Genomic DNA, 56102 nt, shown 5'->3' on the forward strand with positions numbered 1-56102 from the left:
TGGTGCCCAGGAGAGGACTCGAACCTCCACACCTTGCGGCACATGGACCTGAACCATGCGCGTCTACCAATTCCGCCACCTGGGCGCTGTCGCTTCACTTGTCGCTTCGCTTTCGCGTTGTTTCTTGTTCAGCAGCAGAGGAATGAGATTATGCATACTTTTTTGAAAGTGTGCAAGTCGTGTGGCATTTTTTTCACTTTTATTTGGAGCCGGGCTGCTTTCGACTTTCGATATAGTGTCGCCCCATGTCTCGTCCTCTTTGCACGCGCTGCCTGCGCCCGCTATCGCACTGCCTGTGCGCGCTGATTCCCTCGCTTGCCTGCCGTACTCGCGTGGTGGTGCTTCAGCATCCCAGCGAGGCGCGCCATGCCTTGAATACGGCGCGGCTGGCGGTGCTGGGGCTGGCCGGCTCGCGCCGCGTGGTGGGCGAGTATTTTTCGCAGGAGGATTGGGCGGCGCCCGGCTACGCGCCGCGCCTGCTGTTTCCCGGCGAGGACGCCGAGGTGCTGTCGCCAGGTTACGGCCAGGATCTGGCCATGCCCATACAGTTGATCGTGCCGGACGGCACCTGGGGGCATGCGCGCAAGCTGCTGCACATCAACCCCGGCCTGGCGGCTTTGCCACGCGTGATGCTGCCCGCCGGGTTGTCCACGCGCTACCGGGTCCGCCACGCCGACGTGCCTGGCGCGCTGTCCACGATCGAAGCCGTGACGCATGCGTTGAACGCCCTCGAGGCGCCGCGCAATTTCGATGCCTTGCTCAAGCCGTTCGAAGCATTGATCGATGGGCAGATCGAGGGGATGGGCGCTGATCTTTACGCGCGGCACCACTTGAACCGCAAGGTGCCGTGGCGTTAAAGGAAAGAAAGGGAAGGGGGGCGGAAAAGCGAACGCCCCGAAAACCTTGCGATTTTCGGGGCGCTTCAGCCGTTGCCACCAGGACGAAATGCACTGTCCTGATTAAAATTCCGTGGTGCCCAGGAGAGGACTCGAACCTCCACACCTTGCGGCACATGGACCTGAACCATGCGCGTCTACCAATTCCGCCACCTGGGCACTGAGAGATACTGTCAGAATGATGTGATACGCTGCGGCTCTGGTTGCATCGGTTTAGTTAAAATACATTAACTAAATATATGCATTCAGGGTGCAGTTGGATTTACAATCCCGACCTTACAATCCGAATTCACATCGAATTTCAGATCGAGTTTTTAGATCTCTTTAGATCTCGTTTAATCCCTTCTGACCATTTTCTGCTTCAGTGTTCAGCCTTGGGCGAACCACAGAAGCTGCGCATTATATACGGAAATTTTAGCTTTGGCAAAACGATCGAATAACGAATCGAATAACAACAGATCAACACCCTTGCCCGAAGCGCCGCCGGACTTCGACCCTGATGTACCGTCTCGTGAAGCCATCCTGAAAGCGCTGCGTGCCGCGGGCTCGCCGTTGTCTCCGGTGGAGCTGGCCGAGCGCATGGGCATCGAGCGCGCGGCAACGATGGTGGGGTTCGAGCGCCGGCTGGGCGCGATGGAGCGCGACGGGCAATTGATGCCCAATCGCAAGGGCGTGCTGCTGCTCGCCACCAAACTGGACTTCATCGCCGGCAAGGTGCTGGGTCATCGCGACGGCTTCGGCTTTCTGTTGCGCGACGACGGCGGGCCCGACCTGTTCCTGTCGCCGCGCGAAATGCTCAAGGTGCTGCACGGCGATCGCGTGCTGGTGAAGCCCGCGGGCGAATACCGAGGCAAGCCGGAAGGCACCATCGTGGAGGTCATCGAACGCCGCACCAATAAACTGGTGGGGCGCTTCCTGCATGAGCACGGGCTGTCCATCGTCGTGCCCGAAGACCAGCGCATCAAGCACGACATCCTGATTCCTCCCAGCGACACCAATGGCGCCCAGCATGGGCAGGTGGTCGCGGTGGAAATCATGGAGCAGCCGACCCGCCACACGCAGCCGCTGGGCCGTGTGGCCGAGGTCCTGGGCGAGATCGACGATCCCGGCATGGAAATCGAGATCGCGGTGCGCAAGTTCGACGTGCCCGTCGAGTTTTCGGAAGCCGCCCGCAAGCAGGCCGCGCGCCTGCCGGACGTGGTCCGCAAGGCTGATCTCAAGGACCGCATCGACCTGCGCGACGTGCCGCTCATCACGATCGACGGCGAGGACGCGCGCGACTTCGACGATGCGGTGTATTGCGAACCCGTCGAACTGGGCACGGGCCAACGCAAGCGTCCCGGCTGGCGCCTGCTGGTGGCCATCGCCGACGTGAGCCACTACGTACGCCCGGGCGATGCGCTGGACGACGACGCGATCGAACGCGGCACCAGCGTGTATTTCCCGCGCCGGGTCATTCCGATGCTGCCGGAGTCCCTGTCCAATGGCCTGTGTTCGCTGAATCCGGACGTCGACCGCCTGGTGCTGGTCTGCGACATGGTCATCCCGGCCAGCGGCGCCAAGGCCGGCACCGTCACCGCCTATCAGTTCTACAACGCGGTCATGCATTCGCATGCGCGCACCACCTATACGAATATCTGGGCCGCCTTGCAGCAGCCCGGCGGCCCGGCCGCGCACGCCATGCGCAGCGTGATGCCGCAGGTCCAGCATCTGTACGAACTCTTCCAACTGCTTTCGCAGGGGCGCAAGAAGCGCGGCGCCATCGACTTCGACACCGTCGAGACCAAGATCGTCTGCAATGAGCTCGGCCGTATCGAACAGATCGTGCCCTCCGTGCGCAATGATGCGCACAAGCTGATCGAAGAGTGCATGCTGGCCGCCAACACCTGCGCGGCCGACTTCATGACGCGCAGCAAGCATCCCGGCCTGTACCGTATCCACGAAGGCCCCACGCCGGAACGCCTGCAGTCGCTGCGCGAATTCCTGCGCACGATGGGCTTGTCGCTGGGCGGCGGCGATACGCCGACCGCCAAGGATTACGGGGACTTCCTCGAATCGGTGCGCGGACGCCCCGACTACCAGCTGCTGCAGACCATGTGCCTGCGCTCCATGCAGCAGGCCGTCTACAGCCCCGACAACATGGGCCACTTCGGCCTGGCGTACCCGGGCTATAGCCATTTCACGTCGCCGATCCGCCGCTATCCCGACCTGCTGACGCACCGGGTGATCAAGGCCCTGCTGGCTGGCCAGCGCTACATTCCCAGCCTGGACGACCAGCCGGTGGTCATCGGCCGCACCCAGCGCGAACATGAGCACGCCATCTGGGAAAAGATGGGCCTGGTCCTGTCGGCCAGCGAGCGCCGCGCCGACGAGGCCTCGCGCGACGTCGAAGCCTGGCTCAAGTGCTGGTTCGTCAAGGAGCGCGTGGGCGAAGACTTCAGCGGCACCGTCACCGGCGTCGCCAGCTTCGGCATCTTCGTCACGCTGGACACGCTGCACGTCGAAGGGCTGGTGCATGTCTCGGAACTGGGCGGCGAGTACTTCCAGTTCAACGACGCCCTGCACGAACTGCGCGGCGAACGCACGGGGATGCGCTACCGCCTGACCGACAAGGTGCAGGTGCAGGTATCGCGCGTGGACCTGGAGGCGCGCCGCATCGAGTTCCGCCTGGTGCAGGGCACGAGCTTCGATGCGCTGCGCAAGGCGGCTGCCCGCGGGCCCGACGAGCCGGCGCGCCGCGTGAAAAAGGCGGCTTCCCCGAAGCCGGCCGCCCTGAAAGGCCAGACCGCCAAGGAGCGGCGCGCCGAGGCCAAGAAGGCCAGCAAGCCGCCCAGGGCGCCCAAGGCATCGAAGCGGGCGGCGCCCGCCAAGAAGGCCGCGCACAAGCGCCATTGATTCCCTTTTATGGCCAGGCCGTCGTTTGGCGGCCGAGCCATACGGCGAGCCATAAGGGGTAACATTGCATTTATTGCCGGCCTGGTCCGGTGGCCCGCCCCGCTCTGGGGCGGGTATTCGTTTATCTAAAGGTATTGCATTTATGGCGTCGACCCAAGTTCTGGCCGGGTTTCACGCGGTTGTCGCGCGGCTGCGCCACGCCCCCGAATCGATCAGGGAAATCTATGTAGAGGCATCGCGCCGCGACAAGCGGATGCAGGCGTTCATCGAGCAGGCCGAAAAAGCGGGCCGCCGCCTGCATCCGGTGCCGATGGAGCGCCTGGACGGCCTGGCCCGCGGCACCCGCCACCAGGGCGTGGTGGCGCTGGCGGACGAGCGTCAACTGGCGGTGGACGTGGATGAGGTGCTCGACGTGATCGAAGGCCCGCCGCTGCTGCTGATCCTGGACGGCGTGACCGACCCGCACAACCTGGGCGCCTGCCTGCGCACCGCCGACGCCGCCGGCGTGCACGCGGTCATCGCGCCGCGCGACCGGGCCGTCGGCCTGAACGCGACGGTGCAGCGCGTGGCCTGCGGCGCGGCCGACACGGTGCCCTACCTGATGGTGACCAACCTGGCGCGCACGATGCGTGGCCTGAAAGACCGCGGCGTCTGGCTGGTGGGCACCGATGACCAGGCCACCGACAGCATGCACCAGATCGATGCGCGCCAGCCGATGGCGTGGGTCATGGGGGCGGAGGGCGAGGGCATGCGCCGCCTGACGCGCGAAACCTGCGACCAACTGGTCAACATCCCGATGCTGGGTTCGGTCGAAAGCCTGAACGTCAGCGTGGCCAGCGCCGTCTGCCTGTATGAAACCGTGCGCCAGCGCCGGCCCTGATCCGTCTGCTACGACTCCCTGCTAGACAGCAGTTCTTTTTCTTATCGCTTCCGCCCATCATGCACGAGAACGGCTTTACCACCACTATCCTCCATTCCGACCGCAAGCAATCCGTCGAGCACGGAGCGGTGCACAAGCCGATGCATCCGTCGTCGGAATTCGCGTACGACGACGCGCGCGAACTCGCTGCCGTGTTCCAGGGCAAGGCGGGCTTCACCTACGCGCGCCAGGGCACGCCCACCACGACCGCGTTGGAAGCCAAGATCAGCCAGATGGAAGCCGGCAAGGGCACGGTCAGCTTCGCGACCGGCATGGCCGCGCTGGCCGCCATCTTCACCACGCTGCTGCGCCGCGGCGACCACCTGGTGTCGAGCCAGTACGTGTTCGGCAATACCAACAGCCTCTTCGGCACGCTGCAGGAACTGGGCGTCGAGATCACTTTCGTGGACGCGACGGACTCCTCGCAGGTGCGCGCCGCCATCCAGCCCAACACCCGCATGGTCTTCACCGAGACCATCGCCAATCCGGGCACGCAGGTCGCCGACCTGGCCGTGATCGGCGAGATCTGCCGCGAGAAGGGCCTGGTCTACGTCGTGGACAACACCCTGACCTCGCCCTGGATGTTCCGCCCCGCCTCCGTGGGCGCTTCGCTGGTGATGAACTCGCTGTCCAAGTACATCGGCGGCCACGGCAACGCGCTGGGCGGCGCGGTCACGGACACCGGCCTGTACGACTGGTCGGGCTATGCCAATATCTATGAGGCCTATCGCAAGGGGCCGGCCACCGGCTGGGGCCTCACCCAGATCAAGAAGAAGGGCCTGCGCGACATGGGCGGAACGCTGGCGGCTGAACCCGCGCACCGCATTGCGGTGGGCGCCGAGACGCTGGCCCTGCGTATGGCCAAGCACTGCGCCAACGCGCTGGCGCTGGCGCGCTTCCTGGAAGAACACCCCGGCGTGGCCAAGGTGCATTATCCCGGCCTGGCCAGCCACCCGCAGCATGCGCGCTCGGCGGCGCTGTTCGGTTCGCGTTTCGGCGGCTTGCTGGGCGTGGAGCTGGCCGACGGCGTGAACTGCTTCGACTTCCTGAACCGTCTGCGCGTGGTGCTCATGGCCACTCACCTGGGCGACACCCGCAGCCTGGCGCTGCCCGCCGCCCACACGATCTATTACGAGATGGGCGCCGAGCGCCGCAAGCAGATGGGCATCGCGGACAGCCTCATCCGCGTGTCGGTGGGCATCGAGGACGAAGCCGATTTGCTGTTTGATTTCGATCAGGCGCTCAACGGCTGTCTGAACGGATAATGCTGCACGCGCGCGGCCGACGCCGCGCGCGTGCGCAACGCAAACGGGGTGGGGCTTATGCTCATACAGATAGCAGAAATTTTCACGAGTGAAGAAGCCGCGGACATCCGGCGCCGCCTGGATGCGGCCGATTGGGTGGACGGCAAAGTAACGGCTGGCCTCCAGTCCGCCGAGGTAAAGCACAATCGCCAACTGCCCGAGCAGCATCCTCTCGCCCAGGAGCTGGGCAACCTGATCCTGCAGCGGCTGGCCGGCAGCAACCTGTTCATGTCGGCGGCGCTGCCCCGCAAGATCTTTCCGCCGCTCTTCAATCGCTATGAAGGCGGCGAGGCTTTCGGCTATCACGTGGACAATGCCGTGCGCGGCATCGCCGGCACCGCCGAGCGCGTGCGCACGGATCTGTCGGCCACGCTGTTCTTCTCCGAACCCGATACCTACGACGGCGGCGAGCTCGTCATCGACGACACCTACGGTCCGCGCGCGGTGAAGCTGCCGGCGGGGCATATGGTGCTGTATCCCGGCACCAGTCTGCACAAGGTCAACCCGGTCACGCGCGGCGCGCGCGTTTCGTCCTTCTTCTGGATGCAAAGCCTGGTGCGCGAAGACAGCCAGCGCGCCTTGCTCCTGGACATGGACGTGGCGATCCAGCGCTTGAACCAGGATGCCGCGGGGCATCCCTCCATCGTGCAGTTGACCGGGATTTATCACAATTTGCTGCGTCGATGGGCCGACGTCTGACGCAACATTGATGCGTCGTAACGCAGTGTCGCGCAAACGCCGAATTGCGCGTTTCTGTTTATTGCGAAAACGGCCAAAAGCTAGTATTGGCGCGGGTTATGGTGAGGTTTTCGCTTGACAGCCGCGCCACGCCAAGGCCTAATACACCTCTGCGTCGCTGACGATTCGAAGGCTTTTTGCCATTGGATCCTAAGCGGCGCAGCAGTTTAAAAGTTGTGCTTTGCAGCGCAAGAAAAAAGTTTATCCACTGTCTGTTCGTCGTTTGTCGGGTCTTGCGTCTTTCGTGGCGTCCAATCATGACGGCCATGGACTGCACCTCCGGCAGACTCCACACCTTGTGAGGGGTACACCTGCATGAACAAAACCGAACTCATCGATCACATCGCCAGCAAGGCCGACATCTCCAAGGCTGCTGCCGGCCGTTCGCTCGACGCCCTGATCGGTGCCGTCAAGACCACCCTGAAGAAGGGCGGTACGGTTACGTTGGTTGGCTTTGGTACGTTTGCCGTGTCGGCCCGCGCCGCTCGCACCGGCCGCAACCCGCGCACGGGCGAAACCATCAAGATCAAGAAGGCCAAGGTGCCGAAGTTCCGTCCGGGCAAGGCCCTGAAGGACGCCGTCAACTAATGGGCGGCAGGCAGGTCGCAGGGCGTGGTTCCTCGCGATTTGCCGACAAGTGCGCGGTCCGGTATACTCCGGCCCGCGTATTGCTTTTGAGTGCCCCGGTTGGCAGTTGCTTGTACGGATTTTCGCGAATTTCGTCTTGAGGCTGCATCAGAAAGGGTGCTTAGCTCAGTTGGTAGAGCGGCGCCCTTACAAGGCGTAGGTCACAGGTTCGACCCCTGTAGCACCCACCAAAAGCATTGCATTACGCAGAAAACCCGCACACGTCGCCGTGGCGGGTTTTTTGTTTTGCGCGTCCCTTATTTCCGGCCATTTTGTCGCATCCGGTTTGACCTTGATCAGCAGTGTTGCGCGGTTTCAGACGAAATAGAACGTGCGAATCATTCGCATTTAAGATATTATTATTGGCTTGTACCGGCCAGCCGGCGCCGCCTTGGCGTGCGCGTCTTTCTCCGCAGGCCGGATAAGTCAATGCACCCTGGCTGATTCATGCCTAGTCTTCAACGCGGTTGGAATTCTTCTTCGCGGTCTTCATTCGGTATACGCGCAGGCGCTGGCCTCGCGGTTCTCGCGCTTCATGCTGCGGTGATCGGCGCCATCTTCATGGCGCCGGAAAACCGTCCCGAGCTCGAAGAGCCGGAGGCGATCATGGTGAGCGTGGTGGACGCGCCCATCCCCCAGATCGCCAAGGCCGAACCCACTCCTGAAGTACCGCAGCCGGTCACGGAACCGCCCCCCGAACCGCAGCCCGAGATCGAGCCCGAGCCCGAACCGGAACCCGAGCTCAAGCCGGAACCCGAACCGGAACCCGAACCCGAGCCGGTGGTTGAAAAGCCGCCCATGCCGGCGCCCAAGCCCAAGCCCAAGCCGAAACCCAAACCGAAGCCCAAACCCCAGCCCAAGCAAGAGGTCAAGCAGGAGGTCAAGCCCGAAACGCCGCCCCAGCAGACGCCGCCCAGCGGCGCGCCGGAAGGCACGCAGGCGCCTCAGGGGCCGCAGCAAGGGCCGCCGCCCGACCAGCCGGTGCTGGTGTCCAGCATCGAATTCCAGGGCGCGCGCCCGATGCCGAATTACCCTATGGCTTCGCGCCGCATGCGCGAAGAGGGCAGGGTGGTGGTGCTGGTGGAGATCAATACCCAGGGGCTGGTCGAGCGCGCAACCATCGATTCGTCTTCGGGCTTCTCGCGCCTGGATGAGTCCGCGCTGGCCGCCGCCCGCAAGGGCCGTTTCAAGCCTTATACCCGTAATGGCGTGGCCTATCCCGCCAAAGCCAAAATTCCGTTCGATTTCGTCATGAGGAACTGAGATGTCCAACGCATTGCATAGCGCCACCCTGGTGGCGCAGGCGACTACCAGCCCGGCCGTGCCGGCGGCCGCCGCGCCCGCCGCCGCAGCGGCCGCGCCTGCGGCTCCGCAAGCCGCCTCGGCGGTCGGCGAAGCCACCCAGCAGGCCGCAGGCGTGCTCCAGCAGTCGGCCGACGCGCTGCACAGCGCCGCCGCCGCACTGCCGCCCGCTGCGCCGGCCCCCATCGCCACGCCCGATATGGGCTTCCTGCACTTCGTCGCGCAAAGCGACTTCGTGGGCAAGACCCTGTTCGTCATCCTGATCCTGATGTCGCTGGTGACCTGGTACCTGATCCTGGTCAAGGCCGCCAGCAACGTCGCCATGCGCAAGCGCGCGGCGGACTTCCTGAACAAGTTCTGGAACGCCAGCTCGCTCGAGCAGGTTGAAAACGAAATCGTGACCCACGGCGCGCGCGATCCGTTCTCGCACCTGGCCAGCCATGCCATGCACGCGCAGGCGCATCACAACAAATTCGGCGCGACCAAGCTGGAAGAGTCCGGCAGCAATTCCGATTTCGTCACCCGCACCATGCGCAAGGTCATCGACGAAGAAACCGCCAAGCTGGAAAACGGCCTGACCGTGCTGGCCTCGGTGGGTTCGACGGCGCCTTTCGTGGGCCTGTTCGGCACGGTCTGGGGCGTGTACCACGCGCTGGTCGGCATCGGCCTGTCCGACGGCGTGACCATCAACCGCATCGCCGGCCCCGTCGGCGAGGCGCTGATCATGACCGGCCTGGGCCTGGCCGTTGCCATCCCTGCGGTGCTGGCGTACAACACTTTCGTGCGCAACAACCGCGTGTTCCTGTCGCGCCTGGACGCCTTCGCGCATGACCTGTTCGCCTTCCTGACCACCGGCCAGCAGGTTGAACTGTCCGATGGCAAGGTGCGTGCCCTGCGCCGCCAGAACGGCGGCGCCCAACGCGGGAGCGAATAATGGCCTTTGGCAGCTTCGAGGGAAAGGGGTCTGGAAGCCACGCGGTTTCCGAGATCAACATGGTGCCCCTGATCGACGTCATGCTGGTGCTGCTGGTGATCTTCATCATCACCGCGCCGCTGCTGGCGCACTCGATCAAGATCAACATGCCCCAGGTGGCCGCGGAGCAGATCGAGGAAGAACCCAAGACGGTCGACCTGGCCATCGACGCCAGCGGCGCACTGTTCTGGGATGAAAAGCCGGTCAATATCGACGACCTGCCCAACCGGTTCAAATCGATCGCCGGCACCAAGCCGCAGCCCGAGATCCGCATCCGCGCCGATCAGAACACCCGCTACGAAACGCTGGCCAAGGTCATGGCTTCGGCGCGCCGTTCGGGCATGACGCGCATCGGGTTCGTCACTACCCCGCCTTCGGGCGGCGCGCCCGCGGGCGAAGCGGCGCCCGCCGCGGCTGGGGCCGCCCCGGCTCCGGCCGCGCGCTGAACGAATTCCGGCCGGGGGCGCACTTCGCGCCCCCTTTCGGCCGGGATCGCGCTAGAATCGCGGCATGCGAGTTCTGGTAATCGAAGACGACACCACCCTGGGCCATGCGCTCCAGGAATTCCTGGCCGACCAGGGTTATGCGGTCGACTGGCTGACCGAAGGCGACCGTGTCCTGGGCGCCCTGGCAGGCCAGCCGTACGATCTGCTGCTGCTTGATCTCAACCTTCCGGGCATGAGCGGGCTGGACGTCCTGAGGCAATTGCGCCAGGACGGCAATCAGGTTCCCGTGCTCATCCTCACTGCCCGCGACGGCATCGACGACCGCGTCGCCGGCCTGGACGCCGGCGCGGACGATTACGTTACCAAGCCTTTCGAACTGCCCGAGCTGGCGGCGCGCGTGCGCGCCTTCGGCCGCCGCCGCGCCGGACAGGCGCAGCCCCTGATCGAAGTGGGCCCGCTGGTGTTCGACACCGTCGGACGCGAAGTCCGCGCCAATGGCCAGCGCCTGTCGTTGTCCGTGCGCGAACTGTCTGTGCTGGAAATGCTGATGGCCCGCGTGGGCCGTGTCGTGGCCAAGCGCCAGATCGTGAATTCGCTTTCCGCCTGGGATGCCGACTTCAGCGAAAACGCCGTCGAAGTCTATGTGTACCGCCTGCGCAAGCGCCTCGAAGGCACGGGCGCCAGCATCCAGACAGTGCGCGGCTTTGGCTACATGCTGGATGTCGAAACGGCCTGACGGCTTCACGGCCCGCCGGCGGCCGCCACATGCCGGCCGAGCGCATCCCATCGCCTGAGCAAGGGCATCGCGTCATGACGCAGGAACGCACTCCCAACGCCCCCCCGGCTTCGCGCCCCTTACTTCCCTCCCGTTCGCTTGCGCGGCATCTGGTCATCCGGCTGATGCCGCCGATCCTGCTGCTCGTCCTGCTGGACCTGGCCGCAACCTGGGTCATCACGCACAAGATCGACATGTCGCTCTGGATGCTTGAGGACTTCTTCTGGCTGATGGTGGTGGGGCAGATCGCCCTGATCGCCTTGTTCACCTGGGTAGTGGTGCAGGGCGTGCGCTCGGGCCTGCGGTCCGTCAACCACCTGTCCGAGGAGATCCGGCAGCGTTCCATCGACGACATGCAGCCGCTGGAAGTGGCGGGCGTGCCGGTAGAGATCGAGCCGCTGGTGACGCATACCAATGACCTGCTGCTGCGCCTGGACGCTTCGCTGGCGGCGCAGCGGCGCTTCATCGGCCACGCGGCCCACCAGCTGCGCACCCCCTTGTCCGGCCTGCGGCTGGAGTCGGAGCTGATGCTGGCCCGGCCCCTGCCCGACGATGTGCGGGCGAGGGCGGAACGCATCAAGGCGGTGAGCGACCGCATGATCCGGCTGGGCCAGCAGTTGCTGGTGCTGGCGCGGGCCGATCCCAACGCGCGTCCGCAAGACAGCTTCGTGCGCATCGACCTGTGCGAATGGGTCCGGGCGCATGGCGCCGAATGGTTTCCGCGCGTGCGCGAAGCGCGCTACGAACTCGACCTGGTGGCGCCCGACGCGCCTATCTGGATCGACGCCGATCCCTTGCTGCTGGCGGAACTGCTGGGCAACCTGATCGACAACGCCTTGCGCTACGGCAACGCCACGGGCCGCATCACGCTGATCGTGGGCGCCAATCCGCCTTCCCTGACCGTCGAGGACGACGGGCCGGGGATACCTCCGGAAGAGCGCGACCGCGTGTTCGAGGCGTTCTATCGTTCGCCCAGCGCCACGGTAGGGGGCTCGGGCCTGGGCCTGGCCATCGTGCGCGAGATCGCGCACGCGCATGGCGCCTGGTGGAAGCTCACCAGCCGCCCCGATTTTTCCGGCACACGGCTATCCGTCGTGTTTCCCGGCCCTCGAAAAGGGGCCCAACTCACCCGTCAAGAACCCACATCATGAGCCAGGATACAGCCGGCGCTCCCACCCCGAACGTCGCCCACGCAAGCGGCGCGCATGCGCCATCGTCGCGGGCGGCGCTCATCCTGGGGGCGCTGGGCGTGGTGTACGGAGACATCGGCACCAGCCCCCTGTACACGCTGCGGGCCTGTCTCACGGGCCTGAGCGTGCACACTGACCTGGAGCCGCCGCATCTGCTGGGCGTGCTGTCCATCCTGTTCTGGATGCTGATGGTGGTGGTGTCGTTCAAGTACGTGACGCTGGTGCTGCGCGCCGACAACCGCGGCGAAGGCGGCACGCTGGCGCTGCTGGAGCTGGCGGTGCGCGCCCGCGAAGGCAAGTTGCGTTGGGTGCTGATCGTGCTGGGGATCTTCGGCGCCGCGCTGTTCTACGGCGACAGCATGATTACGCCGGCGATCTCTGTGCTGTCGGCGCTGGAAGGGATCGGCATCGTGTCGCACCAGCTCGACAACTGGGTCGTGCCGATCGCGCTGGTGGTGCTGGTGGCGCTGTTCGTGATCCAGTCGCACGGCACGGGCGCCATGGGCAAGCTCTTCGGTCCGGTGATGCTGCTTTGGTTCGGCACGCTGGCCGCGCTGGGCGGCTGGCAGATCTGGCAGACGCCGGAGGTGCTGGCCGCGCTGAATCCCATGTGGGGGCTGCGCTTCATCATCGAGTTCCCCTGGATCAGCTTCGTGCTGCTGGGCGCGGTGGTGCTGGCATTGACGGGCGCCGAGGCCCTGTACGCGGACATGGGCCATTTCGGCCGTCCGGCGATCCGCAGGGCCTGGTTCAGCATGGTGCTGCCGGCGCTGACGCTGTGCTATTTCGGCCAGGGCGCGCTGCTGTTGCGCGATCCCGAAGCCATCCGCAATCCGTTCTTCATGATGGCCCCCGACTGGGGGCTGGCGCCGCTAGTTGCCCTGGCCACGATCGCCACGATCGTGGCGTCGCAGGCGGTGATTTCGGGCGCGTATTCGGTGACCCGCCAGGCGGTGCAGTTGGGCTTCTGGCCGCGCATGCAGATCCTGCACACCTCGGCGATCGAGAAAGGGCAGATCTACCTGCCGCAGGTCAACGCGCTGCTGCTGTGCGCGGTGCTGGTCCTGGTGCTGCTGTTCCGCAATTCCGACAACCTGGCCGCCGCCTACGGTTTCGCGGTCACGGGCACCATGCTGACGACCTCGGTGCTGGCTTTCGCGGTGCTGCCGCGAGGCAGCACGGGCGTGAAGCGGATGATGTGGTTCGTGGTGCTGGGCATGCTGCTGCTGTTCGATGTGCTGCTGTTCTCGGCCAATGTGTTCAAGATCCACGAGGGCGGCTGGCTGCCGCTGGTGGTGGCGATCGTGGTGTTCACGCTGATGATGACGTGGCGCCGCGGCCGCCGGCTGCTGTCCGAGATGCAGCAGAGGGACCGCCAGCCGCTCAAGGAATTCATGGCGCAGCTTGAGGAGTATCCGCCGTCGCGCGTGCCCGGCACCGCCATCTTCATGACCATGAATTCCGGGAACGTGCCGCCGGCCCTGCTGCACAACCTGAAGCACAACAAGGTGCTGCACGATCACGTGCTATTCCTGACCATTCTGGTGGCGGACGTGCCGTACGTGTCGCCGGAAGAGCGCTTCACGGTGCAGAAGATCAGCGCCTCCAGCTGGCAGGCCACGATCAACTACGGCTTCAAGGAAGATCCGGACGTGCCGGAAGCGCTGCGTCTGGTGGCCGAAGCCTATCCGGAAATCGATCTGGAGCCGATGCGGACGTCGTATTTCCTGTCGCGCCAGACCGTGGTGGCGGCGAAGAAGCCGGCGTTGTGGCGCTGGCGCCGCGCGGTGTTTTCCTTCATGGCGCGCAATTCGACCCGCAGCACGAAGTTCTTCAAGATTCCGGCGAACCGGGTCGTCGAGATGGGGATGCAGGTCGAGCTGTAGGCGGAGGCCTGCCGCGCCCGGCGCGCGGCGCCGGCGCCCTGGAAAAGAAAAAACCCTTCGGCATGCCGAAGGGTTTTTTAACGTCAGGCCGCCGAAGGATTACTTCTTGTGGGCGTCCTTCAGTTGGGGCAGCGAGGTGCCCGACGAGGCCAGCAGGCCCGTCTTCACGTAGGTGAACAGCTTTTCGCGCGTGTCGACGATGTCGAGGTTGCGCATGGTCAGCTGGCCGATACGGTCTGCAGGGGTGAAGGGGGCGTTTTCCACCTTCTCCATGGACAGGCGCTCGGGTGCGTAGGTCAGGTTGGGCGATTCCGTGTTCAGCAGCGAGTAGTCGTTGCCGCGTCGCAGTTCGACGGTGACCTCGCCGGTGATGGCGCGGGCCACCCAACGCTGGGCGGTTTCGCGCAGCATGATGGCTTGCGGGTCGAACCAGCGGCCCTGGTACAGCAGGCGGCCCAGCTTGCGGCCGCTTTCACGGTACTGCTCGATCGTGTCTTCGTTGTGGATGCCGGTGACCAGGCGTTCGTAGGCGATGAAGAGCAGGGCCAGGCCCGGGGCTTCATAGATGCCGCGGCTCTTGGCTTCGATGATGCGGTTTTCGATCTGGTCGCTCATGCCCAGGCCGTGGCGGCCGCCGATGCGGTTGGCCTCGAGCATCAGCTCGACCGGGTCGCTGTATTCAACGCCGTTCAGGGCGACCGGCTGGCCTTCCTCGAAGCGGACGGTGACTTCTTCGGCCTTGACGGCCACGTCGTCGCGCCAGAACGCCACGCCCATGATGGGCTTGACGATGCGGATGCCGGAGTTCAGGTGCTCCAGGTCCTTGGCTTCGTGGGTGGCGCCCAGCAGGTTGGAGTCGGTGGAGTAGGCTTTCTCGGCCGACATCTTGTAGTCGAAACCGGCCTGGCGCATGTATTCCGACATTTCCGAACGGCCGCCGAGCTCGTCGATGAAACGCTGATCGAGCCAGGGCTTGTAGATCTTCAGGTCCGGGTTGGTGAGCAGGCCATAGCGGTAGAAGCGCTCGATGTCGTTGCCCTTGAAGGTGCTGCCGTCGCCCCAGATGTTGACGTCGTCTTCCTTCATGGCTGCCACCAGCATCGTGCCGGTGACAGCGCGGCCGATGGGGGTGGTGTTGAAGTAGGTAATGCCGGCGGTCGAGATGTGGAACGCGCCCGATTGCAGGGCGGCGATGCCTTCGGCGACCAGTTGTGCGCGGCAGTCGATCAGACGGGCCTTTTCGGCGCCGTAGGCCATGGCCTTGCGCGGGATCTCATCGTAGTCGGACTCGTCGGGCTGGCCCAGGTTCGCCGTGTAGGCGTAGGGGACGACGCCGTTGTTGCGCATCCACAGGAGCGCCGCGCTGGTGTCGAGGCCGCCGGAAAAGGCGATGCCGACCTTCTGGCCGGTGGGAAGGTTCGGGAGGATAGTGGTCATTGTTTGAGGTGAGACGCCAACAGGACTTTGACAGCAGACTTTGACAGCAGCTAGCCGCCAGACATGAAAACTAGCGCCATTTTAACTCTTTTGGGCGGAGGGCCGGGGAGCGAACAGCGCGGGCACGTCGAGCTGGGGGATCAGCTGCGCGGTAGCCGTGGCCAGGCGCGTGGACGGCCGATGGCGGGCGCAGGCCAGCACCAGGTCGTTGGTGATCGCCGGGTTGCCGATATCGCACAGGGACAGTTCGTGTTCCGCGGCCGGCCCGCGCGCCGCCGAGCGCGGCAGGATCGCGTAGGCGTCGCCCTGGGCGGCCAGTTCGACGATGGTCTGGACGGCGTCCACTTCGACCGCGATCGTCAGCCGCACGCCCTGGGCGCGGCACACGCTTTCGACCAAGGTGCGGATGGCGTTGGGCAGGCTGGGCACCACCAGCGGATAGTCGCCCAGCTGCGCCACGTCGATCCGCGCGGGCAGCGGGGGGCGATGCCCGGCCGCCGCCACCAGCACCAGGTCTTCGCGGAACAGCGATTCGTACGCCAGCTGGGGCGAAGGGGCGGGATCGTAAAGCAGGGCCAGGTCGACCCGGCCGGCCAGCAGCCATTCGCGCACCTGGGCGCTTAGGCCCTCCGCCACCGCGATGGACGCGCCGGGAAAGCCGCGGCGAAAGGCCTGGACCAGCGGCGGGGTCAGCACCCGCGCGATGCGGGGCGGCAGGCCCACGATCACTTTGCCCGTAGGCGTTTCGCGCAGGCTTTGCAGGTCTTCCTTGGCGCGTTCGGCCAGGGCCAGGAGGGCGCGGGCGTGTTCCAGGAAGCGCAGGCCGGCTTCGGTGGGCTCCGCGCCGCGGCCGTTGCGATACAGCAAGTGCTGGCCGAGCTCCAGTTCCAGCAGGCGCACCTGGCGGCTGAGCGTGGGCTGCGCCACGTCCAGCATTTCGGCCGCGCGGGAGAAGCTGCGCCGTTCCGCCACCCGCAGGAAGTATTCGATCTGCTTGAGGTCCACTGGGTATTTAATATTTCTATATCTGAAATCAAAGATATAGCATTGTTTGGCCACCTGCAATCCGGGAGCATGACACTTTCCCCATAGGAAGCCGCCGTGCCCGATTGCCGTCCTCCGCTTGCAACGCCGTCCCGTCCCCGCCATGCGCTGCCGCCCGGGGCATGCGATGCGCATTGCCATGTCTTCGGCCCGGCCGACGTATTCCCGTATGCCGAGGGCCGGTCGTATACGCCGCCGGACGCGCCGTATGCGGCCATGGCGGCGCTGCATGAACGCCTGGGCGTGGAGCGCGCGGTGGTGGTGCAGGCCAATTGCCACGGATCCGACCACCGGGCCTTGCTGCACGCGCTGGCCGCCAGCGGCGGCCGCTATCGCGGCGTGGCGCTGCTGGGCGCCGACGCTACCGAGCAGCAGGTTCGGCTGCTGCACGAGGGCGGCGTGCGCGCGGCGCGCTTCAATTTCGTACCCCACCTGGGCGGCGCGCCCGAGCCGGCGGTATTTGATCATGTGGTGGCGTTGATCGCGCCGCTGGGCTGGCACCTGTGCCTGCATCTGGACGGCGCGATGCTGCCCGATCTGTTACCGCGGCTGGCAACCTTGCCGGTGCCTTTCGTGGTGGACCACATGGGGCGGGTGAAGGCGGCCGATGGGCTGGATTCGCCGGCGATGCGCGCCTTGCTCGGCCTGGCCGAGGTGCCGCAAGCCTGGGTCAAGGTGTCCGGCATCGACCGCATCGCGTCCGGCCGCCGCCCGTTCGGGGAGGGCCTGCCTTTCGTGCGCGCCCTGGCGCAGGCCCTGCCCGGGCGCTGCCTGTGGGGCACGGACTGGCCGCATCCGAACGTCTCGGGGGACATGCCCGACGACGGCGAATTGGTCGATCTTTTTTTCCAGGCCTGCCCGGATGACGCGTTGCGCCGGCAGATCCTGGTGGACAACCCCGCGAGGCTGTACGGGTTCCGGTAGGTGGCAGTCCGCGCGGCGGCCGTCCGGCGGCGCGCGATCGATAAGAACATTCCATTCGACGAGGAGACATCATGTTCAAGAAAATTCTGTCGGCCGGCCTGCTGAGCCTGGCCGCCCTGGGAGCCGCCCGGGCCGAGGGGCCGGTGCGCCTCATCATCGCCTTTCCGCCGGGCGGGCCGGTGGACCTGGTGGGCCGGGTGCTGGCCGAGCAACTGGGCAAGGAGCTCAAGCAGCAGGTCATCGTGGAAAACAAGGCTGGGGCCAACGGCAATATCGCGGCGGCCTATGTGGCGAAGGCACCCGCCGACGGCTCGGTGCTGTTCCTGACCAGCGTGGGCGCGGTGGCGATCAGCCCGGCGCTGTACAAGGACCTGCCGTACGACCCCGCGCGCGACTTCGCGCCGGTCTCCAAGGTGGTGAACAACGCCACGGTATTCGTGGTGAACCCGTCCAACCCGGCGGCGGACGCGGCGGATTTCGTCAAGAAATCGCAGGCGGCCGCGCAATCGGTGGCGATTGGATCCTCGGGCATCGGCAGCATTCCGCACCTGACGCTGGAGATGTTCGCCGACGCCAGCAAGGCGAACGTGATGCACGTGCCGTATAAGGGCGCGGCGCCGGTCATCAATGACGTGATGGGCAATCAGGTGTCGGGCTTTTTCGGCGACGTGCCCGGCCTGATCGGCCACATCCAGGGCGGCAAGCTGAAGGCGCTGGGGATCGCGGCGGCCACGCGCCATCCGCTGCTGCCGGACGTCAAGACGCTGGCCGAGCAGGGCATTCCCGGCGTGGAGTCCAACAACTGGTACGGCATCGTGGCGCCGGCCGCCACGCCGCCGGCCACCATCGACAAGCTCAACCAGGCCGTGCGCGCCGCGCTGGGCGCCGAAAGCGTGCGCGCCCGCCTGGAGAAGTTCGGCGCCCAGGCTGCTCCCGGCAGCCCGCAGGAACTGGCGGCGCTGATTGCGTCCGACCGCGAAAAATGGACCGCGCTGATCCAGCGCAAGAACATCCGTCCGGAGTGATCCCATGAACGCAAGCCGAGTCGCGTCCGTCGTGCCGGGCACCCGCGGCGAACTGGCCGCGCTGGAGGCGCGCATCGCCGCCGCCCGCGGCCGCATTTCGCCGCTGTACCAGGTGCTGCTGAACAGTCCCGCCGTAGTCGAGGGCTGGGAGGCCATGTTGACCGCCATCCGCCAGAAGACGTCGCTGCCGCCGCGCCTGCGGGAGATGATCATCCTGCGCGTGGCTACCTTGAACCGCGCGCCCTATGAGTTCGAGGCGCACGTGCCGCATGCGCTGGCCGCCGGCATGCCCCAGGGGCTGGTCGATGCGCTGCGCGCCGGGCCGGCGCCGGCCGATGTCGAGGGACTCGAACCGGGCGAGGCCGACGTGCTGGCGCTGACCGACGCCATGACGCGCGACATCGAGGTGCCCGATGCGGTGTTTGCGCCGCTGCGGGCCCGCTACGATGATACGCAGCTGGTCGAACTGGCGGCGACCGTCGGGGCGTACAACATGGTGTCGCGCTTCCTCGTGGCGTTGCGCGTGGGGCATTGAAAGGAGATGACGGTGCAGGAAACGGTATTGCTGGTGTCGCTGGGCGAGCGCTTCGACGGGCCGCGCATGCGGGATCTCGCAGGGCGCCTGACGCAAGGATTGGCGGGCGTGAACGTGAAGGCGTTCGCGGCGCTGGATGTCGAGGACACCTATGTGTATGTGCAAGGGGCCGAGATGCTGTCCGAGGTTCGAGCCCGCCTGGCCGAGCTGACGCCGGGTGCCCGCGTCCGGGTGCTGCACCGGACCTTGGACCTGCCGGGCGCATCCGCCGGGCAGGATGCGCCCTGGCACTACATCGTCGAGACCGATGTGCTGCCCGAGGCCGAGGCCGACCTGAACGCCTGGTACGACCAGGAACACCTGCCCGGCCTGGCCTCCGTGCCGGGCACGGTGCGCGCGCTGCGCTATGAATGCCGCGACGAGTCGCCGCGCTATCTGGCCTGCTACGACCTGCAGACCCGGGAGACCTTCGGCAGCCCGCCGTGGCTGGCCGTGCGCGCCACCGACTGGAGCAGCCGCGTGCGGCCATCGTTTCGCAACACGAGCCGCACGATGTTCAAGCGCATCCTGTAGCGCCTGGCCCTGGCCCTGGCGCCCGCGCAGCCGCAGGCCGTGGCGGAGGCCATCGCGGCCTGGGGCGCGCTGCGCCGCAGCGGGCGCAGTCAAAAAAAACCTGGCCGTCGCGAGAGGGCCAGGTTTGCCGTGCCGCGCCGCCGAGCAACGCTCGACGGGGCAGGCGGTTTACTTCAGCTGGCCGAGCAGCAGGAATTCCATCAGGGCCTTCTGCACGTGCAGGCGGTTTTCGGCCTCGTCCCAGACGACGCTCTGCGGCCCGTCAATAACTTCGCCCGTGACTTCCTCGCCGCGGTGGGCGGGCAGGCAGTGCATGAACACGGCGTCGTCGGCGGCGGCCGCCATCATGTCGGCGTCGACGCACCAGTCGGCGAAAGCGGCGCGGCGCTCTTCGTTCTCGGCTTCATAGCCCATGCTGGTCCACACATCGGTGGTGACGAGGTGGGCGCCCTTGCAGGCTTCCATCGGGTCCTTGAACTGGCGCAGCACCTTGTCGGACGGCGTGCCGATGCGCGAGGCCTCGAGCTCGTAGCCGGCCGGCGTGGACACGTGCAGCGTGAACCCCAGCATTTCGGCGGCATGCAGCCAGGTGTAGGCCATGTTGTTGGCGTCGCCCACCCAGGCCACGGTCTTGCCGGCGATGGAGCCGCGGTGCTCGATGTAGGTGAAGATGTCCGCCAGGATCTGGCAGGGGTGGAATTCGTTGGTCAGGCCGTTGATCACGGGCACGCGCGAATGCGAGGCGAAGCGTTCGATGCGGGTCTGCTCGAACGTGCGGATCATGACGATGTCGACCATGCGCGAAATGACGCGCGCGGTATCTTCGATAGGCTCGGAGCGGCCCAGTTGCGAATCGTTAGAGGTCAGGTTGATGACCGAACCGCCCATCTGGTACATGCCGGCCTCGAACGACACGCGGGTGCGCGTGCTGGCCTTCTCGAACACCATGGCCAGCGTGCGGTCGTGCAGCGGCATGTGGGGTTCGTAGCGCTTGAACTTGTCCTTGATCAGCCGCGCGCGGTCCAGCACGTAGGCGATTTCGGCGGACGAGAAGTCCTTGAACTGCAGGAAGTGCCGCAACGGGCCGTTTTGAGTCGTGGGAGGAGTCATGGTGATGTCGCAGGTCATTGGGTCCGGCCAGGCTCGTGGCCCGGGCGGGGCGTTGATTATGGTTGTTCGGCCAGGAATTGACGGATGAGGGGAACCAGGATGGCGACGATCCGGTCGGCTTCTTCCCGGTTCAGGATCAGCGGCGGCAGCATGCGGATGACGCGGTCGCGCGTGACGTTGATGAGCAGGCCGGCTTCCATGGCGCGCATGGCCAGGATGCCGCAAGGGCGGGCCAGCTCGATGCCCAGCATCAGGCCGCGGCCGCGGATATCGGTGACGCCGGGCGTGCCGGCCAGTTCCCTGGCCAGCGCATCTTTCAGGTGGGCGCCCACGGCGTGGGCGTTGTCCAGCAGATTCTCGGATTCCAGCGCGTCCAGCACCGCGAGCCCGGCCGCGCAGACCAGGGGGCCGCCGCCGAAGGTGGTGCCGTGGCTGCCCGGGGTGAGGACGCCGGCGGCGGGGCCGGCGGCCAGCATGGCGCCGATCGGCACGCCGCCCGCCAGGCCCTTGGCCAGGGTCATCACGTCGGGCCGGATGTCCGCCCATTGATGGGCAAACCATTTGCCGGTACGGCCGATGCCGGACTGCACCTCGTCGATCATCAGCAGCCAGCCGCGCTCCGTGCACAGGCGGCGCAGTCCCTGGAGGTAAGCGATGTCGGAGGGACGGATGCCGCCCTCGCCCTGGAGCACCTCCAGTAGCACGGCAACCGTGCGCGGCTCGGCGTCTCCGGCGGCGCGCACGGCGTCCAGCTGGTTGTAGGGCACCTGGATGAAGCCCGAGGGCAGGGGTTCGAAGCCCTTGCGCGCCTTGTCGCTGCCCGTGGCCGCGAGCGTGGCCAGGGTGCGGCCATGCCAGGACGAGTCCATGGTGATGATGTGGGCGTGCTTGTTCCCCCGCTGGTAGGCGTAGTAGCGCGCCAGCTTGATCGCGGCCTCGTTGGCTTCGGAGCCGCTGTTGTTGAACGCGACCTCCTGCATGCCGGAGAGTTCGGTCAGGCGGGCAGCCAGAGCGGTCTGCTGCGGGACTTCGTAGATGTTCGAGGTATGGATGACGCGGGCGGCCTGCTCGCTGATGGCGGCCACCAGCTTCGGGTGGGCGTGGCCCAGGCAGGACACGCCGATCCCGGCCAACGCATCCAGGTACTTGCGGCCCTCGGCGTCCCAGAGCCAGACGCCCTGGCCGTGCGTGAACGACACCGGCAGCCGGGCATAGATATTGGCCAGAGGCGAGCTCATCGCGGATCCTCCTGGGGGTATGGCGGGTCGAGCCGGGGCAGGCTCGCAACCGGACCCTCTCGCAGGCGCGCTTCCCAGGGGAAAGCGCTGTTTGAAAGAGGGCAAAGGATCAATCATATACAATTCGCGGCGCAGGGCGCATGTTTGATCACGCCGAAGATCCGGCTTTCGTGAAAGGCGCGCTGTAGTGAAGAACTCATGGCAACTCGCGTCAGACAATTCGTAATTCATGGCGTTACCGAAAGCGGTAGCCGCTTCCGCCCCAGCGATTGGGCGGAAAGGCTCGCCGGCGTAATGGCACAGTTCCGGCCCGCCGGCTGTGCCGGTAACCACCTCACCTATTCGCCCTATGTGCTGCCCGTCGTGATCGACGGCGTGCGCGGGATCGTGGTCGATCTGCGTTTGCGCGACCTGGAACCGCTGGCGTACAAGTTCGTGGTGGATTTCGCCCGCGACAACAACCTCAAGACGGAAGAACGCGAAATCTAGGCCCCCAGAACCGAAAAGCGCCCCCGACCGGGCGCTTTTTCATTGTGGGGCCGGCCTGTGCGCGCCCGTTTCAGGTGCCGTAGCGGTCCAGGATCTTGCGGATGTCGCGCACGCCCGGGCCGCCGGCGGTCAGCAGCGCGCGGGCGGTAACGGCCTCCAGATGGTGCTCCAGCAAATGGAGCACGTGCTTTTCGTCGCGCGCGCGCAGGCCCGCGACGATCTCCCGGTGCTCGCTGACCGCGCATTCGCTGGAATGCGGGCGGCCGTAGAGGGCCAGGATCAGCGAGCAGCGCGACACGATTTCGTTCACGTAGCGCGCATACACCGCATTCCCCGACAGTTCGGCCATCAGGATATGGAATTCGCCCGAGAGGCGGATGGATTCGTTCGTGCTGTTGCGCTGGCGGGCTTCCTCTTCCTGGACTACGTGCTGCTCCAGCCGCGCCAGCCCGGCCTCGGTGATGTGCTGCAGCAGCCGGCGGGTTACGTCCCTTTCCAGGCAGCGGCGGGCCTCGAAGATGTCGTGCGCTTCTTCCAGGCTGGGGCGCGCCACCGCGGCCCCGCGGTTGGGCCGCAAATCCACCAGGCCTTCGCTGAACAGCCGCGTCAGCACGCCGCGGACGATGGTCCGGCTGACGCCGAAACGTTCGCCAATGATGTCCTCGGGTAGTTTGTCGCCCGGCAGGAGGGCCTGTTCGATGATGGCCCGCCTGAGATTTTTGTATACGATTTCATTGCGGCTGATGTCTTTCCTGGCGGGTGCATCTGCCGACGGCTCGGGGGACGTCATCTTTTTGTTGGCTCCTATGCCTGCGCGCTTTTCAGTGTGTAGGAATTGTCCGGCCATGGGCGCCGGCGCGCATTTTTCAGGGTGCTGGCAAGCATACTACAACGAAGGATAAGGGTTAGCGATAGCTTGCCGCAGTGGCTGTACGGGGTACATTGGGTGCATAAATCGTATACAAAAATTTATACAAAAAATTATGATCGCCTGAAAGATTGCTTTCATGTTTGTATACAAATTGTGAGGCTCAATCATGTCCGCAGTGCCCAAAGCCGCCGTCGCTCCTCTGCCTGCCGCCTCGCCCTGCCGGCTGCTAGTGGTTAACGGCAACACCACGTCGGAACTGACCGCCAGCCTGGCCGGCCAGGCCAGGACGTTCCTGGGCGACGCCGCCCACATCCATGCCGTCACCGCTGAGTTCGGCCCCGCCTACATCGCCAGCCGGGCGGAGGCGGCCATCGCCGCCCATGCCGTGCTCGACATCGTCGAGCGCGAGACCGCGCAGGCGAGCGTTCCGTTCGACGCCTGTCTGCTTGCCTGTTTCGGCGAGCCGGGCATCGGTGCGGTGCGCGAACGCCTGGGCGTGCCCGTCGTGGGGATGGCGGAGGCTTCCATCATGAGCGCCATGCAGCGCGGGGACCGCTACGCCATCGTCACGGTGGGGCGGCGCTGGCCGGGCATGCTGCGCGAGCAGATCCGCCAATTGGGCGTGGAATCGCGCTGCGCCGGCATCCTGGCCTTGCCGGGCAATGCGCTGGACTACGTTTCCCGTTCGCCCGAATCGGCGCTGCAGGTCAGCCTGGCCCTGGACGCCGCGGTGGAGCAGGGCGCGGACGTCGTCATCGTGGCCGGTGCGGCCTTGGCCGGCTACCTACCCAGCCTGCCGCGCCTGCCGGACGTTCCCATCATCGATTCCTACCGCGCCGCCCTGGCGCAGGTGCTGGCGCTGGCATCCCTGGAGCGGGCGCAGCGGCTGAGCCTCGTCTGCTGATCCGCACGGCAGGGCCGTTTTCCGTCTTATCCATCGCGCCGGGCCCGACCCCGGTGAGTTCAGACCGATACACAAGGGAGAGTTGCAGCCATGAAGACTTTGTTCAAATGGGCCGCCGGGGCCGTGATTGCACTATCGGCCGTGGCGGGGGCATCCGCCGCCAACACGCTGAAGTGGGGCGCCGCCCGCGACCTGGATTCGCTGGACCCGTATTCCTACGGCAGCACGTTCAACCTGGCGTTCCTGAACCATGTGTACGAAGCGCTGATCCGCTACGACGACAAGTTCAACATCACGCCCGCGCTGGCGGAGTCCTGGGAGGCGACCTCGTCCACGGTGCTGCGCTTTCGCCTGCGCAAGGGCGTGAAGTTCCACAACGGCGCGCCGTTCTCGGCGGATGACGTGGTGGCGTCGATGACGCGGGTGTCGGATGACGCGTCGCCGCTCAAAGGCAACCTGCCCGCCTTCAAGGCGGTACGCAAGGTGGACGATTACACGGTCGATATCGAGATGACGCATCCGTATCCGCTGATGCTGAACGACCTGACCAACATCTTCATCTTCAACCGCCAGTGGCTGGTCGACAATAACAGCCTGAAACCCACCGACGCCGCGAAGAAGATCGAAGGCTACGCGACGCACAACGCCAACGGGACCGGCCCGTTCAAGGTGGAGTCGTACCGTCCGGATACGCGCACCGTGCTGGTGGTGAACCCCGATTGGTGGGACAAGCCGCGCCACAACCTGGACCGCATCGAGTTCACGCCGATCGCCTCCGCGCCGACCCGGGTGGCGGCCCTGCTGTCGGGCGACATCAATTTCACCGAGAACGCGCCGCTGCAGGACCTGGACCGCCTGCGCGCGGCGCCCAACGTGAAGGTGCTGGCCAGCACAGAGCTGCGCACGCTGTACTTCGGCTTTAACCTCGGCGACAAACTGGTCGGCTCCAACGTTACCGGCAAGAATCCGCTGAAAGACCTGAAGGTGCGGCAGGCGCTCTACATGGCGCTGTCGCCCGACCTGCTCCAGAAGCGGGTGATGCGGGGGCTGTCGCGCACCACGGGCGCGCTGGTGGCGCCGTCCATCCCCGGCTACGACACCAAGCAGGAGCAACGCCTGCCCTTCGACGCCGCGGGCGCCAAGAAGCTGCTGGCCGAGGCCGGCTACCCCGAAGGGTTCACGGTGTCGCTGCTGTGCTCGAACGACATGTTCGTCAACGAGGAAGAGATCTGCCAGGCGGCGGCCTCCATGTGGGCGCGCATCGGCGTGAAGGCGACGCTGGCCAGCGGCCCGCGCTCGCTGCAGAACCCCAAGCGTTCGCGTGGCGAATTCGATATCACCATCCACGGCTGGGCCAACGAGCCGCAGATCGATGCCTTGTCCATCCTGCTGCAGGTGATGCACACGCGCACGGGCCCGGCCGGCGTCTTCAACTGGGGGCAGTGGGGCGACGCGGCGCTGGATGCGCGGATAGACGCGGCCGCCGCCGAGATGGACCGTCCCAAGCGCGTGCAGATGATGGAAGACGTGCTGCAGACCCTGCACGACGACGTGCGCTTCCTGCCGCTGCACCAGCAGCCCATGGCCTGGGCCGTGGGCGACAAGGTGGGCGAAGTGCTGCAGATGCCGGACAACAAGGCGCGCCTGTGGAACCTGCGCATGCAGTAATGCCGGCGATGCTTGCGTGGGCCGCCGCGGGCGGGGCGGCCCTGGGTCAGAAAGTGAATTCTAGGGGAGGCGCACATGCTGGCGTTCATAGTTAGACGGGTCTTCAACGCGGCTGGCGTCATGCTGGCGGTGGCGTTGCTGGCGTTCGCGATTTTCCGGTTCGTCGGCGACCCCGTCGACATGATGCTCAACGAGCAGGCGTCGCAGACGCAGCGCGACGAATTGCGCGAGCGCCTGGGGCTGAATGCGTCCGTGGGCATGCAGTTCGTGCATTTCGTGACCAACGCCGTGCAGGGCGAATTCGGCATTTCCTACCGCAACCAGCAGGACGTGTTCGCGCTGGTTGCCGAACGCTTTCCGGCCACCTTCGAACTGGTGCTGATGGCGACGCTGCTGTCGCTGGTGATCGGCGTGCCGCTGGGCGTGCTGACGGCCATCTACCGCAAGTCGCGCGTGGCGCAGGGGCTGCAATTCATCTCTATCCTGGGCATATCGCTGCCCAGCTTCGTGGTGGGGATCATGCTGATCCTGATCTTCTCGGTCCAGCTGGGGTGGCTGCCCGGTTTCGGACGCGGGGATACCGTCAAGATAGGCGGGTGGTCCACCGGCCTGCTCACGCCGTCGGGCCGCGCCGCGCTCGTGCTGCCGTCCATCACGCTGGCGCTGTTCCAGATCACGCTGATCATGCGGCTGGTGCGGGCGGAGATGCTAGAAACGCTGCGCACCGAGTTCATCAAGTTCGCCCGCGCGCGCGGCCTGCCCGACCGCGTGGTGCACTTCCGGCTCGCCCTGCGCAACTGCCTGATGCCCGTCATCACAGTGACGGGCATGCAGATCGGCAATCTGATCGCCTTCGCACTGATCACCGAAACGGTTTTCCAGTGGCCGGGGATGGGGCTGCTGTTCATTCAATCGGTCATGTTCGTGGACATTCCCGTCATGGCCGCCTATCTGGTGATCGTGTCCTTCATCTTCGTGGCGCTGAACACGCTGGTGGACATGATGTACGGCGTGGTGGACCCGCGCCTGCGCAGCCAGCACGTCAAGGGAGGCGCCAATGCTCACTAAACCTCTTGCAGCAGCCGGCCAGGGCCGGTTCGCCCGATTCCTGCAAAGCGACCTGTGGTGGAGCCTGCGGCAGGACTACGTGGCGATGGGGGCCGGTGCCGTGCTCGCCGTCGTGGTCCTGCTGGCGATTTTCGCGCCCTGGATCGCGCCGCAGAACCCCTATGACCTGGCCCAGCTGGACCTGCTGAACGCCGAGCTGCCGCCGGTCTGGGAAGCGGGTTCGGATCCGCAGTTCCTGCTGGGAACGGACACGCAGGGCCGCGACGTCTGGTCCGCCATCCTGTACGGCTCGCGCATGTCGCTGGTGATCGGGCTGGCCACGGTGGTGCTGTCGCTGGCGATCGGCCTGCTGGTCGGCCTGGCGGCCGGCTACTTCGGCGGCTGGGTCGACAACGCTTTGATGCGCCTGGGCGACACGCTGCTGAGCATTCCGACCATCCTGGTCGCGATCCTGGTGACCGCGGTGTTCCGCCAGCTGCTGCCGCCCGGCATGCGAGAAACCCTGTCGGCGGTGATCCTGATCCTGGCCATCTCCATGACCAACTGGGTGCAGTACGCCCGTACGGTGCGGGCCTCGGCCCTGGTGGAACGCGGCAAGGAATATGTGCAGGCGGCGCGCCTGATCCGGGTGGGGCCGCTGCGCATCATGCTGACGCACATCCTACCCAATACGCTGACGCCGGTCATGGTGACGGCCACCCTGAACCTGGGCCTGGCAATCCTGATCGAGGCCACGCTCAGCTTCCTGGGCGTGGGCATGCCGCCCACCGAGCCGTCGCTGGGCACGCTGATCCGCCTGGGCAACCAGTTCCTGTTTTCGGGGCAGTGGTGGGTGGTGGTGTTTCCCGCGCTGTACCTGAGCTTGATCGTGCTGGTGGTGAACCTGCTGGGCGACTGGCTGCGCGACGCCCTGAATCCCCGTTTGCGCTGAACGCGAACCGACAAGAGTAGAACCATGGAAAACGCAACGCTGTATACCCAAGTCCGCCCGGCGGGCGGCGAGATGACCTCGGTGCTGGTGCGCGACGGCCGCATCCAGACGCTGGGCGGACAGGCACCCGCCGGCGTGCAGGTGGTGGACGGAGGCGGCGCGCTGATGCTGCCGGGGCTGATCGATGCCCACGCGCACCTGGACAAGACCATGTACGGCATGCCCTGGTACCGCAACGATGTGGGTCCGCGCCTGATCGACAAGATCGAGAACGAACGCGCCGAGAAGAAGCGCCTGGGCATCGACCCGTACCGCCAATCGGCCCGCCAGCTGGTGATGTCGACCGGCGACGGCACCAGCCACATCCGCAGCCATGTGGACGTGGACACGGACATCGGGTTGGGGGCGATCGAAGGCGTGATGCGGGCGCGCGAACAGTACCGCGACCAGATCGATGTGGAGATCGTCGCGTTTCCGCAGAGCGGGCTGTTGATCCGGCCTGGCACGTTGGAACTGATGGACGAGGCCCTGCGCATGGGCGCGGAAGTGGTGGGCGGGCTGGACCCGGCCGGCATGGACCGCGATCCCAAGGGCCATCTGGACGCGATCTTCGGCTTGGCCGAGAAGCACGGCAAGCCCATCGACATCCATCTGCACGAGGCCGGCGAATTGGGTGCGTTCTCGATGCAGATGACCATAGACCGGGTGTTGGCGCTAGGCATGCAGGGCAAGGTCACGCTGTCGCATTCCTTCTGTCTGGGCATGCCCGACACGCAGGCGGTGCAGGCCTTGACGGAAGGCTTGCTGAAGGCGGGCGTGCACATCATGACCACGGGCTCGGCCTCGCGGCCGGTGCCTAGCGTGGCGAAGCTGCATGCGGCCGGCGTCACGGTCTGCACGGGCAATGACGGCATGCGCGATACCTGGGGCCCCTACGGCAAGCCTGACATGCTGGAGCGGACCATGCTGGTCGGCCTGCGCAACAACTTCCGCCGCGACGACGAGCTGGATCTGGCGCTGCACGTGGCCACCTATGGCAATGCGCAGGTCATGGGACTGTCCGACTATGGCCTCGCGCCGGGTTGTCGCGCCGACTTCGTGCTGGTAGACGCGGAGACGGTGGCCGAAGCCATTGTCTCGCGTCCGGTACGCAAGCTGGTCGTCAAGAGCGGGCGCGTGGTTGCGCGCGACGGCCGCGCGCTGGCGGAGGCGCCGTGATGAGCGCGCCGCAAGGTCCCATCCTGCTGACCGCCCGCTGGGTGGTGGGCCACGAGAATGGCCGCCATTGCCTGTACGAGAACGGCGAGGTGGTGTTCGAGGGCGATCGCATCGTCTACGTCGGCCATCGCTATCCGGGACAGGTGGCGCAGCGCCGCGACTACGGCCGGGCGCTGATCGGCCCCGGCTTCGTGGACCTGGACGCGCTGTCCGACCTGGACACGACCATCCTGGGCTTCGACAATTCGCCCGCCTGGAAGAAGGGCCGCATCTGGCCCGAGACCTATATGAAGCAGGGGCCGTACGAGATGTACACGGCGGCCGAACTGGCGTTCCAGAAGCGCTATGCCTTTGCCCAGCTGATACGCAACGGCATCACGACCGCGCTTCCGATCGCGTCGCTGTTCTACCGGGTGTGGGGCGAGACCCGCGACGAGTTCCTGTCGGCCGCCAACGCGGCCGGCGAGCTGGGCCTGCGCGTCTACCTGGGGCCGGCCTATCGCAGCGGCCATACCTATGTGGACGCGGGCGGCAAGATCCGCTGCCATTACGACGAGGCGCGCGGCATGGCGGGCCTGGCCGACGCGCTGGCTTTCTGCGACGAGATCGAAGGCCGGCACAACGGCCGCGTGCGCGCCATGCTGTCGCCCGACCGCATCGAAACCTGCACGCCGGCGCTGCTGCGCGCCTCCGCCGCCGCGGCTCGCGAGCGGAACATGCCGATCCGGCTGCATTGCTGCCAGTCGCGCCTGGAGTACGACCTGGTGCTGGAGCAGCACGGCATGAGCCCGCCGGAATGGCTGCAAAGCCTGGACTTCCTGTCGGAGCGCGCCTTGCTGCCGCACGGCACCTATGTATCGGGCTCGCGCCATATCGACCGGCCCGGGCGCGACCTGGAGATCATCCGCGACGCCGGCGCCAGCATCGTCCATTGCCCGCTGGTGTCGGGCCGTCACGGCGCCACGCTGGAATCGTTCGCGCGCTATCGCAAGCTGGGCGTGAACATCGGCATGGGCACTGACACCTGGCCGCCCGACATGGTGTTGAACATGCAGGTGGGGATGATGCTGTGCCGCGTGGCCGACGGCTCGACCGAAGCGGTCCGCTCCGAGGATTACTACGACGCCGCCACGGTGGGCGGGGCCGACGCGCTGGGCCGGCCAGACCTGGGCCGGCTGGCCGTGGGCGCCAAGGCCGACATCGTGGTGTTCGATTTTTCGCACGACCGCAACGGCCAGTTGATCGATCCGATACAGACCTTGATGGTGAGCGGCAGCGGGCGCGATGTGTCGCAGGTCGTGATCGACGGCCGCTTCGTCATGGTGGACGGCCGGATCCCGGGCTTCGACGCGCGCCTGGCACAGGAGCAGGCGCAGACGCAGTTCGACGGGCTGGTGGCCCGTTACCCCGACCGCACCTGGGGCCATCCGCCGGCCGAGCAGATTTTCTCCTCCAGCTATCCGCGTCCCGCAAGGAGCCCGTCATGATGGCCATCGTTCCCAACACCACACAGCCGCCGACCGCGGCCAGCGTTGCGCCGACCCTGTCCGTGCGCGGCCTGTCGGTGGAGTTTCCGACGCGCCACGGCGTCCTGGTCGCCACGCGCGACATCAGTTTCGATATCCACCCGGGCGAGATCCTGGGCATGGTGGGCGAATCCGGCGCCGGCAAGTCGTTGACCGGCATGGCGGTGATCGGCCTGCTGGAGCCGCCTGGCCGGCTGGGCGGCGGCGAGATCCATCTGGCGGGCCGGCGTATCGACAACCTGCCGCCCAAGGCGCGCCAGCGCCTGCGCGGCAAGGAGATCGGCGCGATCTTCCAGGATCCGCTGACCAGCCTGCATCCACTGTTCAGCGTGGGCGACCAACTGGTCGAGACGATCCGCCACCATGACAAGGTGACGGCGCAGGCGGCGCGCCAGCGGGCGCTGGAGCTGTTGCTGGCCGTGGGCATCCCGGCGGCGGACAAGCGAATCGACCACTATCCGCACCAGTTCTCCGGCGGCATGCGCCAGCGCGTGGTGATCGCGCTGGCCCTGGCGGCCCGCCCGGCGCTGATCATTGCCGACGAGCCCACTACGGCGCTGGACGTGTCGGTGCAGGCGCAGATCACGGCGCTGCTGCGCCGCCTGTGCCGCGAACAGGGCACCTCGGTGCTGCTGGTGACGCACGACATGGGCGTGATCGCTGAAACCGCCGACCGCGTGGCGGTGATGTACGCGGGCCGCATCGTCGAGATCGGACCTGTGCTGGACGTGTTGCGCCGGCCTGGCCACCCCTACACGCAGGGCCTGATGAACGCGATTCCCGGCCTGCGCCAGCGCGCGGCCCGGCTGAACCAGATCGACGGCGCCATGCCGCGCCTGCACGCCATGCCAGACGGCTGTGCGTTCCATCCGCGCTGCGCGATGGCCGGCCCGCGCTGCGGCCAGCAGCGCCCGCCGCTGGCCCCATCCCCGGCCGGCGCCACCGTCAGCGCCTGCTGGCTGCACCAAGGAGGAGTCGCTCATGCCGCGTAACGATGATGTGCTGCTGCGGGCCGATGACCTGGCCTGCTGGTTCGACGTTTCCCCGCCCTGGCTGGAGCGCACGCTGTCGCGCCAGCCAGGGCAGACTCTGAAGGCCGTGGACGGGGTGTCGCTGTCCGTGCCGCGCGGCGCTACGCTGAGCATCGTGGGCGAATCCGGCTGCGGCAAGTCTACGTTGGCCAAGCTGCTGGTGGGCCTGATGGCGCCGACGCGGGGAACCCTGCGCTATGGCCGCGACCGCAAGGGCGGGACGCTGCATCCGCAAATGATATTCCAGGACCCGTACGCCAGTTTGAACCCGCGCTGGCGCGTCGGCAATATCGTGGCCGAGCCCATTCTCACGCTGGGTCTGCGGGCCACGCCCGCCGACACCCGGCGCCGGGTGGACGAGCTGCTGGAACTGGTGGGCCTGTCGGCCAGCGATGCCGGCCGCTTTCCGCACGAGTTCTCCGGCGGTCAGCGCCAGCGCATCTCGATCGCGCGGGCGTTGGCGACGCAGGCCGAGTTCCTGGTGTGCGATGAACCGACCTCCGCCCTGGACGTGTCGGTGCAGGCGCAGATCCTGAACCTGATGGGCGACCTGCAGAAGGAGTTCGGGCTGACCTATGTGTTCATCAGCCACAACCTGTCGGTGGTGCGGCACGTGTCGGACAGCGTGGCGGTGATGTACCTGGGCCGCGTGGTCGAGCAGGCGCCGGCGGATCAGCTATTCGATGCGCCGCGGCATCCGTATACGCGGATGCTGCTGGATACGATTCCGGACCTGGACAATCCAAGACGGGACCGGGAGCCGATGGGGGGAGAAGTGCCGAATCCGATCCAGCCGCCGTCAGGGTGCACGTTCCATCCGCGATGTTCGATGGCGCGAGAGCAATGCAAGACGGAGGCGCCGGCGGCCGTCAGCGTCGGGGGAGGGCGGCAGGTTCGCTGCCATGCGGTGTCATGGGAGGCGGCTAAGGCGGCTTGATTTTCTGTCTGGTCGTGTTTTTTTGAGTTCTTAAGACGCCCGGCGCGGCGGTGGCGCGGGATGCGCGGGTCAACGATTGCGGTCCGGAGCCTTCGCTCCGGACTTCCCCTTCGTCATCTTCGTCGCCGCCTGCGGCGCCTCCTTCAGATTCCCTCGGGCTTATCGACTCCCCGCGCACCCCGCGCCACCGCCACACCGGGCTCCAAAAGCTGAAACATCCCGGCCAGCGGGGAGGGCAGGGTTCTTGAGGTTCTTGCCGCCGGTGGTGGGGCGGTGGAGCATCTTGCGGGGCCCGCTCCCGGCCGGCCGCGCGGGCGGCCTCTGGGAGCTTACGCGGTGTCTTGCGTCGTGGTGATGATGCCAGTGTCTGACACTGGCGTGCAGCGCGTCTCTGCCGTCTAGTGTCTGACACCCTTACGCGATGAGGGTACGGATTGAAAGGGGTCTTGCCGGGTGTCTGACACGCGGGGTGACTTTGCTGTGGGGGTGTCAGACACCCGGGAACATTTGCCCGAGTTTGAAGATTTGAGCGTAAGGGTGTCAGACACTTGGGCGCGCCGCGTCAAGGCCGGTGCCGGATGGGCGGCGCGCGCGGGTGGGCATGCGCAAGCTGTCGTTCGCCGCGCCGCCCATCACCGCCCCTCCAAAAAACAGACGAAGTCATCAGCAAACCAATGACCGAATTCGCGCCAGCGCACCCGCCGGCACGCTTCTAGGCATGTATGCCGATGTCGGCCGCCCGCGCGGCCGGCATCGGCGGGCACCGCAAGATTCGTCACTGAGCCCAGATCCAGCAGCGCATCAAGCCAAGACACACATAGCTCCTCGGCGCGAGCAGTCACGGCGCCCGCGACGAGGGGCGGCCTATGGAAGCGGGGCGCACCTATCAACTGCCAACTCAGTCACCCCAGCGCGGTCGCCGCCCCACAAGCTGATAAAAAATCACCAATGTAGTCAACAAAACCACATCAGCAATCAACTCCCTTTACTTCGCATAAACCAGATCACGCAACCCCAACGACAACCCCGGCCAATACGTGATCACGATCAAGCAAACAATCACCACCCCCACGAACGGAATCAACGGCTTGATCAGCCGCTCCAGCGGCAACTTGGCCACCGCGCATGCCGCGAACAGATTCACCCCGAACGGCGGCGTAATCATCCCCAGCGCCAGGTTCACCACCATGATGATCCCGAAGTGCACCGGCTCCACGCCGAACTTCAGCGCCACCGGCAGCAGCAAGGGGGCCAGCACCACGATGGACGCCGACGTCTCGATGAACATGCCGATCACGAACAGCGCCGCGTTCACGCCCATCAGGAAAGTTAACTTGGTGTCGAAGATCTGGGCCAGCCAGACGCCCAGCGCATCGGGAATGCCCGCGCGGTTGAGCAGGAAGCTGAAGATGCCGGCGTTGGCGATCACGAACATGATCACGGCGGTCGACACCACCGACTTGTGCAGCGTGTCGGACAGCTGCTTGAAGGTCAGGCGGCGGTAGATGAACTTGCCCACGAACACCGCGTACATGACCGCCACCACCGAGGCTTCGGTCGGCGTGAAGACGCCGCCATAGATGCCGCCCAGGATAATGACCGGCATCAGCAGCGCCAGCCAGGCGTTCTTGAAGGCGGGCCACAGCGGCAGGCGGCCTTCGCCGTCGCGCTTGCCCAGATTGTTGCGCTTGGCGTAGAGCCACACATAGAACATCAGCGCCACGCCGATCAGGATGCCGGGCATGACGCCGGCAATGAACAGTTCGCCGGTCGAGGTGTCGGTGGACACCGCGAACAGGATCATCGGAATGGACGGCGGGATGATCACGCCCAGCTCCGCCGCGCTGGCCTGCAGCGAGGCGGCGAAGGGCGCCGGATAGCCGTGCCGGACCATAGCCGGAATCAGGATGGCGCCGACGGCGAAGGTGGTCGCCACGCTGGATCCGGCCACGGCGGCGAAGATCATGCAGGTCAGCACGCAGGTGCAGGCCAGCCCGCCCTGGATGCCGCCCACCACGCTCTTGGCGAACTCCACCATGCGTTCGGAAATGCCGCCGGCCTCCATCAGGTTGCCGGCGAGGATGAAGAAGGGAATCGCGACGAGCGGGTACTTGTCCAGCGCGGCGAACAGCTGCTGGGCGACCACCAGCCAGGGCAGGCCGGCGGCGCCGACTCCCGCCAGGCTGGCCAGGCCGATCGACACTGCGACCGGCACGGACAGCCCGAAGAAAATCAGCATCGAGACAATCATGAGTTGTGACATGGCGATATCTGCTGCTTATGTTCTATGGGGGACTCAGCCTTGCGCGTCGTTGCGCACGGGCACGTCTTCTTCCTCGCCGGCGCACCAGCGGGCCAGCACGGCGATGGCGGCGAGCGTCGCGCCCACCGGAATGGCCAGGTAGATCCAGGAAATCGAGATGTCCAGGCTGGGCACGTTCTGGAAGCGCACGCGGTAGGTCATGTTGCCGCCGATCCAGGCCAGGAAGCCCAGGAAGCTGGCGCAGATCAGGCCAATGATGGCTTCGAGCACACGGCGGCGCGTGCCGCCGAGCAGGTTGCGCAGCAGTTCCACGCTGATCATGGCGCCGTGGCGGAACGCCAGCGCCACGCCCAGCAGCACGGTCCAGATCAGGAGGGCGCGGGTCAGCACCTCGCTCCAGTCGGCGGGCGAATGCAGCACGAAACGGGCAATGACTTGATAGAAGGCGGCGGCCGCGGCGGCCACCAGCAAGAGTTGGGCAAAGACGGAGACCAGCTTGAACAAGCCGCGGTCGAAGGCGCAGAGCAAACGCATGATGTATCCCGTTGGCGAGGTACGCGAAGGGTGGGGGACGAAAAACGGCGGGACCGCAATCCCGCCGCCAGGGGAAGCGCGCCCCGGGTAGGGGCGGACCCTGCTTACTTGGTGTCGCGGATCGACTCGATCAGCTTCTTGTCGAACTTCTTGTAGTACTCGGGGTAGGCGGGCTCGACGGCGGCGGCGAAGGCGGCGCGGTCCACCTCCGACACCTGCATGCCTTCCTTCTTCAGCTGCTCGACACCCGTCTTTTCGATGTTGTCCACGTAGGCGCGCATGGCCTGGGCGGATTCCTTGCCGGCGCGGTCGAAGTTGGCCTTGTCCGCCGCGGACAGGCCTTCGTAGACGTTGGCCGACATCAGCACCAGGGCCGGACCGTAGACGTGGCCGGTCAGGGACAGGTACTTCTGCATCTGCGACAGCTTGGCCGAGGTGATCACCGACAGCGGATTTTCCTGGCCGTCGATGGTGCCCTGCTGCAGGGCGGTGGCCACTTCCGGCCATGCCATGGGCGTGGGCAGGATGCCGATCTGGCGGAAAGCCGTGATGTGGATGGGGTTTTCCGTGGTGCGGATCTTCAGGCCCTTGGCATCGGCCGGGGTCTTTACCGGGCGCACGTTGTTGGTCAGGTGGCGGAAGCCCTGTTCGCCCCAGGCCAGGGCGACGATGCCGCGGCTGGGGAACTTGGCCAGCATGTCCTGGCCGATCTTGCTGTCCAGCACCTTGCGGGCGTGATCCAGGTCGCGCAGCAGGAAGGGAATATCGAAAACCCCGGTTTCGGGAACAAAATTGAGGGTGGCACCTGTCGAAACGATGGCCAGGTCGATGGTGCCGATCTGCAGGCCTTCGATCACCTCGCGCTCGCCGCCGAGCGCGCTGTTGGCGAATTGCTGTACCTTGTACTTGCCATTGGAGGAGGCCTCGATGGACTTCGCCAGGGCGTCGGCGCCGGCGCCATAGTGCGACGACGTGGACAGCGCGTAGGCCATCTTCAGGGTGGTCTGCGCCGCGCTGGGCAGGGAGGTTACGGCCGCGCAAGCGGCCAGAATCGTGGCGGCAAGCCAGGATTTACGCATTGTCTTCTCCAGGGTGTGAGTCTTTATTCATGGGTGGCACTGCCTCCCGCCCCGGGATGATATCGGGATTCGGCCCCGATCTTGGCCGTTGGTTAACATTGTGGAATGATGGATTTCCCTGATATGTCACGGGCCAAGCGCCCCGGTTTCTGGTCTGCCCTGCGCCTAGGTGCCAGGATGATGATGCGCGACGCCCGTGCCGGCGAGCTGCGGCTGCTGGTGCTGGCGCTGGTCGTGGCGGTGGCCGCGGTGACCAGCGTGGGCTTCCTGGCCGACCGGGTCAGCCGGGCGCTGGAGCGCGATGCGGGGCAAATGCTGGGCGCCGATCTGGTGCTGGACGCCGACGAGCCCGTGCCGCCAGCCTTCATGGATCAGGCCCGGGAGCGCGGCCTGACCGTGTCCAGCACCTGGCAGTTCCCGTCCATGGTGGGCGCGGGCGACGGCGCGCAGCTGGCCGCGCTGAAGGCCGTCGAGCCGGGCTATCCGCTGCGCGGCGCCCTGAGGGTGACGGACGCGCCGTTCGCGCCCGATGCCGCCACGCGCGACGTCCCGCCCGAGGGCGCCGTATGGGTGGACGCGCAACTGCTGTCCCTGCTGAACCTGAAGGTTGGCGACAGTCTGAACGTGGGCGACGCGCGCCTGCGCGTCGACCGGGTGATCACCTATGAACCCGACCGCGGCATGCAGTTCGTCAACGTGGCGCCGCGGGTGTTGCTGCGGGCCAGCGATCTGCCCGCCACCGGCCTGATCGCGCCAGGCAGCCGTATCGGCTACGCCCTGCTGGTCGCCGGCCAGCCCGACGCCGTGGCCGGCTACTCGGCCTGGCTCAAGCAGAACCTGAAGCGCGGCCAGAAAGTGGCCACGCTGGAATCCGGCCGCCCAGAGGTACGCCGCACCCTGGATCGCGCGCAGCGCTTCCTGTCGCTGGTCGCGCTGCTGGCCGTGCTGATATCGGCGGTGGCGGTGGCCCTGGCGGCCGGCCGCTACATGGCGCGCCATCGCGACGGCGTGGCGGTAATGCGCTGCCTGGGGGCGGTGCAGTCGCAGGTTTCGCGCATGCTGACGCTGGAATTCACTCTGGTGGGCCTGTTTTCTTCGGCCGCGGGCTGCCTGCTGGGCTACGCCGTGCACCAGGTGCTGGTCATGCTGCTGGGGGCGGTGATCGACACCACCTTGCCCGCCCCGTCGGCCATTCCGGCCCTGCAGGGGCTCCTGACGGGCCTGCTGCTATTGCTGGGTTTCGCCCTGCCTGCGCTGGCCCAGCTGCGCCATGTGCCGCCGGCCCGGGTGTTGCGGCGCGACGCGGACGCGCTGAGCGCGCGCAGCGCTTTCGGCTACATCCTGGGCGCCGCGGGCTTCGCCCTGCTGATCTGGTGGTTCGCCGGGGACGCGAAGCTGGGCTCCGTCGTGGCGGGCGGCTTCCTGGGCGCGTTCGCGGTATTCGCGCTGGTGGCCTGGCTGTGCATTCTGGGCCTGGCGCGCGTGCGCAGGCTGGCCGCGGGCCTGCCCGCGCTGCGTTTCGCGCTGGCGGGCGTGGTGCGCCGGCGCGCCGCCACCATCACCCAGGTGTGCGCGCTGGCGGTGGGCCTGATGGCGCTGCTGCTGTTGACCATGACCCGGACCGACCTGATCCAGGGTTGGCAGCGGACCTTGCCGCCCGATGCGCCCAACCGCTTTCTGATCAACGTGCAGCCCGACCAACGCCAGGCCGTAACCGACGCGCTCACCCGCGAGGGGCTGGGGCGCATCGCGCTGTCGCCCATGGTGCGCGGCCGGCTCATCGCCATCAACGGCAAGCCCGTCGGCCCGGACGACTACGAAGAACCCCGCGCCAAGCGGCTGGTCGACCGCGAGTTCAACCTGTCCTACGGAGACGAGATGCCCTCGTCCAACCGTATCGAGCAGGGCCGCTGGCTGGCGCCCGGCTCGGCGGAGGTATCGCTGGAGTCCGGCCTGGCCAAGACCCTGGGCCTCAAGCTCGGCGACAAGATGACGTTCGACGTGGCGGGCCAGCAGGTCGACGTGGCCGTGTCCGGCACCCGTCGGGTGGACTGGGATACGATGCAGGTCAATTTTTTCGCAATCCTGACCCCCGCCTCGCTGGCCGACATGCCCCAAAGCTGGATCACCTCGTTTTATCTGCCGCCCGAAAAGGCGGGGGTGCTGCCCGCGCTGGTGCGAGAATTCCCCAATCTGACGGTGTTCGACGTAGGCGCCATCCTGCAGCAATTGCAGTCCGTGCTCAACGAGGTGGGCCGCGCGGTGCAGCTCCTCTTCCTGTTCACGCTGGCGGCGGGCGTGCTGGTGCTGTCGGCGGCGCTGACCGCCACGCGCGACGAGCGCATGCGGGAAGCCGCGGTGCTGCGCGCCCTGGGCGCGACCCGCAGCCAGCTGGCCCGCTCGCAGCGCATCGAATTGTGGGCCGTGGGCGGCCTGGCGGGCCTGTTGGCCGCCGCGGGCGCCACGGCGATCGCTTGGGCTTTGTCAACCCAGGTCTTCGATTTCACGATTACGCTTAGCCTCTGGCCATGGCTGGCAGGCATCGGCGCGGGCATGCTCGGCGCCTGGGCGGGCGGCGCGCTCGCCTTGCGCGGGGTATTGCGCACGCCGCCCCTGGTCACCCTCCGAGAAACCTGATGACAACCCGCGTCCATTCCATTACCGAACCCGTGGAAAATTCCCGCAGCATTTTCGATCTACTCGGCGGCGAGCCCGGCGTGCGCGCCCTGGTCGACCGCTTCTATGACCTGATGGACATGGAGCCCGACCTGAAGGAACTGCGCGCCGCGCACGGCCCCAGCCTGGACGAGGCGCGCAACAAGCTGTTCTGGTTCCTGTGCGGCTACTTCGGCGGCCCGGACCACTATATTGAACGCTTCGGCCACCCGCGGCTGCGCGCAAGGCACCTGCCGTTCTCGATCGGCGAGATCGAGCGCGACCAGTGGGTGGCCTGCATCGGGCGCGCCATGGAAGACCAGGACATCGAGCCGGCCCTGGTTGACCGGCTGCTCGAGTCGTTCTACGGCGTGGCCGATTGGATGCGCAACCGTGAAGGCTGAGGGCGACATCCGGTCGGGCGCGCGGCGCCAGGCATGGTCCGGCCCGCTGGCCGGCGCCATGCTCAGCGACGCCTCGCGGCTGTCCGAGGCCGGGCCGGAATTGTTCAACCCCGGCCACTACGGCGACCGGGCCCGTCCGGTGGACGCCGGCGGGCGACAGGCCGCCTGGTTCGTCCAGGGCCAGGGCTGGCAGGGCGTGCTGCGGCGTTACCGCCGCGGCGGCATGATCGCCCGCGTCAGCCGCGATGCCTATCTGTGGAACGGCGAAGACCGCACCCGCAGTTTCCGCGAATACCGTCTGCTGGCCGCCATGCGCGCCCAGGGCCTGGCGGTGCCCGCGCCGCTGGCTGCCGCCTACTGGCGGCAAGGGCCGATCTACCGCGCCGCCATCGTGGTCGAGCGCATTCCCGGCGTCCGGCCCCTGGCGCAGGCGCTGGCGGAACCGCTCTGGCAGGCGACGGCCGAGGCCATCGTCCGCATGCACCGGGCAGGGGTGTGGCACGCCGACCTCAACGCGTTCAACATCCTGGTCGGCAACGACGGCCAGGTCTGGCTGATCGACTTCGACCGCGGCACGCAAGGCGCCTTGTCCGAGCGCCAGCGCCAGGCCAACCTGGAACGCTTGCGCCGTTCGCTGCGCAAGGTGGCGGGAGAGGACGGAGAACGTTTCTGGCTGCGCCTGCGCGACAGCTATTGGACGGCCTGGGGCGTCGGAATCCAACCCTGACGACCGCCGGGGCGCCGCGCGCGCGCCGCGGGGCCGTATTTGCGCCAACGCCCCCCAAAGTTGGGCAGGTCCTTGCTAAAAAGCTTTATCATTTCGCCTTTTGGTACTCCTGTCACATACGGCATAACGCAAGGGGGCTGGTAATGAAACTACGGGCGGGTATGCGCTGGGCGCTTGGGGCGATGTTGGCCACGGCGGCGACATCGGCGGCGGTCGCGCAGAACAAGGTCGTCAACGTCTACAACTGGGCCGAATACACGGCTCCGGACACGATTCCCGGTTTTGAAAAGGAAACCGGCATCAAGGTCCGCTATGACGTCTACGACAGCAACGACACCCTGCAGGCCAAGCTGTTGGCCGGCAAATCGGGCTATGACGTCGTTGTCCCGTCCACGCATTACGCCTCGCGCCAGATCGAAGCCGGTTTGTTCCAGAAGCTGGACAAGTCCAAGATTCCGAACTGGAAGTACCTGGATCCCGAAGTGATGGCGCTGGTCGCGTCCGTCGATCCCGGCAACGAATACGCCATTCCGTGGGGCTACGGCACCAATGGTCTGGGCTACAACGTCACCAAGGTCAAGCAGATCATGGGCGACGGCGTCGACCTGGCCAGCTGGGACATGATCTTCAAGCCCGAGAACGCGGCCAAGCTGAAGGAATGCGGCATTTCCATGCTGGACGAGGCCGCGCAGGTGTTTCCTGCCGTGCTGAAGTATCTGGGCAAGGATCCCAACAGCACCGACGCGGACGACTACAAGGCCGCGCTGGAAGTGTTGATGAAGATCCGTCCGTATATCCGCCAGTTCAGCTCGTCGGGCTATATCGACGAGTTGGCCGTGGGCGACCTGTGCATGGTCTACGGCTTCTCCGGCGACGTCATGATCGCCCGCAAGCGCGCCCAGGAAGCCAAGAAGTCCTACGAAGTGAACTACTTCATTCCGAAGGGCGGCGCGCCGGCGTGGTTCGACCTGATGGTCATCCCGAAGGACGCTCCGCATCCCGAAGAAGCGCTGGCGTTCATCAACTACATCGAAACGCCGAAGGTGCACGCCGCCATCACCAACACCATGTTTTATCCGAACGCCAATAAAGAGGCGCGGCAGTACGTGGTGAAGGACGTGGCCGAGAACCCCATGATTTACCCGCCGGCAGAGGTCTCCAAGACCTTGTACGTGATCAAGGCGCTGCCCTTGAACATCCAACGCTTGCAAAACCGGATGTGGTCCGAGCTGAAGTCTGGAAGATAGTCATCATGAGCGAAAGCCGTTACTCGGCGCAGCATTCGGTGGATCCGGACGAGTTCGTCCGGATCTCCGATGTCGTCAAGATCTTCGGCGATGTGGTCGCCGTCCGTTCCGTCAATCTGTCGGTCAAGCGCAACGAGATCTTCGCCCTGCTGGGCAGCTCGGGCAGCGGCAAGTCCACGCTGCTGCGCATGCTGGCGGGGTTCGAAGAGGCCACGTCGGGCCAGATCCTGCTGGACGGCGAGGACATCACCCACGTGCCGCCGTACCGGCGGCCCGTGAACATGATGTTCCAGTCCTATGCGCTGTTTCCGCACATGACGGTCGAGGCCAACGTGGCCTTCGGCCTGAAGCAGGAGGGCGTGGACCGCGCCGAAATCCATGACCGCGTGTTCGAAGCGCTGGACCTGGTGCAGATGGCCGGCTATTCGCGCCGCAAGCCCAGCCAGCTGTCGGGCGGCCAGCAGCAGCGCGTCGCCCTGGCGCGCAGCCTGGTCAAACGCCCCAAGCTGCTGCTGCTGGATGAGCCCATGTCCGCGCTGGACAAGCAGATTCGCCAGAAAACGCAGATCGAGCTCGTGAAGATCCTGGAGCAGGTCGGCGTGACCTGCATCATGGTCACCCACGACCAGGAAGAGGCCATGACCATGGCGCACCGGCTGGCTGTCATGACCGAAGGCCAGATCGTCCAGTGCGGTTCGCCCCAGGACGTCTACGCCTTCCCGAATTCCCGCTTCGTTGCCAGTTTCATCGGTTCCACCAATATGTTCACCGGCACCATCGTGGTCGATGAGCCGGATCACGTCGCCATCGAATGCGCCGAGCTGACCCGTCCGCTCTTCGTGAACCACGGCGTGAGCGAGCCGCTGGGCATGGAGGTGCACGTCTCCATCCGTCCCGAACGGCTGGTGGTGTCGCGCGAACAGCCCGAGGGCGAGTACAACTGGGCGCATGGCATGGTCAGCCATATGGCCTGGATGGGCAGCTACGCGCTCTATCAAATCCGGCTCGATTCGGGCAAGACGGTTGAGGCCAGCGTGCCCAGCCAGCTGCTCGCCCAGATGGACGCGCCCGGCATCGACGAGGAAATCTTCGTCAGCTGGGACGCCGACAGCGCGACGGTACTGGCGTCATGATCCGCATTTCGCCCCGCGACTGGTTGCCGTCGGGCCGCGCGCTGGCGGTGGTGCCGCCATTCGCCTGGCTGGTGCTGTTCCTGCTGGTTCCGTTCCTGCTGGTCTTCAAGATCAGCTTCGCCGAACTCAAGTTCGGCATCCCGCCGTATACCTCGCTGGCGGAGTTCAAGGACGAAGCGGTGCAGTTCAGCCTGCACCTGCGTGGCTACATCCTGCTGTTCACGGACAGCCTGTATTTCGCCACCTACCTGAATTCGGTGAAGATCGCCGCCGTCACCACGCTGTGCTGCGTGCTGATCGGCTATCCCATCGCGTACTACATCGCGCGCTCGTCGCCTTCGGTGCGCAACCTGCTGCTGCTGGGCGTGATCCTGCCGTTCTGGACTTCGCTGCTGCTGCGCGTGTATGCGTGGGTGGGCATCCTGCGCAACGACGGCCTGCTCAACAACCTGCTGCAGGCCCTGGGCATCATTTCCAGTCCGCTGGAGATCTACCGCACCGACGTCGCCGTCTATATCGGCATGGTCTATGCCTACCTGCCGTTTTTCATCCTGCCCCTGTATGCCACGCTGGTGAAGATGGACCTGCGCCTGCTGGAAGCGGCATACGACCTGGGCGCCAAGCCCTGGCAGGCCTTCTGGCGGATCACCGTGCCGTTGTCGCGGCAGGGCGTGATCGCGGGCGCCATGCTGGTGTTCATCCCGGCCGTGGGCGAATACGTGATCCCGGAAATGCTGGGCGGCGCCAATACGCTCATGATGGGCCGCGTCATGTGGAACGAGTTCTTCAATAACGCGGACTGGCCCATGGCGTCGGCGGTGACTTGCGTGATGGTGCTGCTGTTGCTCCTGCCGCTGGTGTACTTCCAGTACAACCAGGTCAGGCAGCAGGAGCAAGCAGGCGGAGGCCGCAAATGAACGGGCCCAACAATATTTTGCGCGGCATCGTGCTGGGGCTGGGGTACTTTTTCCTGTACGTGCCCATCATCAGCCTGATGGTGTTCTCGTTCAACGAATCGCCCACCGTCACGTCCTGGACCGGGCTGTCGTTCCGCTGGTATCACTCGCTCTTTAACGACGACGCGCTGCTGCGCGCGGCCTGGCTGTCGTTCCGCATTGCCGCGATGACCGCGACGGCCGCGGTCATCATCGGCACCTGGGCGGGGTACGTGCTGGGGCGCATGGGCCGCTTCCGCGGCTTCGCGCTGTACGTGGGCATGCTCAGCGCGCCCCTGGTCATCCCCGAGGTGGTGCTGGGCATTTCGCTGCTGCTGATGTTCGTGGAACTGCGCGGCAGCCTGGGCTGGCCCGCCGAAAACGGCATCTTCACGATCTGGGTGGGCCACGTGACCCTCTGCATGGCCTTCGTGGCGGTCATCATCCAGACGCGCATCCGCGACCTGGACCGCTCGCTGGAAGAGGCCGCCCTGGACCTGGGCGCCACGCCCATCACCGTGTTCTTCAAGATCACGCTGCCGCTCATCGCCCCGGCGCTGGCCTCGGCCTGGCTGCTGTCTTTCACGTTGTCGCTGGACGACGTCGTTCTGGCGTCGTTCCTGTCCGGCCCCAGTTCCAGCACGCTGCCGATGGAGGTTTTCTCGCGGGTGCGGCTGGGCCTGAAACCCGAGATCAACGCGCTGGCCACCCTGTTCATCCTGGCGGTGGGCACGTGCGTGATCCTGGCCAACCGCATGCAATGGCGCAAGGAGTCCGAACCCAAATGAAGCAAACCACCCTGTATGGCCTGAGCAAGTGCAGCACCTGCGTCAAGGCCCGCGACTGGCTGGCCGAACATGGCGTCGACCACGCCTTCGTGGACTACCGCGACAATCCAGTTCCCGCCGCTACTCTGAAATCCTGGTCGGAAGCGGTCGGCGGATGGGAAAAGCTCGTCAACCGGGCGTCCATGACCTGGCGCAACCTGCCGGACGCGCGCAAGACGGCGCACACCGATGCCCAGTGGACCGCGCTGATCGCGGAATACCCGGCGCTCGTGCGCCGCCCGGTCACGGTGACACTCGATGGCGAGGTAAGCGTTGGCTTCAGCGAAAAACGCTACGGCGAACGCTTCGCCTGAGGCGCCGGGGGGCGCCGGCCGCGCGCTGCCCGACACGTTCTTCGACCGCGACGCGGCCCAGCTGGCGCGCGAACTGCTGGGCAAGGTCATCCGGCATCGCGTCGGCCGCCTGTGGCTGTCGGCCCGCATCATCGAGACCGAGGCCTACTACCTGGAAGAGAGGGGCAGCCACGCGTCGCTCGGATACACCCACAAGCGCCGCGCGCTGTTCATGGACGGCGGCACCGTCTACATGTACTACGCCCGCGGCGGGGATTCGTTGAATTTCAGCGCGGGCGGCCCCGGCAATGCCGTGTTGATCAAATCCGGCTACCCCTGGACGGATGCGCTGTCGGGCCCGGCATCGCTGGCCCGCATGCAGGAATTGAATCCCGACGCGCAAGGGCGGCCCAGGCCGCCCGCCAGCCTGTGCGCGGGCCAGACGCTGCTGTGCCGGGCGCTCGGCCTGAAAGTGCCGGACTGGGACGCGCGCCGCTTCGACCCCCGCACCCTCTACGTGGAGAACGTCGGCGAAGCTCCGCCCGCGCTGATCTGCACCACGCGCCTGGGCATTCCGCTGGGCCGGGACGAGCACCTGAGCTATCGCTTCGTGGATCCGGCCTACGCCGCCTTCTGCACGCGCAATCCGCTGCGGCGCGGGCAGCGCGCCGGGCATGACTACGTCTGGGTGGACCGGCAGGGCATCGTGCTGCCCGAAGCGCCCGAGGCCGGCGCGCGCTAGGCGGCCGGCAGGCTGAAGCGCTGGGCCAGCGACGCCCGCATCCTTGCGTACTTGCGCTCGATGCGCCGGCGATTCAGGCGCTTGCTCCAGGCATACAGCGGAATGAGCGGCAGCACTCCGAAGCCGTCGATCAGGTACAGGCCCTGCTTGCCGTCGGCATTGAGCCCACAGGCGACATTGCTGGCGGAAATGTCGTGCAGGACGACATGCGCATCGGCCAGGTCATCGAAGAACTCGTCGAGCTGTTCGCTCAGCGCCGCGTCGAACTTGCCCTGCCGCGCCAGGTCGGCGACGGTGGGGGCGATATTGCCCGCCTCGTCGCAGATCTTCTCGACCACCAGCCCCAGGCCCAGCGTGGTTTGCGCCAGGCCCAGGATGCGCGCCATGGGCACCTGCCATACGCCGGAAGGCCGGGTAGTAGTGGTGACGTACTCGGAGATTTCGTTCAGATAGACCCGGTACGCGCTCTCGCGCTGGTACTGCTTGTACCAGCGCTTGAAGGGGCGCGCTTCCAGGTAGACGGCGCGAGCCTGCATGTCCATGACCTTGACGAGCAGGGACGGCATGTGGGGATGCTGGAAAATGTGCCGGTCGCCGCCGATGGCAAGCGGCACCTCGGCATCCAGGTTCAATGGGCCGAAAACGGCCTGGAATGATGCAGCGGGGATGCAGGGGAAAGAGTCTGCGGGATTCAAGGGCGGCGGAACCTGGTTGGACATATCAGAGTTTAATCCTTTGTTCCAGGTAACTAGTCCGATAATGCAGGCTCCAGGCGGGGGGACGCAGCAGACGTGGTCCGGGTCCTACAATCCTGGCTTTGGAGATGCATCTTTTGAACGACATTCATCTGCTTTGGGTCGCCGCGGGCGGCGCGGTGCTGGCATTTCTGGCGGCCTTGCTGGCCTGGCTGCGCCCCCCCGCGCCGGACTCCCGGCTCGATGCGCTGCTGGAAAGCCTGGAACGGACCGAGCGCGCGCTGCGGTCCGATATTGCGGAAGGGCAGCGCGGCCTGCGCACCGAATTCGCGGAATCCACACGCGCCTTGCGGGCGGAGCTGTCGCAATCGCATGGGGACCTGCGCGCCGGCCTTTCTCGCGACGCGCAGGCCGCCCGCGCCGAGTCGGCGGAATCGCTGGCGCGCTTCGCCTCGGGCTTCTCGGAGCAACTGCAGGGCCTTATCCAGATCAATGAGCGGCGCTTGATGGAAGTGCGCGCCACCGTGGATCAGCGCCTGCAATCGTTGCAAACCGACAACAGCGCCAAGCTGGACGAAATGCGGCGCACGGTGGACGAGAAACTCCACGCCACGCTGGAACAGCGCCTGGGAGAGTCCTTCAAGCTGGTGTCGGACCGCCTCGAGGCCGTGCACAAGGGGCTGGGCGAAATGCAGGCGCTGGCGGCCGGCGTCGGCGATCTGAAACGCGTGCTGACCAACGTGAAGTCGCGCGGCACCTGGGGCGAAGTGCAACTGGCCCGCCTGATCGAAGACAACATGACCCCGGACCAGTACGCCAGCAACGTCAAACCGGTGCCGGGCAGCGACGCGGTGGTGGAATTCGCCATCCGCCTGCCCGGGCGCGGCGACGGCGCCGGCCCGGTCTGGCTGCCCATCGACGCCAAGTTCCCCAAGGAGGAATACGAACGTCTCATGGACGCCCAGGAGGCGGCGGACGCGGAGGGCGTCAAGAGCGCGGGGGCCGCGCTGGGCCGGGCCGTCGAGCTGCAGGCGCGCGCGATCGCGGCCAAATACGTCGCGCCGCCGCATACCACCGACTTCGCCATCATGTTCCTGCCCACCGAAAGCCTGTATGCCGAAGTGCTGCGCCGTCCGGGCCTGCTGGACAAGCTGCACGACCTGCGCGTCAACGTGGCGGGCCCGAGCAACCTCGCTGCGCTGCTGAACAGCCTGCAGATGGGGTTCCGCACCTTGGCGATCGAGCAGCGTTCATCAGAGGTCTGGCAGGTACTGCGCGCGGTCAAGACGGAATTCGGCAAGTTCGGCGACGCGCTAGCCAGCGTCAAGAAGACGCTGGACACCGCAAGCAACAAGATCGGCCAGACCGAGGTGCGCACGCGCGCCATGCTCCGGAACCTGAAGGACGTGGAGGCGCTGCCCGAGGCCGATGCGCGGCTGCTGCTGGGCGAGGCCGCCGAGGATCCCGACGACGCGGACGCGCCGCCCGCCGGCGCGAACTGATCCGCACGGAACAACGGAGCAGGGGGCTCGCTCCTCTGCCCGAGCTTGTTGCCCGGTCCGACTGCCGATATCCTGGCGTTTGCGGCAATTCGCCGTCGATACCCTGGAGCATCGCAAGCATGAGCACCGCTGAACGCCATGATTCCTCTACCCTCGACGCGACGGCGCTGGGCGCCGACATCGCCCAAGGGGCCACGACGGCGCTTGCTGCAATGCAGCAAGCGGTGGACAGGGTGGCGGCCCGCAATCCGGCGATCAATGCGGCTTGCGGCATGCAAGGGGAACTCGGCCTGCGCCTGGCGCAAGCGCTGGACGAAACGCTGGCGGCGCTGTCGCCGGAACAACGGCTGGCGCAATTGCGCGACCGCCCGTTCCTGGGCGTGCCCACGCTGCTCAAGGACCTGGGCACCGCCGCGCTGGGCCTGCCCAGCGCCATGGGGTCGGTGCTTTATGGCCAGGTTGAATGGGACGTCGACGCCGAGATCGTCAAGCGGTACCGCCGCGCCGGCCTGATTCCGTTTGGCCGCACGACCAGCGCGGAACTGGGGCTGAGCCCCACCACCGAATCGCCCGTCTACGGCCCGGCCACGCAGAATCCTTGGAAGGCCGGGCACAGCGCGGGCGGTTCCAGCGGCGGCGCCGGGGCGGCGCTGGCCAGCGGCATGGTGCGCATCGCCCACGGCAGCGACGGCGGCGGATCGATCCGCATTCCGTCGTCGTGTTGCGGCGTGCTCGGCCTGAAGCCGTCGCGCGGCCTGATGCCGCTGGGGCCGCTCAAGGGAGAGGGCTGGGGCGGCCTGGCCACCGAACACATGATGACTCTGTCGGTGCGCGATTGCGCGGCCTCGCTGGATATCAGCGCCGGCGCCGATGTGGGCGCGCCGTATGCGGCGCCTGCCTTGCCGGCCGAATCGTATCGCGGGGTCGTGGCGCGCGTGGCGGCCGATCCGCAATCGGCCGCGCGCCGCCGCATCGCGTTCGTCAATACGACCTACGAAGGCGAGGCCATCCATCCGGAGGTGGCGGCCACCGTGGACGAGGCCGCCCGGTTCTTTGCGTCGCTCGGCCACGAACTCGTGCCGGCCGCGCCGCCCGTGGGATCCGAGGAAGTGCTGTCGCCCATGCTACCGCTGATCGCCAGCGCGGCGGCCAACGCCATCGACTCCTTCGTGGGCGCGCGCGGCCGCCGTCTTGCTGCCGACGAACTGCAGCCCACCACGCTGGGCGCGCGCGAATATGCGCGCGCGATTTCCGGCGCGCAGTACGTGGCCTGCGTGGACGCCTGCCATGAGATCACGCGCCGCGTCGGCCGCTTCTTGGCGCGCGACGGCGCGCAGGGGCACGACCTGTTCCTGAGCCCGGTGCTGGCGCTGCCGCCCGCGGCCATCGGCCGCTATGCCATGGACAACGCCGACTATCTGGCCTACCGTCTGGGCAAGAAGGGCGTCATCGGTTATTCGCCCTTCGCGCCGCTGGCCAACCTGACCGGCATGCCCGCGATCTCCATTCCTTTCGGCATGTCGTCAGACGGCCTGCCCATCGGTATCCAGCTGATGGGGCCGCTGGGCAGCGAAGCCCTGCTGCTGGAACTGGCCGCCCAGGTCGAGACCTTGCGGCCCTGGCTCCTGGTGGCGCCCATGGCCCGCTAAGGCCGGGAGGGCGAAGCGCCGCGCCGGCCGGCGGCGCATCTGCGGATGGATTCAGGGAGTTGCCATGTCATCGTTTGCGACGCACACCGTATTCAATCAGGTCCCGCCCCTGGAAGACTATTCCCTGTACGACACCGATCCGGCGCTGCGCGCCGCGGTGAGCCGGGAAGGCGCGCTGGCCTGGACGGGCGAGCTGGCCGCGCATGGCGCCTGGCTGGGCCGCGCGCAGACGCTGGAGGCCGGCGCGCAGGTCAACCGCAGCCTGCCGCAACTGCTCAGCTACGACCGCAGCGGCCATCGCATCGACCATATCGACTTTCATCCGTCCTGGAACCTGCTCATGGGCGGCATCATCGCGCGCGGCCTGCACAGCCGCGCCTGGGCGCAGCCCGAGCCGGGCGCGCAGGTGGCGCGCGCGGCGGCTTACGTGATGCAGGGCCAGGTCGAGGCCGGCACGCTGTGCCCCACGACCATGACTTTCGCGGCGGTGCCCCTGCTGCAGCGCGAGCCGTCCGGCGCCGTGGATTTTGGCGGCCTGTGGCTGACGGCGCTGTATTCGCGCGAATTCGATGGGGCCGATGCGCCGATGTCCGCCAAACGCGGCGCCCTGATCGGCATGGGGCTGACCGAAAAGCAGGGGGGCTCCGACCTGCGCGCCGTGAGCACGCGGGCCGTGCCGCTGGAGGCGGCGGGCCGCGGCAATCCCTACCTGCTCGTGGGGCACAAATGGTTTCTCTCGGTGCCGCAGGCGGACGCGCACCTGGTGCTGGCGCAGACGGACGAAGGGCTCAGCTGCTTCTTCGTGCCGCGCTGGATACCGGACGGGCCGCGCAACGCCGTCCGCCTGCGGCGGCTGAAGGACAAGCTCGGCAACTGCAGCAATGCCAGCGCGGAAGTCGAATTCGAGGACGCCTGGGGCGTCCTGATGGGCGAACCGGGCCGAGGCCTCGCGGTGCTGCTGGAAATGGCGGCGACCACCCGGCTGGACTGCGTGCTGGGCAGCGCGGCGCTGCTGCGGCAGGCGCTGGTCCAGGCGGCGCATCATGCGCGGCATCGGCATGCCTTCGGAAAGACCCTGCTCGAACAGCCGCTGATGCGCAACGTGCTGGCCGACCTGGCCCTGGAAAGCGAGGCCGCGATGGCGCTGGGGCTGCGGCTGGCGCGCGCCGTGGACGAGCGCGCGGATGCGCAGGCCCGCGCCCTGGTCCGCGTGGGCACGCCCGCGGCCAAGCTCTGGGTGTGCAAGCGCGCGGTGGCCGCGGTGGGCGAGTGCATGGAGGTCTGGGGCGGCAACGGCTACGTGGAAGAGGGGCCGATGCCCCGGCTGTACCGTGAAACGCCGGTCAACTCCATCTGGGAAGGATCGGGCAACGTGATGGCGCTGGACGTGCTGCGGGCCCTGCAACGCGAGCCCGAGGCCCTGCCCGCGCTGGAGCGCGAATTCGCTTCGGCGAAGGGCCAGAACCGGGACTTCGACGACGCGCTGGCGCGTTGGCACGCCCTGCTGGCCGATGGGGCGCAGGCCGAGCTCCAGGCGCGGCGCATCGCCGGCGGGCTGGCGCGGCTGTGGCAGGCCGCCTTGCTGATCCAGTACGCGCCGCAGGCCGTCGGGCAGGCGTTCGCCGCCAGCCGCCTGCGCGAAGGGGGCGGCATCTTCGGCGAACTGGCCGCGGGGACGGATACCCAGGCGATCCTGGCGCGTGCCTGGCCTGCCGCTGCATGCTAAATTTCCCGGCTCGACAAACCATTCCGCATCATTCCCGCCATGCTCTCCCAGCAAGAACTCAAGCAGCAAGCCGCCGACGCGGCCCTGGAATTCGTTGAACAGGTCGCCGGCCCCGACGTCATTATCGGCGTGGGCACGGGCTCTACGGCCGACCTGTTCATCGACGGCCTCGCCCGTTTCAAGGGCCGCATCGGAGGCACGGTCGCCAGTTCGGAGCGCAGCGCCGCCCGGCTCGCCGGCCACGGCCTGAAAGTGCTGGACCTGAACGACGTCGCCGCCATGCCGGTCTACGTGGACGGGGCGGACGAGATCGACGCCAACCTGCACATGATCAAGGGCGGAGGCGGCGCGCTGACGCGCGAGAAGATCGTGGCCTCGGTGGCCGAACGTTTCATTTGCATCGCCGATGAATCCAAGCTGGTGCAGACCATGGGCAAGTTCCCGCTGCCGGTCGAAGTCATTCCGATGGCCCGCGAATCGGTGGCGCGCGCGATGGCGGCGCTTGGCGGCCAGCCCCGGCTGCGCGAGGGTTTCGTCACCGATAACGGCAACATCATCCTGGACGTTTCGGGCCTTTCCATCACGGACGCCCCGGGCCTCGAAGCCCGCGTGAACAACCTGCCGGGCGTAGTGACCTGCGGCCTGTTCGCGATCGCAGGCGCCGACGTGGCCCTGCTGGCCACGCAGAACGGCATCCGCCGCCTGGACCGCCAGGGCTGAAGCGGATTCCCCGCGCGGTGCATCGCTTCCTGCCGCCTTGCGGGCGGCAGGGGCCCGATTCATAATCCTGTCACACTTGGGTCATAACCTTGCGGGTTGTGCAGGCCCATCTCGTAACACTCTTTAATTTCGGGGCAATGCAATGAGATCAACCACGCAGGGAGCCCGGATGTCGGAGCACACAAACAAACAGTTCGACGCGGATCTGGAAAGCGTCCGTTCGCAGTTCTTGCAGATGGGCGGCTTGGTGGAAGCCATGATCCAGGAGGCCATCGACGCGTTGGCCAGCGGGGATCTGTCGCTGGTTGATAAGGTCCGCGAGCGCGAAAAGGAAGTCAACCGCCACGAAGTCGAGATCGACGAGAGCATCAGCCGGATCCTGGCGCGGCACCAGCCCACCGCCATCGACCTGCGCATGTTGATGGCCGTATCCAAGATGCTGACCGACATGGAGCGTTCCGGCGACGAAGCCGAGAAGGTCGCCACCGTCGCGCGCCGCATCCACGAGGCCGAACTGCGCCACATCCCGGTGATCGAACTGCGCCACATGGCCGACAGCGTGCGCACCATGCTGCACCAGGCGCTGGACGCCTTCGCCCGCCTCGACCCCATCCTGGCCGCCGCCGTCGTGCGCAGCGACAAGGAAGTGGACAAGGAATGGAAGGGCGCGCTGCGCCATCTCATCACCTACATGATCGAAGATCCGCGCACCATTTCGCGCGCCATCGACATGATCTTCATCGCCCGCGCGCTCGAGCGCATCGGCGACCACGCCAAGAACATGTCCGAACGCGTGATCTATATGGTCAAGGGCGCCGACGTGCGCCATACCGGCGTGAAGAACACCGAACGCCTGGCGCGAGGCGAGACGGACTCGGACGAGCCGCAACAGGAGCAGTAGTTTTTGGCGGTGGGTGTCTGACACTCGGGTGGGCCGGCTTCAGCTTGGCGGCTTGCTCGTAGGGGTGTCAGCCCCCCCCGCAAGCCACCGGCCTCTCCACCTCACCCCTCGGCCAACACCACCGCCTCCAGCCTGGGATCCGGCACGCCAGACTTGCCGCCGGCGATCCGGCCGGCCAGCCGCCGTCCAAAGGCCGGCATGCCCGGGACGGACAGCTCCACGTCGTACCAGCCTTCGCGCCCTGCGTATTCCACGTCCACAGCGCCGCCGGCCGGTACCTGCGTCGCGGTGCACCAGCCATCCCCCATGCGCGACGCCAGCTCCACGGACTGCACGGCGCGGCCATTGTTGACCAGGCGCAGCCGCACGCCGGCGGCGGCCGGCGCCAGATGTGTCTCCAGGCATCCGGCGTCGCAGGCGTCGCCGCGGAAGTGCCGGTGGAAGCCATCGGGGCCCAGCAGCCACAAGTCATAGGCGCCATCCTCGTTCAGGCGCCAGCCGTCGTCCAGGCGATCGCCGGCGCCCACCGTGTAGCGGCGTGGCGCACGTTCCAGCGCAAGCCGATCGTACACATGCAGTACCGCGCCCGCCTCGCCGGGATTGCGCAGCGTCAGCCGGTAGTGCCGGCCGTCCGCGGCCATTGCGCCTTGGGCTTCGAACGCATACGGAAGCGGGCAGGCGCGGCGCTTGCCGTCTTCCGCCTGCGGTCCGCGATCCCCGGCGAAGTCGAAAGCGGAGGTCAGGTCCCCAGCCACCGTGCGCCGCCACGCGCTGATATTGGGTTCGGCCACGCCGAAGCGGGCTTCCAGGAAGCGGATCACGGAGGTGTGGTCGAACACTTGCGAGTTGACCCAGCCGCCGCGGCTCCAGGGCGAGATCACCAGCATCGGCACGCGCGGCCCCAGGCCGAATCCGCGGCCGTGCAGGGCGGGAGGATCGTCCGGAGTGGAGGCGCTGGGGCCTTGCCGCGCGTCGTGGTACTCGCCGTCCAGTTCGACGGTGGACAGGCCGCCGGGGGCGCCATCCGCCGTGCGGGCGGGCGGCGCGGGCGGCGGCATGTGGTCGAAGAAGCAGTCGTTTTCGTCGTAGGTGACGAAAAATACGCAGCGGCTCCAGATGTCGGGGTTGCGCGTCAGGATGTCCAGCACGCGCTCGGTATAGGCGCCGCCCTGGCGCGGCGACGAAACCTCCGGGTGCTCGGAGTCGGCGGTGGGCGCGATGATCCACGACACTTGCGGCAGCGTGCCCTCAGCGACGTCGCGGGCCAGGTCGTCCAGCGTGCGCGTGGTCAGGCCGCGATCGCGCAAGGGGGCGCTGGCGCCGCCGTCCGCGTGCTGGCGGCGGTATTGCTTGAAGCCGGCCAGCGGGTTGTCGTGGTAGTTGTCCGCCATGTCCTGGTAGATGCGCCAGTCCACGCCCGCGTCCTGCAGGCGTTCGGGATACGTGGTCCAGGCGTAGCCTTCGGCGGCCGGGCCCAGGCGGTCGAAGGTGTTGACCAGCGCCGGGCCGCCCGCCTGCCCCGAGGGGTCGTTGGTTCCGGTCCAGAGGAACAGCCGGTTCGGGTTGGTACCGGCATGTATCGAGCAGTGGTAGGCGTCGCACAGCGTGAAGGCGTTGGCCAGCGCCGCCTGGAACGGAATGTCCGCGCCGTCGTAGGCGCCCATGCCGAGCCGGCTCTTGGCGGGCAGCCACTGGTCCATGCGCCCATCGTTCCAGGCGCGCTGGGCGTCGTCCCAGGTGTGGGGCGTGATGTACCCCACCGGCGTGCCACTCGGGTACTCCGTGCGCAGGGCGTAGGGCCGCACCCGCGCCGCGCCGTCCGCCTGCGTCAACACGTCGCCCGCGGCCGTGGGCGCGGGCAGCGGATCCGCGAAGCCTCGCACCCCGGGCAGCGTGCCGAAATAATGATCGAAGGAGCGGTTCTCCTGCATCAGGATCACCACGTGGCGCACGTCCTGCAGCGTGCCGGTCTGGCGGTCCGGAGCGATGGAGCGGGCGCGCGCGATGGCGTCCGGCTGCCTGGGGGGGAAGGGCGGGCTCGATGCGTTGGTCATGACGGCTTTACGGTTGGCCGGGCCCGTTGCGGCCGGCGATAGGAGAATCTTAAGGCTTTACTGGGGCAGGGTCGCCAGCAGGCGCTGAGGCAAGGAGTAATTGTCGATGTGCTTGCGGAACGACGCAATGAACAGATCCTCGGCCGCGCTGCGATGGGCGTCGCCGTGCCAGAGAAGATGGAGGTCGGCGGCGCACACACCCTCGCCGGGCGGCAGGCGCCATAACCTGCCTTCCGCGAGATCCGCTTGCACGCTGTGCTCCGGCAGGCACCCTATGCCGAAACCCGCCACCAGCAGCCGCTTGACCTCGTCGTGCTGCGACGAGGTGGCGACGATCCTGCCCGAAAAGCCGCGCTGATCGCGGAAGATCGTCAATGGCGACAGGCTGTCTCCCAGCGCATCGCTGGCGAAAGAGACGAAGTCCTCTCCGAGCAGATCTTCCATGCGGATGTCGGGGCGGCCGAACAAGCCGTGGTTCCTGCCGCAGAACAAGGCGTAGCGCTGTTGCAGGAACAGCTTGTGGTCCAGGCGCTTCGGAATCTGCCGGCACAGCGCGATGCCCGCCGTAGCGCCCCGTTGCTGCACGACGCTGACGATCTCGCTGCTGGGCAGCACGTCCAGCTGTACCTCGATGCGAGGATGGGCGCGATGAAAGCCCGCCCAGAAGTCGTCGTAGACCGCCGAATGGATGCGGCTGGCGACGAGCACATGGATGCGTCCCACCGTCTGCTCTTCGGCTTGCGCCACGTCGTTGACGAGCTGGGACACGCTCCCGTGGATGGCCTCGGCGGCCTGGCGCACCTCTTCGCCGGCCTGCGTGACCGCGAATCGGGCGTGATGCCGCTCGATCAGCCTGCGGTCGAGTTGCTGCTCCAGGCGGCGCAGTGCCTGGCTGACCGCGGACTGGGTGATATGCAGTTTGATAGCAGCCCCACTAATGCTGCGCTCCTGGACAATCACCAGAAAGGTGCGCAGCAGGTTCCAGTCCAGGCGATCGATCTTGCGGGCCGTTGCCACGGGAGAAAGCGGATCTTCATTCATAACGCATTGATAGTTAAGAAATATGCGACAGGCCCGGCGTCCGGCCGAAGGGGCGGGCGTCTCCCTCATCGACATTAATTTTACTTAACTTGATGATTAGAAAACAGAAATTGACCGTATGTCGTGCGGCGGGCGATAAAGCGGCCATCAAAAGCAAAGACATTCCGAGGAGGAAATATGACAAACCCCGCCCATCCACCCACCGCCAAGCAGCCGGTGCGCGCCGCCGCCGCCGCGTTCATCGGCACCACCATCGAGTGGTACGACTTCTACATCTACGCCACCGCGGCCGCGCTGGTCTTCGGCAAGGTGTTTTTCCCGGCGGCGGACCCTTTCGTCAGCACGATGGCGTCGTTCGGCACTTTCGCGGCAGGGTTCCTGGCCAGGCCGCTGGGAGGGCTGGTGTTCGGCCATCTGGGCGACCGGATCGGGCGCAAGAACGCGCTGATGGCCACGCTGATCATCATGGGCGTGGCCACGGTGGGCATAGGCCTG

51 protein-coding genes and 3 tRNA genes (1 of these 54 running past the window's edge) are annotated in these 56102 nt (G+C 66.6%); 41 read left to right on the forward strand and 13 right to left on the reverse strand.

The features are described from left to right. Positions 1-85: transfer RNA gene (locus AGI3411_RS25330), tRNA-Leu, on the reverse strand. A gap of 160 nt (positions 86-245) precedes the next feature. On the opposite strand from AGI3411_RS25330, the gene AGI3411_RS25335 reads away from it, so the two are divergent. Next, entirely contained in the window at positions 246-857 is a 612-nt protein-coding gene (locus AGI3411_RS25335; protein WP_129530083.1) for a tRNA-uridine aminocarboxypropyltransferase, read from the forward strand. Positions 858-970: 113 nt separating this feature from the next. Here AGI3411_RS25335 and AGI3411_RS25340 read toward each other — a convergent pair. Then, positions 971-1055 (reverse strand) — tRNA-Leu (locus tag AGI3411_RS25340). 261 nt (positions 1056-1316) lie between these two features. Here AGI3411_RS25340 and rnr point away from each other — a divergent pair. From rnr to AGI3411_RS25400, 12 genes are all read left to right on the forward strand, one after another. Further along, entirely contained in the window at positions 1317-3791 is a 2475-nt protein-coding gene (gene rnr / locus AGI3411_RS25345) for a ribonuclease R (RefSeq protein ID WP_129530084.1), read from the forward strand. A gap of 142 nt (positions 3792-3933) precedes the next feature. Further along, positions 3934-4671, forward strand: coding sequence for a 23S rRNA (guanosine(2251)-2'-O)-methyltransferase RlmB (gene rlmB / locus AGI3411_RS25350; protein WP_129530085.1), 738 nt, complete (start codon positions 3934-3936; stop codon positions 4669-4671). Between the two features lie 59 nt (positions 4672-4730). Further along, entirely contained in the window at positions 4731-5975 is a 1245-nt protein-coding gene (locus AGI3411_RS25355) for a cystathionine gamma-synthase family protein (protein ID WP_129530086.1), read from the forward strand. Positions 5976-6032: 57 nt separating this feature from the next. Beyond that, positions 6033-6713 carry a Fe2+-dependent dioxygenase gene (locus AGI3411_RS25360; protein ID WP_129530087.1) on the forward strand — a complete coding sequence of 227 codons (681 nt, stop codon included), beginning with the start codon at positions 6033-6035 and terminating at the stop codon, positions 6711-6713. A 354-nt stretch (positions 6714-7067) separates the two neighbouring features. After that, positions 7068-7340, forward strand: a complete 273-nt coding sequence (locus AGI3411_RS25365) for an HU family DNA-binding protein (protein WP_003812968.1) — start codon at positions 7068-7070, stop codon at positions 7338-7340. Positions 7341-7494: 154 nt separating this feature from the next. Next, positions 7495-7570: transfer RNA gene (locus AGI3411_RS25370), tRNA-Val, on the forward strand. Positions 7571-7826: 256 nt separating this feature from the next. After that, on the forward strand, positions 7827-8642 hold the full coding sequence (locus tag AGI3411_RS25375) for an energy transducer TonB (protein ID WP_129530088.1): 816 nt from the start codon (positions 7827-7829) through the stop codon (positions 8640-8642). Between the two features lies 1 nt (position 8643). Further along, complete coding sequence (locus AGI3411_RS25380) at positions 8644-9615, forward strand: MotA/TolQ/ExbB proton channel family protein (protein WP_129530089.1); 972 nt, start codon at positions 8644-8646, stop codon at positions 9613-9615. Then, positions 9615-10100: an ExbD/TolR family protein gene (locus AGI3411_RS25385; protein WP_129530090.1), complete on the forward strand. Its 486-nt coding sequence runs from the start codon at positions 9615-9617 to the stop codon at positions 10098-10100. The genes AGI3411_RS25380 and AGI3411_RS25385 overlap by 1 nt, the downstream gene beginning before the upstream one ends. A gap of 64 nt (positions 10101-10164) precedes the next feature. Next, complete coding sequence (locus AGI3411_RS25390; protein ID WP_129530091.1) at positions 10165-10836, forward strand: response regulator transcription factor; 672 nt, start codon at positions 10165-10167, stop codon at positions 10834-10836. Between the two features lie 74 nt (positions 10837-10910). Beyond that, positions 10911-12026: a sensor histidine kinase gene (locus AGI3411_RS25395; protein ID WP_244240452.1), complete on the forward strand. Its 1116-nt coding sequence runs from the start codon at positions 10911-10913 to the stop codon at positions 12024-12026. Further along, positions 12023-13951, forward strand: a complete 1929-nt coding sequence (locus AGI3411_RS25400) for a potassium transporter Kup (RefSeq protein WP_129530092.1) — start codon at positions 12023-12025, stop codon at positions 13949-13951. Before AGI3411_RS25395 ends, AGI3411_RS25400 begins: the two co-directional genes overlap by 4 nt. Before the next feature lie 99 nt (positions 13952-14050). Here AGI3411_RS25400 and argG read toward each other — a convergent pair whose 3' ends face one another. After that, on the reverse strand, positions 14051-15388 hold the full coding sequence (argG, locus tag AGI3411_RS25405) for an argininosuccinate synthase (RefSeq protein ID WP_129530093.1): 1338 nt from the start codon (positions 15386-15388) through the stop codon (positions 14051-14053). 81 nt (positions 15389-15469) lie between these two features. Further along, complete coding sequence (locus AGI3411_RS25410; RefSeq protein ID WP_129530094.1) at positions 15470-16393, reverse strand: LysR family transcriptional regulator; 924 nt, start codon at positions 16391-16393, stop codon at positions 15470-15472. A gap of 96 nt (positions 16394-16489) precedes the next feature. Here AGI3411_RS25410 and AGI3411_RS25415 point away from each other — a divergent pair, with 96 nt between their 5' ends. From AGI3411_RS25415 to AGI3411_RS25430, 4 genes are all read left to right on the forward strand, one after another. Beyond that, positions 16490-17356: an amidohydrolase family protein gene (locus AGI3411_RS25415; RefSeq protein ID WP_208748172.1), complete on the forward strand. Its 867-nt coding sequence runs from the start codon at positions 16490-16492 to the stop codon at positions 17354-17356. Between the two features lie 71 nt (positions 17357-17427). After that, the gene (locus AGI3411_RS25420; RefSeq protein WP_129530095.1) at positions 17428-18381 is read left to right on the forward strand and encodes a Bug family tripartite tricarboxylate transporter substrate binding protein; all 954 of its coding nucleotides are present in this window, start codon (positions 17428-17430) and stop codon (positions 18379-18381) included. A gap of 4 nt (positions 18382-18385) precedes the next feature. After that, complete coding sequence (locus tag AGI3411_RS25425; RefSeq protein WP_129530096.1) at positions 18386-18916, forward strand: carboxymuconolactone decarboxylase family protein; 531 nt, start codon at positions 18386-18388, stop codon at positions 18914-18916. Between the two features lie 12 nt (positions 18917-18928). Beyond that, positions 18929-19489 (forward strand): DUF4286 family protein, encoded by a 561-nt coding sequence (locus AGI3411_RS25430; protein ID WP_129530149.1) that lies wholly within the window; start codon positions 18929-18931, stop codon positions 19487-19489. Positions 19490-19657: 168 nt separating this feature from the next. Here AGI3411_RS25430 and argF read toward each other — a convergent pair whose 3' ends face one another. Both argF and AGI3411_RS25440 read right to left on the reverse strand, forming a co-directional pair. Then, the gene (gene argF, locus AGI3411_RS25435) at positions 19658-20599 is read right to left on the reverse strand and encodes an ornithine carbamoyltransferase (protein WP_129530097.1); all 942 of its coding nucleotides are present in this window, start codon (positions 20597-20599) and stop codon (positions 19658-19660) included. 56 nt (positions 20600-20655) lie between these two features. Then, positions 20656-21837, reverse strand: a complete 1182-nt coding sequence (locus AGI3411_RS25440; protein ID WP_129530098.1) for an aspartate aminotransferase family protein — start codon at positions 21835-21837, stop codon at positions 20656-20658. 198 nt (positions 21838-22035) lie between these two features. On the opposite strand from AGI3411_RS25440, the gene AGI3411_RS25445 reads away from it, so the two are divergent. Further along, complete coding sequence (locus tag AGI3411_RS25445; protein ID WP_013392635.1) at positions 22036-22326, forward strand: DUF3579 domain-containing protein; 291 nt, start codon at positions 22036-22038, stop codon at positions 22324-22326. A 70-nt stretch (positions 22327-22396) separates the two neighbouring features. On the opposite strand, the gene AGI3411_RS25450 is transcribed toward AGI3411_RS25445, so the two are convergent. Then, a complete protein-coding gene (locus AGI3411_RS25450; RefSeq protein ID WP_129530099.1) occupies positions 22397-23116 on the reverse strand; it encodes a GntR family transcriptional regulator in 720 nt (239 codons plus the stop codon). 247 nt (positions 23117-23363) lie between these two features. Here AGI3411_RS25450 and AGI3411_RS25455 point away from each other — a divergent pair, with 247 nt between their 5' ends. The 8 genes from AGI3411_RS25455 to AGI3411_RS25490 all read left to right on the forward strand — a co-directional run bounded on the left by AGI3411_RS25455 (position 23364) and on the right by AGI3411_RS25490 (position 32480). Next, positions 23364-24101, forward strand: coding sequence for an aspartate/glutamate racemase family protein (locus AGI3411_RS25455; RefSeq protein ID WP_129530100.1), 738 nt, complete (start codon positions 23364-23366; stop codon positions 24099-24101). A 90-nt stretch (positions 24102-24191) separates the two neighbouring features. Then, entirely contained in the window at positions 24192-25769 is a 1578-nt protein-coding gene (locus tag AGI3411_RS25460; protein WP_129530101.1) for an ABC transporter substrate-binding protein, read from the forward strand. A gap of 75 nt (positions 25770-25844) precedes the next feature. Further along, on the forward strand, positions 25845-26837 hold the full coding sequence (locus AGI3411_RS25465) for an ABC transporter permease (protein WP_129530102.1): 993 nt from the start codon (positions 25845-25847) through the stop codon (positions 26835-26837). Next, on the forward strand, positions 26827-27768 hold the full coding sequence (locus tag AGI3411_RS25470) for an ABC transporter permease (protein ID WP_129530103.1): 942 nt from the start codon (positions 26827-26829) through the stop codon (positions 27766-27768). Before AGI3411_RS25465 ends, AGI3411_RS25470 begins: the two co-directional genes overlap by 11 nt. A gap of 24 nt (positions 27769-27792) precedes the next feature. After that, complete coding sequence (locus AGI3411_RS25475) at positions 27793-28986, forward strand: amidohydrolase family protein (protein WP_129530104.1); 1194 nt, start codon at positions 27793-27795, stop codon at positions 28984-28986. Further along, positions 28986-30473 (forward strand): amidohydrolase family protein, encoded by a 1488-nt coding sequence (locus AGI3411_RS25480; protein ID WP_129530105.1) that lies wholly within the window; start codon positions 28986-28988, stop codon positions 30471-30473. The genes AGI3411_RS25475 and AGI3411_RS25480 overlap by 1 nt, the downstream gene beginning before the upstream one ends. Then, a complete protein-coding gene (locus AGI3411_RS25485; protein ID WP_129530106.1) occupies positions 30470-31504 on the forward strand; it encodes an ABC transporter ATP-binding protein in 1035 nt (344 codons plus the stop codon). Before AGI3411_RS25480 ends, AGI3411_RS25485 begins: the two co-directional genes overlap by 4 nt. Then, positions 31494-32480 carry an ABC transporter ATP-binding protein gene (locus AGI3411_RS25490; protein WP_129530107.1) on the forward strand — a complete coding sequence of 329 codons (987 nt, stop codon included), beginning with the start codon at positions 31494-31496 and terminating at the stop codon, positions 32478-32480. Before AGI3411_RS25485 ends, AGI3411_RS25490 begins: the two co-directional genes overlap by 11 nt. Before the next feature lie 985 nt (positions 32481-33465). Here the strand turns inward: AGI3411_RS25490 and AGI3411_RS25495 are convergent. The 3 genes from AGI3411_RS25495 to AGI3411_RS25505 form a co-directional block, all read right to left on the reverse strand. Next, complete coding sequence (locus AGI3411_RS25495) at positions 33466-34743, reverse strand: TRAP transporter large permease (RefSeq protein WP_129530108.1); 1278 nt, start codon at positions 34741-34743, stop codon at positions 33466-33468. A gap of 33 nt (positions 34744-34776) precedes the next feature. Next, the gene (locus tag AGI3411_RS25500; RefSeq protein ID WP_129530109.1) at positions 34777-35277 is read right to left on the reverse strand and encodes a TRAP transporter small permease; all 501 of its coding nucleotides are present in this window, start codon (positions 35275-35277) and stop codon (positions 34777-34779) included. Positions 35278-35381: 104 nt separating this feature from the next. After that, positions 35382-36356 carry a TRAP transporter substrate-binding protein gene (locus AGI3411_RS25505; protein ID WP_129530110.1) on the reverse strand — a complete coding sequence of 325 codons (975 nt, stop codon included), beginning with the start codon at positions 36354-36356 and terminating at the stop codon, positions 35382-35384. 105 nt (positions 36357-36461) lie between these two features. Here AGI3411_RS25505 and AGI3411_RS25510 point away from each other — a divergent pair, with 105 nt between their 5' ends. The 9 genes from AGI3411_RS25510 to AGI3411_RS25550 all read left to right on the forward strand — a co-directional run bounded on the left by AGI3411_RS25510 (position 36462) and on the right by AGI3411_RS25550 (position 45319). After that, positions 36462-38993, forward strand: coding sequence for an ABC transporter permease (locus AGI3411_RS25510; protein WP_129530111.1), 2532 nt, complete (start codon positions 36462-36464; stop codon positions 38991-38993). Beyond that, positions 38993-39415, forward strand: a complete 423-nt coding sequence (locus AGI3411_RS25515) for a group II truncated hemoglobin (protein WP_165359272.1) — start codon at positions 38993-38995, stop codon at positions 39413-39415. Before AGI3411_RS25510 ends, AGI3411_RS25515 begins: the two co-directional genes overlap by 1 nt. Next, a complete protein-coding gene (locus tag AGI3411_RS25520) occupies positions 39405-40142 on the forward strand; it encodes a 3-deoxy-D-manno-octulosonic acid kinase (RefSeq protein ID WP_129530112.1) in 738 nt (245 codons plus the stop codon). Before AGI3411_RS25515 ends, AGI3411_RS25520 begins: the two co-directional genes overlap by 11 nt. 143 nt (positions 40143-40285) lie before the next feature. Next, the gene (locus AGI3411_RS25525) at positions 40286-41389 is read left to right on the forward strand and encodes a polyamine ABC transporter substrate-binding protein (RefSeq protein ID WP_129530113.1); all 1104 of its coding nucleotides are present in this window, start codon (positions 40286-40288) and stop codon (positions 41387-41389) included. 5 nt (positions 41390-41394) lie between these two features. Next, on the forward strand, positions 41395-42522 hold the full coding sequence (locus tag AGI3411_RS25530; RefSeq protein WP_129530114.1) for an ABC transporter ATP-binding protein: 1128 nt from the start codon (positions 41395-41397) through the stop codon (positions 42520-42522). Then, complete coding sequence (locus tag AGI3411_RS25535) at positions 42519-43439, forward strand: ABC transporter permease subunit (RefSeq protein ID WP_129530115.1); 921 nt, start codon at positions 42519-42521, stop codon at positions 43437-43439. The genes AGI3411_RS25530 and AGI3411_RS25535 overlap by 4 nt, the downstream gene beginning before the upstream one ends. Beyond that, the gene (locus AGI3411_RS25540) at positions 43436-44245 is read left to right on the forward strand and encodes an ABC transporter permease subunit (RefSeq protein WP_129530116.1); all 810 of its coding nucleotides are present in this window, start codon (positions 43436-43438) and stop codon (positions 44243-44245) included. The genes AGI3411_RS25535 and AGI3411_RS25540 overlap by 4 nt, the downstream gene beginning before the upstream one ends. Continuing rightward, positions 44242-44598: an arsenate reductase gene (locus AGI3411_RS25545; protein WP_129530117.1), complete on the forward strand. Its 357-nt coding sequence runs from the start codon at positions 44242-44244 to the stop codon at positions 44596-44598. Before AGI3411_RS25540 ends, AGI3411_RS25545 begins: the two co-directional genes overlap by 4 nt. 25 nt (positions 44599-44623) lie before the next feature. Continuing rightward, the gene (locus tag AGI3411_RS25550; protein ID WP_165359274.1) at positions 44624-45319 is read left to right on the forward strand and encodes a DNA-3-methyladenine glycosylase; all 696 of its coding nucleotides are present in this window, start codon (positions 44624-44626) and stop codon (positions 45317-45319) included. Here the strand turns inward: AGI3411_RS25550 and AGI3411_RS25555 are convergent. Next, the gene (locus AGI3411_RS25555; RefSeq protein ID WP_129530119.1) at positions 45316-46038 is read right to left on the reverse strand and encodes a PhoP regulatory network YrbL family protein; all 723 of its coding nucleotides are present in this window, start codon (positions 46036-46038) and stop codon (positions 45316-45318) included. The genes AGI3411_RS25550 and AGI3411_RS25555 overlap by 4 nt on opposite strands. Before the next feature lie 104 nt (positions 46039-46142). On the opposite strand from AGI3411_RS25555, the gene AGI3411_RS25560 reads away from it, so the two are divergent. From AGI3411_RS25560 to phoU, 5 genes are all read left to right on the forward strand, one after another. After that, positions 46143-47516 (forward strand): DNA recombination protein RmuC, encoded by a 1374-nt coding sequence (locus tag AGI3411_RS25560; protein ID WP_129530120.1) that lies wholly within the window; start codon positions 46143-46145, stop codon positions 47514-47516. Between the two features lie 119 nt (positions 47517-47635). Then, positions 47636-49165 (forward strand): amidase, encoded by a 1530-nt coding sequence (locus AGI3411_RS25565; RefSeq protein WP_129530121.1) that lies wholly within the window; start codon positions 47636-47638, stop codon positions 49163-49165. A gap of 64 nt (positions 49166-49229) precedes the next feature. After that, a complete protein-coding gene (locus AGI3411_RS25570) occupies positions 49230-50891 on the forward strand; it encodes an isovaleryl-CoA dehydrogenase (RefSeq protein ID WP_129530122.1) in 1662 nt (553 codons plus the stop codon). Between the two features lie 39 nt (positions 50892-50930). Then, positions 50931-51611, forward strand: coding sequence for a ribose-5-phosphate isomerase RpiA (rpiA, locus tag AGI3411_RS25575; RefSeq protein WP_129530123.1), 681 nt, complete (start codon positions 50931-50933; stop codon positions 51609-51611). Positions 51612-51780: 169 nt separating this feature from the next. Then, entirely contained in the window at positions 51781-52512 is a 732-nt protein-coding gene (phoU, locus tag AGI3411_RS25580) for a phosphate signaling complex protein PhoU (RefSeq protein ID WP_165359273.1), read from the forward strand. 101 nt (positions 52513-52613) lie between these two features. Here the strand turns inward: phoU and AGI3411_RS25585 are convergent, their stop codons facing one another. Together AGI3411_RS25585 and AGI3411_RS25590 are read right to left on the reverse strand one after the other, a co-directional pair. Beyond that, on the reverse strand, positions 52614-54566 hold the full coding sequence (locus AGI3411_RS25585) for a phosphocholine-specific phospholipase C (protein ID WP_129530125.1): 1953 nt from the start codon (positions 54564-54566) through the stop codon (positions 52614-52616). 57 nt (positions 54567-54623) lie between these two features. Continuing rightward, the gene (locus AGI3411_RS25590; RefSeq protein WP_129530126.1) at positions 54624-55607 is read right to left on the reverse strand and encodes a LysR family transcriptional regulator; all 984 of its coding nucleotides are present in this window, start codon (positions 55605-55607) and stop codon (positions 54624-54626) included. 177 nt (positions 55608-55784) lie between these two features. On the opposite strand from AGI3411_RS25590, the gene AGI3411_RS25595 reads away from it, so the two are divergent. Then, positions 55785-56102 carry the start of an MFS transporter gene (locus AGI3411_RS25595; protein WP_129530127.1) on the forward strand. 1002 nt of this gene lie beyond the right edge of the window, so only the first 318 of its 1320 coding nucleotides appear in the window; its start codon is at positions 55785-55787; its stop codon lies off the right edge, out of view.

Source organism: Achromobacter agilis, from assembly GCF_900496965.1.
GTDB lineage: Bacteria > Pseudomonadota > Gammaproteobacteria > Burkholderiales > Burkholderiaceae_B > Achromobacter > Achromobacter agilis.

Excerpts from the sequence above, each read along its gene's own strand:
- AGI3411_RS25335 (WP_129530083.1), top strand. The coding sequence starts at position 246 with ATGTCTCGTCCTCTTTGCACGCGCTGCCTGCGCCCGCTATCGCACTGC.
- rlmB (WP_129530085.1), top strand. The coding sequence starts at position 3,934 with ATGGCGTCGACCCAAGTTCTGGCCGGGTTTCACGCGGTTGTCGCGCGG.
- AGI3411_RS25355 (WP_129530086.1), top strand. The coding sequence starts at position 4,731 with ATGCACGAGAACGGCTTTACCACCACTATCCTCCATTCCGACCGCAAG.
- AGI3411_RS25360 (WP_129530087.1), top strand. The coding sequence starts at position 6,033 with ATGCTCATACAGATAGCAGAAATTTTCACGAGTGAAGAAGCCGCGGAC.
- AGI3411_RS25365 (WP_003812968.1), top strand. The coding sequence starts at position 7,068 with ATGAACAAAACCGAACTCATCGATCACATCGCCAGCAAGGCCGACATC.
- AGI3411_RS25375 (WP_129530088.1), top strand. The coding sequence starts at position 7,827 with ATGCCTAGTCTTCAACGCGGTTGGAATTCTTCTTCGCGGTCTTCATTC.
- AGI3411_RS25380 (WP_129530089.1), top strand. The coding sequence starts at position 8,644 with ATGTCCAACGCATTGCATAGCGCCACCCTGGTGGCGCAGGCGACTACC.
- AGI3411_RS25385 (WP_129530090.1), top strand. The coding sequence starts at position 9,615 with ATGGCCTTTGGCAGCTTCGAGGGAAAGGGGTCTGGAAGCCACGCGGTT.
- AGI3411_RS25390 (WP_129530091.1), top strand. The coding sequence starts at position 10,165 with ATGCGAGTTCTGGTAATCGAAGACGACACCACCCTGGGCCATGCGCTC.
- AGI3411_RS25395 (WP_244240452.1), top strand. The coding sequence starts at position 10,911 with ATGACGCAGGAACGCACTCCCAACGCCCCCCCGGCTTCGCGCCCCTTA.
- AGI3411_RS25400 (WP_129530092.1), top strand. The coding sequence starts at position 12,023 with ATGAGCCAGGATACAGCCGGCGCTCCCACCCCGAACGTCGCCCACGCA.
- argG (WP_129530093.1), bottom strand. The coding sequence starts at position 15,388 with ATGACCACTATCCTCCCGAACCTTCCCACCGGCCAGAAGGTCGGCATC.
- AGI3411_RS25420 (WP_129530095.1), top strand. The coding sequence starts at position 17,428 with ATGTTCAAGAAAATTCTGTCGGCCGGCCTGCTGAGCCTGGCCGCCCTG.
- AGI3411_RS25425 (WP_129530096.1), top strand. The coding sequence starts at position 18,386 with ATGAACGCAAGCCGAGTCGCGTCCGTCGTGCCGGGCACCCGCGGCGAA.
- argF (WP_129530097.1), bottom strand. The coding sequence starts at position 20,599 with ATGACTCCTCCCACGACTCAAAACGGCCCGTTGCGGCACTTCCTGCAG.
- AGI3411_RS25440 (WP_129530098.1), bottom strand. The coding sequence starts at position 21,837 with ATGAGCTCGCCTCTGGCCAATATCTATGCCCGGCTGCCGGTGTCGTTC.
- AGI3411_RS25445 (WP_013392635.1), top strand. The coding sequence starts at position 22,036 with ATGGCAACTCGCGTCAGACAATTCGTAATTCATGGCGTTACCGAAAGC.
- AGI3411_RS25450 (WP_129530099.1), bottom strand. The coding sequence starts at position 23,116 with ATGACGTCCCCCGAGCCGTCGGCAGATGCACCCGCCAGGAAAGACATC.
- AGI3411_RS25455 (WP_129530100.1), top strand. The coding sequence starts at position 23,364 with ATGTCCGCAGTGCCCAAAGCCGCCGTCGCTCCTCTGCCTGCCGCCTCG.
- AGI3411_RS25460 (WP_129530101.1), top strand. The coding sequence starts at position 24,192 with ATGAAGACTTTGTTCAAATGGGCCGCCGGGGCCGTGATTGCACTATCG.
- AGI3411_RS25465 (WP_129530102.1), top strand. The coding sequence starts at position 25,845 with ATGCTGGCGTTCATAGTTAGACGGGTCTTCAACGCGGCTGGCGTCATG.
- AGI3411_RS25470 (WP_129530103.1), top strand. The coding sequence starts at position 26,827 with ATGCTCACTAAACCTCTTGCAGCAGCCGGCCAGGGCCGGTTCGCCCGA.
- AGI3411_RS25475 (WP_129530104.1), top strand. The coding sequence starts at position 27,793 with ATGGAAAACGCAACGCTGTATACCCAAGTCCGCCCGGCGGGCGGCGAG.
- AGI3411_RS25480 (WP_129530105.1), top strand. The coding sequence starts at position 28,986 with ATGAGCGCGCCGCAAGGTCCCATCCTGCTGACCGCCCGCTGGGTGGTG.
- AGI3411_RS25485 (WP_129530106.1), top strand. The coding sequence starts at position 30,470 with ATGATGGCCATCGTTCCCAACACCACACAGCCGCCGACCGCGGCCAGC.
- AGI3411_RS25490 (WP_129530107.1), top strand. The coding sequence starts at position 31,494 with ATGCCGCGTAACGATGATGTGCTGCTGCGGGCCGATGACCTGGCCTGC.
- AGI3411_RS25495 (WP_129530108.1), bottom strand. The coding sequence starts at position 34,743 with ATGTCACAACTCATGATTGTCTCGATGCTGATTTTCTTCGGGCTGTCC.
- AGI3411_RS25500 (WP_129530109.1), bottom strand. The coding sequence starts at position 35,277 with ATGCGTTTGCTCTGCGCCTTCGACCGCGGCTTGTTCAAGCTGGTCTCC.
- AGI3411_RS25505 (WP_129530110.1), bottom strand. The coding sequence starts at position 36,356 with ATGCGTAAATCCTGGCTTGCCGCCACGATTCTGGCCGCTTGCGCGGCC.
- AGI3411_RS25510 (WP_129530111.1), top strand. The coding sequence starts at position 36,462 with ATGATGGATTTCCCTGATATGTCACGGGCCAAGCGCCCCGGTTTCTGG.
- AGI3411_RS25515 (WP_165359272.1), top strand. The coding sequence starts at position 38,993 with ATGACAACCCGCGTCCATTCCATTACCGAACCCGTGGAAAATTCCCGC.
- AGI3411_RS25525 (WP_129530113.1), top strand. The coding sequence starts at position 40,286 with ATGAAACTACGGGCGGGTATGCGCTGGGCGCTTGGGGCGATGTTGGCC.
- AGI3411_RS25530 (WP_129530114.1), top strand. The coding sequence starts at position 41,395 with ATGAGCGAAAGCCGTTACTCGGCGCAGCATTCGGTGGATCCGGACGAG.
- AGI3411_RS25535 (WP_129530115.1), top strand. The coding sequence starts at position 42,519 with ATGATCCGCATTTCGCCCCGCGACTGGTTGCCGTCGGGCCGCGCGCTG.
- AGI3411_RS25540 (WP_129530116.1), top strand. The coding sequence starts at position 43,436 with ATGAACGGGCCCAACAATATTTTGCGCGGCATCGTGCTGGGGCTGGGG.
- AGI3411_RS25545 (WP_129530117.1), top strand. The coding sequence starts at position 44,242 with ATGAAGCAAACCACCCTGTATGGCCTGAGCAAGTGCAGCACCTGCGTC.
- AGI3411_RS25555 (WP_129530119.1), bottom strand. The coding sequence starts at position 46,038 with ATGTCCAACCAGGTTCCGCCGCCCTTGAATCCCGCAGACTCTTTCCCC.
- AGI3411_RS25560 (WP_129530120.1), top strand. The coding sequence starts at position 46,143 with ATGCATCTTTTGAACGACATTCATCTGCTTTGGGTCGCCGCGGGCGGC.
- AGI3411_RS25565 (WP_129530121.1), top strand. The coding sequence starts at position 47,636 with ATGAGCACCGCTGAACGCCATGATTCCTCTACCCTCGACGCGACGGCG.
- AGI3411_RS25570 (WP_129530122.1), top strand. The coding sequence starts at position 49,230 with ATGTCATCGTTTGCGACGCACACCGTATTCAATCAGGTCCCGCCCCTG.
- rpiA (WP_129530123.1), top strand. The coding sequence starts at position 50,931 with ATGCTCTCCCAGCAAGAACTCAAGCAGCAAGCCGCCGACGCGGCCCTG.
- phoU (WP_165359273.1), top strand. The coding sequence starts at position 51,781 with ATGTCGGAGCACACAAACAAACAGTTCGACGCGGATCTGGAAAGCGTC.
- AGI3411_RS25585 (WP_129530125.1), bottom strand. The coding sequence starts at position 54,566 with ATGACCAACGCATCGAGCCCGCCCTTCCCCCCCAGGCAGCCGGACGCC.
- AGI3411_RS25590 (WP_129530126.1), bottom strand. The coding sequence starts at position 55,607 with ATGAATGAAGATCCGCTTTCTCCCGTGGCAACGGCCCGCAAGATCGAT.